Below are 55,936 nucleotides of genomic sequence, written 5' to 3' on the forward strand. Positions count from 1 at the left end.
TTCGGGCGAGGCGCCGGGATAGGCGGTGGTGATCGTGACCACCGTTTCCTCGACTTCCGGATATTGGCGGACGGGCAGGTTGAAATACGCCTGCGCGCCCAGCAGGAGCATGAACGCGCCCAGCACCATCGACAGGACGGGGCGGCGGATGAAGATCTCGGAGATGTTCATGGGCTTGGCCTTACTGCGCCTTCGCGCCGTCTGAGGTCGTGTCCGACGTCGTGTCCGATGCCTCGTCAGAGGCGGCGTCCGAAGCGCTATCCGCGGAAGCGCCCGACGTCGCGTCGGAGCTTGCCTGCGCGTTGCCCTCCATGCCGAAGGCTTTCATCACCTCTTCGGTGGAAGGCGCGTCGGGGTCGGGCGAAATCGCGTTGTCGATGCTCACCGTCGCGCCGGAGTTCAGCTTGTTCTGACCCGCGTTGACGACCATGTCGCCTGCCTTCAGCCCCTTCGTCACTTCGACGAGCGTGCCCGAGCGGCGGCCGAGCGTGATGAAGACCTGCTTGGCCACCAGTTGCGGCTGATCCGCGCCCTCGGGCGTTTGCTTGCGCACCACGAAGACCGAGTCGCCGTAGAGGTTGGAGCTCACCACCGTTTGCGGCAGCGCGATCACGTTGTCCTCGGAGGGCAGCACGACCGTGACATGGACGAACTGGCCGGGCGTCAGCTTCCCTTCGCCATTGGGGACTTCGGCGCGCAGGGTCACGAGCCGCGAATTCGGGTCTATCTTGGGTTCGATGCCGGTGATCTTGCCTTCCAGATCGACCGAGCCGTCCTCGGTCTTCACCTTGACGGTCTGGCCCGCTTCGGCGTGCCGCGCCTGCTGTTCGGACAGGGTGAAATCGACGCGCATATGGTCACGATCCTGCAGCGTCGCATAGGTGGTGCCGGTGCCGACATACTGACCGACCTCCACCTGTGGGATGCCGATGATGCCTGCGAAGGGCGCGGTCAGGCGCTTCTTCTCGAGCACGGCCTGCAGCTTCGCGACGCTTGCGCGCGCTTCCTGCGCGCTGGCCTCAGCCTGATCGAGATTGGACGTGGCGGACACGCCCCGGTCGGCAAGCTGGCGCGCGCGCTTGAGATTGGTCTCGGCGAGGTCCTGAGCGGCCTTGGCCGAGGCCAGGTCGGCGCGCTCGGAGCTGTCGTCGATCTGCATGAGGACCTGGCCCTTCTCGACCTTGTCATTCGCCTTGAAATGGATCTCCTGCACGGTGCCGCCCATTTCGACGGCCAGTTCGGTGCCGCGCACGGCGGCGGCGGTGCCGATCGCCTCGAGGCCCGGCTGCCAGGTGATCGGCTTCACTTCGCTGACCGAAACCGCCACGGGGGGCTGTGTCATGTTTGCGAAGAACTGCGCGATCATCTTCGAGCGGAAAAGATTGTAGCCGACGACGCCACCCACCACGAGGATGAGCGCGACGAGGGCGATGAGGAGGCGTTTGATCATTTGGCTGTCCCGTCAAAATCCCTGTTTGCACGCAAATACGACCCCGCCGGCCGAGCTGCGCGCGATTTCTGAACCATTTGGTTCACGTCCTTGTCATGTCAATACGCGAGTGACGTTAAAAGGATGGGTCACAGTGCCGTGAAGGCAAGGCGGAAAGTCTGTGCGTCAGAGCAATTACAGGGCTTCACGAATGCTCACCTCGCGAAAATCTGATTTTTCTGTGCTCGACGGTGAAGAAGAGTGCATTATCTCAACCTGTACCTGCGATCCTGACGACCTGACGTCGCTTTGCAGCGATGTCTGGTTTAAGGAGTTTATATGGATCCCCTGTCTTTTATGCGCATCGGCTTCGAGGCCGCGCGGATCGGCTTTGAGGCCCAAGCGGTGATTTCGATGCGCGTTGCTGGAATGATGGGGCTCTGGGATGTCTCCCCGCTTGAATCGCTCCAAATGGTGCAAGAAAAGCCTGTGGCGGCCGCAGCAGCGGCTGAGGCTGCGGCATTCGCGCTTTTGCGGGGACAAACGGCGGATCGGGCGATTTCGGCGTCGATCACGCAGATCGGAAACCACACCAGCGCCAACATGACGCGATTGTCGCGTCGTGGACCCAGCTGGCTATGACGGCACTGGCCGGGCAGGGCCGCCACGCTGACGCGGCGACCCCGTAGTCTTCAGGCGGCGCTGTCTTCCTCGACCTCGTCATCGCCTTCTTCGACGCTTGCAGGCGTCACCATGGCGGTCAGAATCGTCGTCATGTCGACCATGCCGATCGGCTTGTTGGCCGCGTCGACAACCGTCGCCGTACGCACCTCGGCATCGGCCATCCGGCGCGCGATCTTCTCGAGCACCGAGCTGGCTTTCACCTTCATCTTCGGCAACTCGCCCTCGGGCAGCGGCAGCGCGATGGTCTCGGCACGGATGACCCGGCCGCGATTCACCTCGCGCACGAACTCGGCGATGTATTCATTTGCCGGGCGCAGCACGATTTCCTGCCCTGTGCCGACCTGATTGAGCGCGCCGTCCCGCAGGATGGCGATCTTGTCGCCAAGGCGCAGCGCCTCGTCGAGGTCGTGGGTGATGAAGACGATCGTCTTCTTCAGCTCGGCCTGCAGGTCCAGAAGCACCTTCTGCATATCCATCCGGATCAGCGGATCGAGTGCCGAGAACGCTTCGTCCATCAGCAGGATGTCCGCGTCGTTGGCCAGCGCGCGGGCAAGGCCCACCCGCTGCTGCATCCCGCCCGAGAGCTGGTTCGGATAGTTATCCTCGTAGCCCGCGAGACCGACGCGCGCGATCCATTTCTTCGCGATCGGCTCGGACTCCTTGCGGTCGACCCCTTGGATATCCAGCCCATAGCAGGTGTTTTCCAGCACGGTCCGGTGCGGCAGAAGCGCGAACTTCTGGAACACCATCGCCGTCTCATGGCGACGGAATTCCCGCAGCTCCTCCTCGTTCATCTTCACCACGTCGCGGCCGTTATAGAGGATCTCCCCGGCCGTGGGCATGATCAGCCCGTTGATGTGGCGGATGAGCGTCGATTTGCCCGAGCCCGACAGACCCATGATCACCGAGATCTTGCCCGGCGGCAGGGTAAGGTTGATGTCTTGCAGGCCCAGAACATGCTTGTGCTTGTCGTTGAGCTCTTCCTTGCCCATGCCGGCCTGCACCTTCTCCACGTAATCCTTGGGGCGCGCCCCGAAGATCTTGTAGAGATTGCGGATCTCGATGCCCGAGCGGTTGCCGGTATCGGTGTTGGTCGTCGCATCAGTCATGGCCGGCCTCCGAATGTTTCTGCAGCCGCTTGCCGAACGCCTGGCTTGCGCGGTCGAAGATGATCGCAATCGCAACGAGTGCGAAGCCGTTCAGGAAGCCGATGGTGAAGAACTGGTTGTTAATCGCCTGCAGCACGTTTTTACCGAGGCCACCCACGCCGACCATCGAGGCCACGACGACCATCGCCAGCGCCATCATGATGGTCTGGTTGACGCCCGCCATGATCGTCGGCAGCGACAGCGGAAGCTGCACGCCCCAAAGCTTCTGACGGGGATTGGCGCCGAAGGCGTCCGCGGCTTCGATGACTTCCTTGTCCACGAGGCGGATGCCCAGATTGGTCAGGCGGATCATCGGCGGAATCGCGTAAATCACCACGGCGATCACGCCGGGCACCTTACCGATGCCGAAGATCACGACGACCGGGATCAGGTAGACGAAGGATGGCATGGTCTGCATGACATCGAGCACCGGCGTCAGGATTTTCTGCATCCGGTCCGAGCGCGCCATCAGGATGCCGATCGGCAGGCCGAGGATGATCGCGATCAGCGTCGCCACCGTGACCATCGCGAGGGTGGTCATCGTGTCCTCCCAAAGGCCGAAGATGCCGATGAAGGCAAGCCCCATGGACGAGCCGAGCACGATCTTCGGATTGCGCGAGGCGAACCACACCACGACGAGGATCAGCGCGAAGATGATGAACCACGGCGTGTCCACGAAGGCGTGTTCGAGGGTGTTGAGAAACCATTGAAGCGGCCGGGTGGCCGCGTCGATTTGATCGGAATAAGCGCGAACGATGCCGCGAAACCCGTCGTCGATGCCCATGCGCATGTGACGCAGGGTGGAGTTGGGAAGGGAAGGGAACTCACAGAGCAGTTCCGGCAAGCCCCAGCATGAAGATGCCATCTTGTTATGTCCTCCGGTCGATTATTTGCGCCGGTTAAAAGAAAACGCGCGCGAGGCTCCCCTCACGCGCGCCAAAATCTCGGATCGCCCGCTCAGAGCGCGTCCTCGACCTTCTTGATCACATCGTCAGAAAGCCAAGCCTTCCAGACGTCCGGATAGTTCTCGAGGAAGTAGTAAGCGGTGTCCTCGTTGGTGCCTTGGTTGTCGGCCTGCCATGCGAGGAATTCGCCCACGGTCTTGTTCGACCATTCACGCTTGCCAAGGTAGTCCATCGCCACCGCGTTGTTCGCGGCGAATTCCTTGGTCACGACCGTGTACACGTCCGAGGTCGGGTAGGCGTTCGGCTTGGGATCGACGCAATCGGCCTGCGAGTTGCACTTGTCCCAGGCTTCCTTGTCGCCCTCGACGCCCGCGTCGAGCTTGACCATCGGGTATTTGCCGAGGATCGCGGTCGGGGCCCAGTAGTAACCCAGCCAGCCCTTCTTGGACTCGTAGGCATTGGCGATCGAGCCGTCGAGGCCCGCAGCCGAACCGGTGTCGACCAGCTTGAAGCCCTTCTCCTCGGCCTTGTGAGCCTTGAAGCGGTTCGCGGTCGAGATCTGGCAGTTCCATCCCGACGGGCAGTTGTAGACGCCACCGATGGACGGCTCTTCGGGATCGGGGAACAGATCGGGATGCGCCAGCGCATCATCGACCGTCTTGATCTCGGGATGCTCGTCGGCGACGTATTTCGGGATCCACCAGCCTTCTTCACCGCCATCCTTGAGGATTTCGGCAGCGATCACGAGGCGATCTTCGCTGACGGCCTTGTCGAGCGCGACTTTCACCGCGTTCACCCAAAGCTCGGGTGCGATGTCGGGCTCGCCCTTCTCGTTCATCGAGGTGAAGGTGGGCATCGTGTCGCCGGTCACCAGCGTCACGTCACAGCCGTAGCCGTTTTCGAGAATGATCTTGTCGACCCAAGCAGCGACCCCGGCCGAAGCCCAGTTCATTTCGGCTTCGGTAACGGAACCACATTCGCCATCGGCGGCGAAGGCGGGCGCCGAGAAGGTCGCCAGCGGCAGTGCCGTCAGTAACGCAGCAAGCGCTTTCTTGTTCATACAGTTCTCCTGTTGTGGCAGCTTTGATTGAAGCGATCCGCGCGGGCTGCCGCCGTGATATCGGTCGCGTTAAGTCCCGGTTTTTCCCCAGGTTGGAATCTTCGCACAGTCACGCTCACGCGATAACGGTCGCAAGACTTGCCAAATTCCGACACTCTATGTCGTAAATAACCAAGTCCCGAGGCGCAACCTTTTCACGGACCTTTCAACCTCCCTGCGGCGTTACAGCCGCGACGAAGAGGTAACATCATGACGACCGAGCCGAAGGATTCCGTCAAACCGGAGAATGATACGGGGCCTGACAGCCTCGTGGATCGAGACGCGAAATCCGCGCTCCAGTCCGGGTTGAATGACGAAAAGGGCGATGAAAAATTGACGAATGGCACCCCGCCGGAGCCAAGCGTCGCATTGCGGCGGCAGGCGGTCGCGCTGATCGCGAACCCCGCTTCGGGCGGCAACGCGAAAGATGAAGAGGCGATCCGCCGCGCGATGGATGCGCTTGGTGACGGTGCGTCCCTTTATCGCTGGTCGCCGGAAAGCGACATTGTGGCGACCGTCCGCAAGGCGCTCGACGACGGTGCTGAGATGATCGTCGCGGCGGGCGGCGACGGCACTGCAATGGCCGTCGCGGGCGCGCTGGTGGGACAGGAGGTGCCGATGGCGGTGCTGCCGCTTGGCACGTTCAACTTCTTTGCGCGGGGCCTGCGACTCTCCGAGGATCCGGAGGAGGCGGCGCGCGCGATCCGCGAGGGCAGCGCCCATCCGATCCGCGTCGGCGAGGTGAACGGGCGGGTGTTTCTGAATAATGCGTCGCTCGGTATCTACCCGTCGATCCTCAAGGCGCGCGAAGATATTTACGCCCGCTGGGGCCGTCGCCGGATCGTGGCGCATTGGTCGGTCTTCAAGACCTTCCTGCGCTTTCAGCGCCCGATGCGGCTGAAGATCACGGCGGACGGGGAAACCAGGAACCGCCGCACCGCGCTCGTCTTCATCGCGCGCTCGGCCTATCAGCTCGATTTCTTCGGACTCGACGGGGCGACGGTCATCAGTGATGACGCTTTCGCCGTGCTGGTCGCGAAGGCGCAGAGCCGCCGCGACCTCTTCCGCCTGTCGTCGCGGCTGGTGCGCCGCAAGACCAAACAGGGCGAGGATTACGAATTGATCCGCGCGAAATCCTTCGAGATCGAAACCGCACGCGGGCGCGGCCTGCTGGCCTTCGACGGTGAGAAGTGCCGCGAAGAAAGCCCTTTCCGCTTCAAGATGTCCGACGCGCCGCTCTGGATCGTGCTGCCAGCCAAGGACACAGAAAACGAGACCCAAGACACGACCGCATGACCCGTATCGTTCACCTTTCCGATCTGCATTTCGGGCGCAGTTTGCCCGAGCTTGAGGCGCCGCTGCTGACAGCGGTGAACCGGCTCGCGCCGGACCTGACAGTGATCTCGGGGGACTTCACGCAGCGCGCCCGGCGCGGCCAGTTCGCGCAGGCGCGGCTGTTCGTGGAGCAGATCGAAAGCGAAACCCTTTCGGTGCCCGGGAACCATGACACACCGCTCGACAATCTCTTCCTGCGGATGCTCAAACCTTTCGGGCGCTACAAATCCGATATCAATCATAATCTGGAGCCAGTTTTCGAGACCGATCACCTCAAGGCGGTCGGCGTGAACACCGTGAATCGTTTCGCCTGGCAGCGCGGCAAGGTGCCCGAGCGGACGATCTCCCGGCTGTGTCGGGAATTCGGCGAGGCGGGCGAGAGGCTGCGAATCGCGGTGATGCACCATCCGCTCGAACATGGGCCCGAAGTCGACAAGGCGCTCATGGACGGGGCAGGGGATGCGCTGGAGGGGATGTCGGACTGCGGCGCGGATCTCGTGCTCTCGGGGCATCTGCACACCGGATCGGTGGCGCCTTTCTCGGCGGTGCCGGGCATTTTGTTCGTGCAGGCGGGCACGGGCCTGTCCTCGCGTCTGCGCGGCGAACCCAATACGTTCAATGTGATTGAAGGGGGGCGCGACGCTCTGTCGATCACGCTCTACGGCGCGCGCGACATGAGCTTCGAGCCAATCGGGGCCGACGAATTCACGCGGGGCCCCGATGGAGCTTGGGTCAAAGGCTGATCAGTTCGGCTTGCCCGAGATATCGCCCCAATCCAGAACCGGCGCCGCGTCGATATCATGCGCGTCGAGCATCGAGGCCACACGCTCGAGCGATGCGATGATCTGCGCCTGCTCCCAATCTTCCAGCGCCTCGAAACGGCGCACGAAGATCTGCTGCAGCGCATCGGGGGCTTCGTCGATCGCACTCGCGCCCAGTTCGGTAATCACGATGTCGGTCTGACGGCGGTCGCGCTCGGAGCGCTGACGGGTCACCATGCCCTTGCGCTCGAGCTTGTCGATCAGCGCCGTCATCGTTGCCTGACTCACGCCCATACGCTGGGCGATCGCCTTCGGCGTGGACCAACCTTTTTCGGAAATCACCTGAAGGACCCGGAACTGCGCAGGCGTCAGCCCGGCAGCCTTGGCCAAGTCGCGGCCGAACATTTCGGTCGCGCGCAGGATTCTACGCAAAGCGATCAGGCTCGTATCGACACGCTCCATCAGGCGGCGGGCCCCTTTTTTATCAAGACGACCCAGTATCGCAGAGAGTTCCGTGCTCTGCAATTGCTTGGCTTTGCTAAGTTTATCGTGTTCGTTTTTACTCATTTGCTTTGTCATGCTAATGGTATTTAGGGCTTATAAGCAAGAATATAAGGCTATGAGTGGAACTTTTCCGGGTTCCATTAGTTAGGTGGTTGAAATTTTCGACCACATGAACTACTTAGGCTACCGAAGCAAACGAGAGGAAAGAGCCGTGCCGCAAGTCGAGTCGATCAAGAAGGGTTCTAAACTGGTCTTCCGTAAGCCGGAGTCCGAAGACGGCAGCGAAATCTGGAAGCTGATCCGCCGCTGCAAGCCGCTTGATGAAAATTCGATGTATTGCAACCTTCTGCAGTGCGATCACTTCGGGGACACCTGTGTCCTCGTCGAGCGCGAAGGCGAAGTCGTCGGCTGGATTTCGGGCTACATCGCCCCGTCCGAGCCGGACACGTTCTTCGTGTGGCAAGTCGCTGTTTCCCCCGACGCACGCGGTCTTGGCCTTGGTAAGCGCATGTTGCGCCACCTCATCCAGCGCGACGTCGCCGAAGACTGCACCAAGCTGAAGACGACCATCACCGAAAGCAACGAGGCGAGCTGGGCGCTCTTCCGCTCCTTCGCACGTTCGATGGGCGGCGAGCTGACCGATGAGGCGCACTTCCACGAAGAAGACCATTTCGACGGCCATGCCTCGACCGAGCATATGGTCACCATCACCTTCCCCGAGGAGGCGCGTGCCGCCGCCTGATCTCAGGCCGCGCACCCTCCTCATTCCCCCCAATTCTATGGAGTCCCCCATGACCGTTCATTCGACGGATAAAACGATCTTTACCCAACGCGAATCTGAGGCCCGCTCCTACTGCCGTGGCTTCGATACCGTTTTCACCAGCGCGCAAGGCTCGGAGCTGACCGACGCCGAGGGCAACACCTATATCGACTTCCTCGCCGGTTGCTCGTCGCTGAACTACGGGCACAACGACCCGGACATGAAGCAGGCGCTGATCGAGCACCTGACCGAAAACAAGATGGGTCACGCGCTCGACCTGCACACCGACAGCAAGGCCAAGTTCCTGAGCGCATTCGAGGAGCACATCCTCGCACCGCGCGGCATGGACCATAAGCTGATGTTCATCGGCCCGACCGGTGCGAACGCCGTCGAAGCCGCGATGAAGATCGCGCGCAAGGCGACCGGCCGCACCAACATCATCGCCTTCACCAACGGCTTCCATGGCGTGACCATGGGTGCGCTGGCGGCGACCGGTAACGGCTACCACCGCGGTGGCGCCGGCATGGACACGCATGGCGTGACCCGCATGCCGTACGACGCCTATGCCGATGGTGTGGATTCGGTCGCGCTGCTCGACCAGATGCTCTCGGACGCCTCGGGCGGTATCGACGCTCCGGCGGCGATCATGCTGGAGACGGTTCAGGGCGAGGGCGGCCTCAACGCTGCCAGCCCGGAATTCGTGAAAGGCGTCGAGCAAGTCGCCCGCAAGCACGGTGCGCTGTTCATCATCGACGACATTCAGGCTGGCTGCGGCCGCACCGGCACCTTCTTCTCCTTCGAGGAGATGGACGTGATGCCGGACGTCGTGACCCAGGCGAAGTCGATCTCGGGCTTCGGCATGCCGATGGCGCTGGTTCTGGTGCGTCCCGACTACGACGTGTTCGGCCCGGCCGAGCATAACGGTACCTTCCGCGGCAACACCCATGCCTTCGTGACCGCCACCGTGGCGATCGAGAAGTTCTGGGCCGACGACAAGTTCCAGAAGGAACTGGCCGTGAAATCGGACGTCCTGCGTGAAGGTCTGGCCGCTGTGGCCGATCTCGTGCCGGGTGCCTTCCTCAAGGGCCGTGGTCTGATGCAGGGTGTCGATGTCGGCACCGGCGAACTGGCTTCGGCGATCTGCGGTCGCTGCTTCGAGAAAGGTCTCGTGATCGAGACGTCGGGCAATGACGACCAGGTCGTGAAAGTTCTCGCACCGCTGACCACGCCGATGGAACAATTCCGCAAGGGTCTGGAAATCCTGCGCGAAGCCGCCACCGAGGTGACGGGCGAGCGCACGGACATCGCGGCGGAATAATCCGCCGCTGCCTCACCCAGCGACCAAGAAATTCAGATACGGAGACACATCACATGATCGTTCGTGATTTCAACAAGCTTAAAAACACCGACCGCGACGTGTCCGACGCCGATTGGAGCAGCGTGCGCATGCTGCTCGCCGACGACAAGATGGGCTTCAGCTTCCACATCACCACGCTGAAGGCCGGTTCGGACCACACGTTCCACTACAAGCACCATTTCGAGAGCGTCTACTGCATCTCGGGCAACGGCCACATCACCGAGCTCGACAACGGCACGCGCCACGAAATCAAGCCGGGTGTCATGTATGCGCTGAACCTGCATGACCATCACCGCCTCGTCGCGGGTGACGAAGACCTCGTCATGGCCTGCTGCTTCAACCCGCCGGTGGCCGGCAACGAAGTTCACCGTGAGGACGGCTCTTATGCGCCGGCCGAAGAACTGGAAAATTCGTAAGGGGGCCAAATTGACCCACCAGAATCACACAGTCGAAAAGATCGGCGGCACCTCGATGAGCCGCGTGGACGAGTTGCTCGACACGCTGTTCATCGGAGACCGCAAGGGCGCCGATCTTTACAACCGCATTTTCGTCGTCTCGGCGTTTGGTGGCATCACCAATCTGCTGCTCGAACATAAGAAGTCGGGCGAGGCGGGCGTCTATGCGCAATTCGCAAAAGCCGATAGCGAACATGGCTGGCACGAGGCGCTGAGCCGCGTCTCGGCCGCGATGGTCGAAGCCCATGAGAGCGTGCTGACGCATCCGGGCGACATCGCGCAGGCCACCGAGTTCGTGCGTGAGCGTATCGAAGGCGCGCGCAATTGCCTGATCGACCTGCAGCGTCTGTGCTCCTACGGGCACTTCCGGCTCTCGCAGCACATGCTGCAAATCCGCGAGCTGCTGTCGGGGCTGGGCGAGGCGCATTCGGCCTTCGTCACCACGCTCCTACTGCAGCGCAACGGCGTGAACGCACGTCTCGTCGACCTGTCCGGTTGGCGCGACGAGACCGATCACGACCTCGAAGGCCGGATCATGGGGGCGATGAAGGATGTCTACCCGGCGTCCGAAATGCCGATCGTGACGGGCTATGCGCAATGCGCCGAAGGCCTGATGCGGGAATTCGACCGTGGCTATTCCGAGGTGACCTTCTCCAAGCTCGCTGCCCTCACCGGCGCGCGCGAGGCGATCATCCACAAGGAATTCCACCTGTCCTCTGCCGACCCGAAGCTGGTGGGCGAAGGCAAGGTGCGCAAGCTGGGTCACACGAACTATGACGTGGCCGACCAGATGTCGAATATGGGCATGGAGGCGATCCACCCGAAAGCCGCCAAGACCCTGCGCCAGGCGGATGTTCCGCTGCGCGTCACCAACGCGTTCGACCCGGGCGATCCGGGCACGCTGATCGACGACAAGCCTGCCAAGGAAGCGGCGGTCGAGATGGTGACCGGGCTCGATATCATCGCGCTGGAAGTGTTCGAACAGGACATGGTCGGCGTGAAGGGCTACGACGCTAAAATCCTCGAAGTGTTGACGCGTCATGGCGTGCGCATCGTGTCGAAAGCGTCGAACGCCAACACGATTACCCACTATGTCGACGCGCCGATCGAAGTGCTCCAGAAGGTCGAGAAAGACCTCTGCGAGTTCTACCCTTCGGCGGAAATCTCGGCGCGGATGCTGTCAATGGCTTCGGTCATCGGGCGCGACCTGAAGGGCCTCTCGGTTCTGACCCGGGGTCTGCAGGCGATCGCGAAAGCGGGCATGGAAAGCCTCGGTGCGACTCAGGGTCCGCGCAATGTCGATGTGCAATACGTGCTCGAACGCGGTGATCTGAAACCCGTTATCAAGGCGCTCCATGAGGAGTTCATCCCGGAAGAAAGCGCCCTCAAACAAGTCGCCTGAAATAAGCGGCATTGAACTGATGAAGCCCGTGCGGATCTCCGTGCGGGCTTTTTTCTTTGGCTGCGACAACCCGTCCCAGTTGGGCTTTGAACCACGCTCCGGCGGTTGCCGTATCCTCGGGCAAGTCTAGTTCTTATCACGCAACGTGCAGAAACGCGGACGGCCATGAGCATTTTCGACATACCGACACTCGATCTGGCGCGGGCACAATTCGCCTTCGTCGTCTCGGCGCATATCGTCTTTCCAGCCTTCTCCATCGGGACGGCAAGTTACCTGATGGTGCTCGAAGCGCTGAGGATGATCACCGGCAAGGAGGTCTTCCTGAGGATCTTCGAGTTCTGGAAACACATCTTTGCAGTGGTCTTCGGGATGGGCGTCGTCTCGGGCGTCGTGATGTCCTACGAGTTCGGCCTGAACTTCGCGCATTTCTCCGACAAGGCGGGACCGGTGATCGGGCCGCTGATGGGCTACGAGGTGATGACCGCCTTCTTCCTCGAGGCGGGCTTCCTCGGGATCATGCTCTTCGGGCGCAACCGGGTGAACAAGTGGATCTACATGTTCGCCGTGACGATGGTTGCCTTCGGGACGTTGCTCTCAGCCTTCTGGATCCTCTCGGTCAATAGCTGGATGCAGACGCCCGCGGGCTTTGCGATGAACGATGTCGGCCAATTCATTCCGAAGAACTGGTGGGAGGTGATCTTCAATCCCTCGCTGCCCTATCGCTTCGTGCATATGGTGCTGGCGGCCTACCTGACCACGGCGCTCGTCGTGGCTGGGGTCGGGGCTTGGCACCACATCAAGGGCACGGCGGATGACGCGGTGCGCACGATGTTCCGCATGGCGGTGGCGATGATCCTCGTGACCGCGCCGATCCAGATTTTTGCAGGCGACCAGCACGGGCTCAACACGCTCGAACATCAGCCCGCCAAGATCGCGGCGATGGAAGGGCATTGGGAGACCAGCAAGGGCGCAGGCCTGATCCTGTTCGGCATCCCGAACCCGAGCCAGGAGCGCACCGATTACAAGATCGAAGTGCCCTATGCCTCGTCGCTGATCCTGACGCACTCGCTCGAAGGCGAAGTGCCCGGCCTCGGGGACTTCCCGGCGAATGAACGCCCGCCGATGACGATCGTCTTCTTCACCTTCCGGATCATGGTGGGTCTCGGCTTTGCCTTCGCGGCGATCGGGCTCTGGGGCGGCTGGCTGATGCTGCGCAAGCGCCTGCACGAGCCGGGGCTGTTCCACAAAGTGGCGCTGGTCTTCGCGCCGGGCGGGTTCCTCGCGATCATCATGGGCTGGTTCACCACTGAATTCGGCCGCCAACCCTATACGGTCTATGGCCATTTCACGACGGCGGAGTCGGTGTCGAACCTCAGCCATGGCGCAGCCTGGGCGGCGCTGATCGGCTTCGTGGTCGTTTATGCCTTCCTGTTCGGCTCGGGCACTTTCTACCTGCTGCGACTGATGCGGCGCGGGCCGGAGTCGGCGGAGCCCGTTGAGAACACGCCGCAGCGTGCCGGCGGCGTGGCGGGCGCGATGCTCGCCAATGATGTGACGACCGAGAAAGAGGAGGCCCACGCATGAGCGGCTTCGCCCACTACCTGCCCGACATCTGGGCCGCGATCATCGCCTTCGCGATCCTGACCTATGTGGTGCTCGACGGGTTCGACCTCGGCATCGGCATCCTCTTTCCCTTCCTCGGCTCCGAGGAGAACCGCACCCGCGCGATGAATTCGGTCGCGCCGGTCTGGGACGGTAACGAGACATGGTTGGTGATGGGGGGCGGCGGTCTGCTCGCCGTCTTCCCGCTGGCTTACGGGATCATCCTCAACGCGCTTTACGTTCCGATCATCATCATGCTGCTCTCGCTCGCGTTTCGTGGCGTGGCTTTCGAGTTTCGCGGCAAGACCCGGCGCTGGCAGAAGCTCTGGGACAAGGCGTTCTTCGGCGGCTCGCTGATCGCGACGCTGGCGCAGGGCGCGATCCTCGGTGGGCTGCTGCGCGGCCCCGAAGTGACCGGGCGCACCTTCACCGGCGGCCCGTTCGACTGGGTGAGCTGGTTCTCGCTCGGCACGGCGCTGGCGCTGGTCGCGGGCTATGTGATGCTGGGTTCGGCCTGGCTCGTCATCAAGACCTCGCACGGGCTCTATGATCTCGCGCGGCGCGTCGGGCAGGTGTCGCTGATCGTGACGCTCGGCTTTATCGGCCTCGCCTCGCTCGCGACCCCGTTCCTGCATCCCGAATATTATCACCGCTGGTTCCAGTGGCCGGGCGTCATCTGGAGCGCCGTGGTGCCGCTTTTGCTGATGGTGGCGGGCTTCGGCTACTGGACCGCGATCCGCTCGGATCGGGGCGTGGTCGCCTATCTGTCCGGTATCGCGATCTTCATCCTGTGCTTCATGGGGCTCGGTCTGTCGATCTTCCCCTATATCGTGCCCGCCTCGATCACGATCCGCGAGGCGTCGACCACGGCAATGTCGCAGGGCTTCATTCTGGTCGGTGCGGCGATCTTCTTGCCGATCATTCTCGCCTATACGGCCTACGCATATTGGGTGTTCCGCGGCAAGACGTCGGAGCATGAGCATCACTACTGAGTGAGGCTACGGGACGGCCGGAACCGACCGGGCGCAGGCAGGGTTGGAACGATGTGACCCACATCCCGCGCATCATAAGCAGAGCCTTTCCCTCTGCGGACTTCAGCCGGTCGGCTGGCCTGCGCGCGCCCGTCGGGGCGCGCGCAATTTCATGTGCGCGGATCGACCCCGGAGGAGCTACGCGCCATGTCTGACAAGCTTGATAAACTACCCGAAGAAAGCGGCCCCTCCGGTGGTTGGGGCTCGATGCGGGGCATCGCCCGGGTCTTCGGCGACTCTTGGCCGTCGCCGGACGTTCTGCGCGAGCTGGAGCGTCAGAACAAACCGGGCGGTCTCATGTGCTCGTCCTGCGCCTTCCCTAAACCCGCCAATTACCACCCGTTCGAATTCTGCGAGAACGGGGCGAAGGCGACGCTGTGGGAGATGACCAAGTCGCGCCACACGCCAGAATTCTGGGACGACCACACGGTCGCAGAGCTCAAGGACTGGTCCGATCACGAGCTGGAAAAGACCGGCCGTCTGACCGCGCCGATGCGCTACGACCGCGCCACCGATCGCTATGTCGAGGTGAGCTGGGACGAGGCCTTCTCCGAGATCGGGTCGATCCTTAAGGACCTGCCGAAGAAAGAGGTCGTGTTCTACTCCTCGGGCCATGCCGGGCTGGAGGCCAGCTACCTCTGGGCGCTGATGGCGCGCGCCTATGGCAACAACAACCTGCCGCAAAGCTCGAACATGTGTCACGAGACGACCTCGGTCGGCCTGAAGAAGGTGATCGGGTCGTCGGTGGGCACGGTACTTTGGGAAGACCTGGAAGAAACGGATTGCTACTTCTTCTTCGGACAGAACCCCGGCACCAACTCGCCGCGCTTCCTGCATCCGCTGAAGGCGGCGAAGGATCGCGGCGCGAAGATCGTCACCTTCAACCCGGTGAAAGAGCAGGGGCTCGTCAGCTTCGTCGATCCGCAGAACATCCGTGACATGGCGACGGGGCGTGAGACGATCATCTCCGATCAGTATCACCAGCTCAAAGCGGGCTCGGACATTGCGGCGCTGACCGGCCTGTGCAAGGCGGTCATCGAAGAGGACGAAAAAGCGCAGGCACAGGGCCGCTCGGCGATCATCGACTGGGACTTCCTGAAGGAACACGCGGTCAATTATGACTGGTTCCTGACCTTCTGCCGCACCACGGCTTGGGAAAAGATCACCGAGGAATGCGGGCTGTCCGAGGCCGAGCTACGGCAGGCGGCCGACATCTATATCCACGCCGAGAAGGTCATCGGCGTCTACGGGATGGGGCTGACCCAGCACGCGCATGGCGCGACCAATATCGGCATGCTGGTCAACTTCCTCGCGCTGCGCGGTAATATCGGGCGCAAGGGCGCGGGCTGCTGTCCGGTGCGCGGGCACTCGAACGTGCAGGGCCAGCGAACCGTCGGCATCGCCGAGAAGGCCAAGCTGATCCCGATGGATCGCTTGCGCGAGCTTTACGGCTTCGAGCCGCCGCAGGAAGACGGCTATCACATCGTCGATGCGGCGCAGGCGATGATGGAAGGCAAGGTCTCGGCCATGTTCTCGCTTGGCGGCAACCTCGTGCGCGCGCTGCCCGATAGCGAGCGGATCGAAGAGGCCTGGCCGAAACAGAAGCTGACGGTGATGATCTCGACCAAGCTCAACCGCTCGCATCTCTATCCGGGCGAGGTGGCCTATATCCTGCCATGTCTCAGCCGGTCCGAGAAGGACGAGCAGGAGAGCGGCAATCAATATGTCTCGGTCGAGGACAGCTTCTCGAAGATCCACGGCTCACTTGGCAAAAGTGCGCCGGCCTCGGACAAGCTGAAATCCGAACTGGCGATCACCTGCGGCATTGCGAAAGCCGCCTGCGATCCGAACCCGAAACTGCAATGGGACGAATGGGTGAAGGATTATTCCGTCGTCCGCGATCTGATCGAGGCGACTTACCCGGACGACTTCCGCGGCTTCAACGCGCGGATGAACGAGCCGGGCGGCTTCTGGCGCGGCAACCCGGCGCATGATCGCATCTGGAAGACCGAAAGCGGGAAGCTGGAATTCACCACGCCGTCGAAGCTCAACGCGCTTGGCTTCGAGGACAAGCCGGGGCGTTTCCGGATGATCACCATGCGCTCGAACGACCAGTTCAACACCACGATCTACGGCTATTCGGACCGGTTCCGCGGTATCGAAGGGACCCGCGACGTGCTGTTGATGAACAAGATCGACATGGCCGATCTTGGGCTCGAGCACGGCGATCCGGTCGTGGTCCATGGTGACATGGATGACGGCGTCGCGCGCCGCAAGACCGGGCTGAGCGTCATCACCTTCGAGCTGCCGCGCGGCACGGTCGGGGGCTATTACCCGGAATGCAACGTGCTGGTGCCGGTGGGGCTCAATGACGAGCTGTCGAAGACGCCCGGCTCCAAGGGCGTCCCGGTCCGCATCGAGAAGGCCTAAGCGGGAATGGCGGCGGGGCGACGGCTATCGAGCCATGCGATGGCAAGGAAGACGAGCCCCGCCGCCGCCAGTCCCGCGCCGACATAGCCGGTGGCGGTCCAGCCGTAGCCTTCCGCCAGCGCGATGCCCGCGAGGAACGGCCCGATCGCATTGGCGAGGTTGAAGGCTGCGTGGTTCAGCGCAGCGGCGAGGGTCTGCGCCTCGCCCGCGACCTCCATCAGCCGCATCTGCATCGGGATCACCATCCCGGCGGTCGAGCCGAGTGCGATCATCGCCACCGACATCGCGACCCAATTGCCGATCGTGAAGGTGTAGAGGATCGACATCACGATCATTCCGCAAAGCAGGATCACGCCTGCGCCGAAGCGCGACCAGTCCGACAGCTTGCCCGAAATCCAGTTGCCCAGCGTGCCGCCCACGCCGAAGGCGGAAAGCGCCACGGGGATCGTCCAGGCGGGGCCAGCCTGCGTGTCGATCATCGCCGCCGACAGGTAGGAGTAGACCGCGAAGATGCCGCCGAAGCCGATTGAGCCCACGAGCAGCGTCAGCCAGACCGAGCGATTGGCCAATGCGCCCAGCTCGCGCATCGGGCTGGCATTCGGGTCGCGCGGCGTCGCGGGCGCGACGCGCGCGATCATCAATGCGGAGGCCGCGCAGATCACTGCGACGATGGCAAAGCCCCAGCGCCAGCCGAAATTCTGCCCGATCGCGCCTGCCAGCGGCACGCCCACGATATTCGCGATCGTCAGCCCGGTGATGACCATCGCAATGCCCTGCGCCCGTTTGCCTACGGGCATCAGATCGGCGGCGAACAGCATCGCCATCCCGAAATAGGCGCCATGCGGCAGGCCCGACGCGAAGCGCGCCGCCATGAAGCTATCCATGTTCGGCGCGAACCCGGCCAGCAGGTTCGCCACCGCATAGAAGCCCATCAACCCGATCAGGAACTGCTTGCGCGGGATCTTCGCACCGATCACCGCCAGAAGCGGCGCGCCGATCACAACGCCAAGCGCATAGGCCGAGATCGCATGACCCGCCCGCGCCTCGGAGATCCCGAAATCGGCCGCGTAATAGGGCAGCAGCCCCATGGACGCGAACTCGATCACGCCGATACCGAAAGTGCCGAGGGCCAGCGACAGGATCACGGCCCGCGCGTGGCGGGGTTCGAGCGTCATGGGTCGTCTCCGAAAATAGGTGTAGCGCCGGGTATCAGCCCCGTGACTTAGGCGATTGCTGCGCTGCGGCAAGGGGAGGAGGGGTTATTTCCCGTAATAGTCGCGGAACCACGCCACGAATTTCGCGATCCCCTCGCGCACATCGGTCTGCGGGCGATAGCCGGTGAGGGATTGCAGAAGCGAGGCATCTGCCCAGGTCGCGGGCACGTCGCCTTTCTGCATCTCCATGTAATTGCGTTTTGCGGGGCGACCCAGCTCGGCCTCCAGCGCATCGACGAAATCCAGAAGCTTCACCTTGTCGGAATTGCCGATATTGACGATCCGGTAGGGGGCCACGGGCGAGAGGCTGTCGCCCTCGGCGATCTCGTCGCGCGACGCCGGGCGCTCGGGGATCGCGTCGATCAGCAGGCGGATGCCACGCACGAGATCTTCGACATAGGTGAAGTCGCGATACATCTCGCCATGGTTATAGATGTCGATCGGGCGGTCGTTCAGGATCGCGTCGGTGAACTTGAACAGCGCCATATCGGGACGGCCCCATGGCCCGTAGACCGTGAAGAAGCGAAACATCGTCGTCGGCAGGTTCCACAGATGGGCATAGGAATGGCCCATCGACTCGGTCGCTTTCTTCGTCGCCGCGTAGATCGTCAGCTGCGTGTCTGCCTTGTCGGTCTCGGCATAGGGCATGTCCTCGTTCGCGCCGTAGACCGAGGAGGTCGAGGCCATCAGCAGGTGCTGCACCTCGTGGCGGCGCGCGGCCTCCATCACGTTGAAGGTGCCCACGATATTCGCGTCGATATAGGCGCGGGGCTGCTCGAGGCTGTAGCGCACGCCGGCCTGCGCTGCGAGATGGACGATGATCTCGGGTTTGAACTCATCCGCCATCGCGTCGAAGGTTTCGAGATCTTCGAGCATTCCCTCGGTCGCGGAGAAATTCGGGTTCTGCAGCAGCATCGCATGGCGACGCTGTTTCAGGGCGACATCATAGTAGTCGGTCATACCGTCATAGCCATGCACCCGATAGCCCTCGTCGAGCAGCAGCTTTGCCAGATGGTAGCCGATGAAACCTGCGGTGCCGGTGATCAGGATGCGCGTCATGAATGTCCCTCGCAAATGCTGCATCTGCAGTAGCGAGCGGGGGGCGGGAAGGTCAAGCGCCGCGCGGGATAAGAGAACGGCCCCGGTCGTGTGGTCAGCTTCGTCTGCTCGGGCTCGCTGGCCGGCGCTTTGGCGTCTATATAGACCACCGGCTGGCTCATCGCGGCATCGTGATGGGGCGGCGAGAGAGCGGAGGCGCCATACCACGCCTAAGGTGCGTGACCTTCGGGCGACCGGCCCGGTGGGGCAGGGCGCGCGCTAGCCGCGACACCGCCCCGATTGCGCGAAAACGCGGGAGTTGCGTGCGCGGGGCAAACGCACTATACGCCCCCGGTGGCCCGACGGCCGCATCAGAATCAACACGAAAAGCCGTGTCCCTTCCGCACTCGCTTCGGGAAGGTGTTCCGGCAAGGAGAAGCGATATGAAACTCAATGAACTGCGCGACAACGAAGGCGCGGCCCAGAAGAAAAAACGCGTCGCCCGCGGTCCCGGCTCGGGCAAAGGCAAGATGGCTGGCCGTGGTATCAAAGGTCAGAAGTCGCGTTCGGGTGTGGCCCTGAACGGTTACGAAGGCGGCCAGATGCCGCTCTATCGTCGTCTGCCGAAGCGTGGCTTCACCAAGCCGAACGCGAAGAAGTTCAACGTTGTGAACCTCGGCCAGATCGAAAAATTCATCGAAGCCGGCAAGCTCGACGCGAAGTCGGACATCACCGAAGACGCGCTGGTCGCGGCCGGTGTCGTGCGCCGCAAGCTCGATGGCGTGCGTGTTCTCGCCAAGGGCGACATCAAGTCGAAAGTGACCCTGAACGTCACCGGCGCTTCGAAATCGGCCGTTGAGGCTGTCGAGAAGGCTGGCGGCTCGGTCACGGTGGCGCAGGCCGCTGAATAAGCTGTTGTGAGCGGGCCTCGGCCCGATTACATAGGCGAAGGTTTTCTAGGCGCCGCCGACCGGGAACCGGTTGGGCGGCGCTTTACATGAAAGAGACGAGCATATGGCATCTGCTGCAGAGCAAATGGCGGCGAACCTCAGCTGGGACGCCCTGGGCAAAGCCACCGAGCTGCGCCAGCGCATCTTCTTCACCATTGGTTTGCTGATCATCTACCGCCTCGGGACCTATATTCCGGTTCCGGGCATCGACGCGCAGGCACTGCGCGAATTCATGCAAAGCGCGGGCTCTGGCCTCGGCGGCGTGTTGTCGATGTTCACGGGCGGTGCGCTCGGCCGGATGGGCGTCTTCGCGCTCGGCATCATGCCCTACATCTCGGCCTCGATCATCATCCAGCTTCTGACCGCTCTGGTGCCCGCACTCGAGCAGATGAAGAAGGAAGGCGAGCAGGGCCGCAAGAAGATTAACCAGATCACGCGCTATGCGACCGTGGCTCTGGCGACCTTCCAGGCATGGGGTCTGGCCGTCTCGCTCGAAAAGGGCGATCTGGCGCATGATCCGGGCCTGTTCTTCGTCGCTGCCGTGGTCATCACGCTCGTCGGCGGCACCATGTTCCTGATGTGGCTGGGTGAGCAGATCACCGCACGCGGCATCGGCAACGGCATCTCGCTGATCATCTTCGTCGGTATCGTCGCGGAAATCCCGGCGGCTCTGGCCCGCTTCCTGGAGCAGGGCCGCGCCGGTGCGATCTCCACTCCGGTGATCCTCGGGGTGATCCTGATGATCGCGATCGTGATCACCTTCGTCGTCTTCATGGAACGCGCGCTGCGCAAGATCCATATCCAGTATCCGCGCCGTCAGGTGGGGATGAAGGTCTATGACGGCGGCTCCAGCCACCTGCCGATCAAGGTGAACCCGGCGGGCGTCATCCCGGCGATCTTCGCCTCGTCGCTGCTGCTGCTGCCGACCACCATCGCGACCTTCTCGGGCCAGAACACCGGTCCGGTGATGTCGACGATCCTCGCCTATTTCGGGCCGGGTCAGCCGCTGTATCTGCTGTTCTACGTCGCGATGATCGTGTTCTTCGCCTACTTCTACACCGCGAACGTGTCGTTCAAATCGGACGAGGTCGCGGATAACCTGAAGAGCCAAGGCGGCTTCGTGCCCGGCATCCGTCCCGGCAAGAAGACCGAGGAATATCTCGACTACGTCGTCAGCCGCATTCTCGTGATCGGTTCCGCCTATCTCGCCGCAGTCTGTCTTCTGCCCGAGATCCTGCGTTCGCAGCTGTCCATCCCGTTCTACTTCGGCGGCACCTCGGTCCTGATCGTGGTCACCGTGTCGATGGACACCATCAACCAAATTCAGTCGCATCTTCTGGCCCACCAATACGAGGGTCTGATCGAGCGCTCGCAACTTCGCGGCCGTTCGGGCAAGAAGAAGAAGGGGCCGCGCAAGCCGCCCGCGCGCCGCTAAATCCGCCAAGCGTTTTCAGGGGGAGCCGACATGGCAAATATCATTCTTCTCGGCCCGCCCGGCGCGGGCAAGGGCACCCAGGCCCGCCGTCTCGTCGAAGAGCGCGGCATGGTCCAACTCTCCACCGGCGACATGCTGCGTGAAGCGAAGGACTCGGGCACCGAGATGGGCAATCTCGTCGCCGATGTCATGGCCAAGGGCCAGCTCGTGACCGACGAGATCGTCATCGGTCTGATCGAGGAAAAGCTCGCCGCCGGTGGCGAGGGCTTCATCTTCGACGGCTTCCCGCGCACGCTGGGGCAGGCCGACGCTCTGGGCAAGCTGCTCGCCAAGATGGGCACCAAGCTCGACGCGGTGATCGAGATGCAGGTGGATGACGAGGCGCTCGTCGCCCGCATCACCGGTCGCTCGACCTGTGGCGGCTGCGGCGAAGTCTATCACGACCAGACCAAGCCTTGGCCCGCAGACGGCAAATGCGAAAAGTGCGGCAGCACCGACGTGAAGCGCCGCGCGGACGACAACGAAGACAGCCTGCGCACCCGGTTGATGGAGTATTACAAGAAGACCTCTCCGCTGATCGGCTACTACTACCACGCTGGCGATCTGTTCACGATCGACGGGCTGGCTGAAATCGAGACCGTGGCGACCTCGATCGCACGAATTCTCGATCAGCAAGAGTAATCGTAAATGAAGCCTTGACCCGGAGGGCGTTTACCTCTAGGTCACGGCGTCTCCGACGGGAATCGTTTCCGAGAAGGGAAGATTCTCGAGGGAGTTAATCGTGGGGTCCGAAGCGCCAGTTTCGGGCCTCGTGTTGTGAAAAAAGGGCCTGGGGTTACGGGCTCGCAACGAAAGGATACACGCTTTGGCACGTATTGCTGGCGTCAACATTCCGACCGGGAAACGCGTCCCGATCGCACTTACCTACATCACCGGGATCGGTCCTCACTCGGCTAAGCAGATCTGCGAAGCTACCGGTGTCGACGTGACCCGCCGCGTCAACGAGCTTTCGGATTCCGAAGTGCTCGCCATCCGCGAACACATCGACGCCAACTACACCGTCGAGGGCGACCTGCGCCGTGAAGTTCAGATGAACGTCAAGCGCCTGATGGATCTCGGCTGCTACCGTGGCCTGCGTCACCGTCGCAACCTGCCCGTGCGCGGTCAGCGCACCCATACGAATGCGCGTACGCGCAAAGGTCCGGCGAAACCCATCGCTGGCAAGAAGAAGTAAGGGGAGGCAGGACAAATGGCTCGTGATAAGGTTCGCGCTAAGCGCAAGGAACGCAAGAACATCGCCGCTGGCGTCGTTCATGTGAACTCCTCGTTCAACAACACCAAAATCCTGATCTCTGACGTGCAGGGCAACGCGATCTCGTGGTCGTCGGCTGGCACGATGGGCTTCAAGGGCTCGCGTAAGTCGACCCCCTACGCCGCTCAGATGGCTGCAGAAGATGCGGCCAAGAAGGCTCAGGATCACGGTCTGCGCACCGTGGACGTCGAAGTTCAGGGCCCCGGTTCGGGTCGTGAATCGGCGCTGCGCGCGCTGGCTGCGGTCGGTCTGACCGTCACCTCGATCCGTGACGTGACCCCGATCGCCCATAACGGCTGCCGCCCGCCGAAGCGTCGCCGCGTCTAATCAAGATTACGACGGTCGGGCCGTGCGGATTTCCCGTGCGGCCCGCCCGCATTTTTCGGTTTTATCCTCGGGCGTCCCCGACTTTGGGCATGGGTCTGGGACAGGTATGGAGGCAAACGCATGATCCACAAGAATTGGGCTGAACTCATCAAGCCGACGCAGCTTGAAATCAAGCCCGGCAACGACCCGCTGCGTCAGGCGACGATCGTCGCTGAACCGCTCGAGCGTGGCTTTGGCCTGACGCTCGGCAACGCACTGCGCCGCGTGCTGCTCTCGTCGCTTCAGGGCGCCGCGATCACCAGCGTCCAGATCGACAACGTGCTGCACGAGTTTTCCTCGGTCGCAGGCGTTCGTGAAGACGTCACCGACATCGTCCTGAACCTCAAGGGCGTGGCTCTGCGTATGGACGTTGAAGGTCCGAAGCGCCTCTCGATCTCGGCCAAGGGCCCGGGCGTCGTGACCGCTGGCGACATCACCGAGACCGCGGGCATCGAGGTCCTGAACAAGGATCACGTGATTTGCCACCTCGACGATGGTGCCGACCTGTTCATGGAATTGACCGTGAATACCGGCAAGGGCTACGTCGCCGCCGACAAGAACCGTCCCGAGGATGCGCCGATTGGCCTGATCCCGGTCGACGCGATCTACTCGCCGGTCAAGAAAGTCGCCTACGAAGTGCAGCCGACCCGTGAAGGTCAGGTTCTGGACTATGACAAGCTGACCATGAAGGTCGAGACCGACGGTTCGCTCTCGGCCGAGGACGCGGTGGCTTTCGCTGCTCGCATCCTGCAGGACCAGCTGTCGATCTTCGTGAACTTCGAAGAGCCGGAATCGGCCGGCAAGCAGGACCAGGACGACGGTCTCGAGTTCAACCCGCTTCTGCTGAAGAAAGTGGACGAGCTGGAACTGTCCGTGCGTTCGGCGAACTGCCTGAAGAATGACAACATCGTCTACATCGGCGACCTGATCCAGAAGACCGAAGCCGAGATGCTCCGCACCCCGAACTTCGGCCGCAAGTCGCTGAACGAGATCAAGGAAGTGCTCTCGGGCATGGGCCTGCATCTCGGCATGGAAGTCGAAGATTGGCCGCCGGAGAACATCGAAGATCTGGCCAAGCGTTTCGAAGACCAGTTCTGATTGACGAATTGAGGGGCGTTGGCTAAACGCCCCTCCAATGCCCGGACTGCCGGGGACGATCTGGGTCACAAGACCCCAAGGTGAGCCGGTGACACGCATCGCTGGCCTGACAAAGCAAAACGCAAGATTGGAGATAGACAATGCGTCACGCACGTGGCTACCGCCGCCTCAACCGTACCCATGAGCACCGCAAGGCGCTCTTCGCCAACATGGCTGGCTCGCTGATCGAGCACGAGCAGATCAAGACGACCCTGCCGAAGGCGAAAGAACTGCGCCCGGTCATCGAGAAGCTGATCACGCTCGCCAAGCGCGGTGATCTGCACGCACGCCGTCAGGCGGCCTCGCAGCTCAAGCAGGACCAGTATGTCGCGAAACTCTTCGACATCCTCGGCCCGCGCTACAAGGACCGTCAGGGCGGCTACGTTCGCATTATGAAAGCCGGTTTCCGTTACGGCGACATGGCTCCGATGGCGATCATCGAATTCGTCGAGCGCGATCTGGACGCAAAAGGTGCGGCAGATAAGGCACGCGTCGAAGCCGAAGAGGCTGCCGAGGATTGATCCTCGCGACCGATTTCCCTGCGAAATCAATGAGAATTGCGAAATCCCGCCTATTAGGCGGGATTTTCTTATTTCCGCCTGCATTTTCCCGCATTTCTCACGCAAAAGGTTATTGCGCAGATGATGCGCATTCGCGAGTGTAAGCGCGTGGGCGGGTAGGGACGTAATGTCACTGTCGGAGCGAACTCCGCACGGCGCGAACACTTTTAAGTTGACCGGGTTAATTCCAAACTGTCTAAAAAGATATGTCGATACAGAGCAGAATCGATTTGAAACTTCGTGACTTGGATCGTTTAGCTCCAAGCGGTTATTTTGTTGGACTGCATATTCGTTTTACGGCGCCTTTGATGACGTTCCAGACTTACGACAAAGCCTGGCTCGATCATTATACCGCAAACGGCTATGTGCTCCGTGACCCTATGACTGCTTGGGGGTTTAGCGAGACCGGCTCAATCCGGTGGAGCGACCCGCGGTTACCCGATCCTTTCCGTCTCTTCGATGAGGCCAAACACTATGGTCTGATCTACGGGGCGACAGTCTCATGCGGCCCGATCCGGTCCCGTACTATCGCAAGCATGGCGCGCGATGATCGGGAATTCGACCTACCCGAGATCGAGACCTTTGAGCTTATCGTGCGCGAATTGCACGACATGACTCAACCGCCTGAGGAACTCACGAGAGCTCAGATCGAAGCCCTGCGCTGTGTTGCTGGGGGTGACCGACACGCGGCGGCGGCCGCGAAACTTGGAATTTCGGAAAGCGCGCTCAAGGCGCGGCTGAATTCTGCGCGCGCAAGACTGATGGCTCGGACGACCGCCGAAGCTATTCAGCGCGCAAAGGATTTCCGCCTGTTATAGTGTTGTTGACCCTCCGCACGGCTGTACTGTGACTAACCTGCAGGAGGAAGACATGCAGACCACTACGCTTTCGTTCACCAATTTTCATAATCACGGTGAGCTTTTCGCAAACATGCTGCGCGCCAGGCGCGAGCTCTTCATTGTCCAGAATAAATGGGATCTCCCAGAAGCGATGGGCATGGAATATGACCAGTATGACACCCCGGCGAGCCGCTGGGTGGTCGTCCATGACGAGCTGGGCAAGGTGCTGGCAGGCAACCGTCTGACGCCCACGACGACGACCTGCGGGATCTACAGCTACATGATCCGCGATGCGCAGCGGGGGCTGCTCGCGACGATCCCGTCCAATCTTCTCTATGACGAAGCTCCGGTCAGCGAGACCGTCTGGGAAAGCTCGCGTCTGTTCGTGTCCCATGACGTCCCGATGGCGATGCGCCGCAAGGTTCATGCGCGTCTCGTGCAGGAAATCGGCAATTCGGCGCGTGAACTCGGCGCAAGCTCCGCCCTTACCCTTCTGAACGCGAATTGGCCGCGTTGGGCGGGTCGGGTTGGCGTGGACATGACTGCGATGGGACCGGTGATGGAGATCGACGGGATCAAAAATCAGGTCGTATCGATGAACTTCTCCCAAAACCTTCATTAAAGGGATGGGAAAGATTAGAGCCCCCGTGCGCCCCACACGCGCGGGGGCTTTTCGTTGGCGGACCGAGACACTAGGTTCACGCCATCATGGCCGACCTATTCGACACGCCCCCCGATCCCAATGCGCCTGCGCCCGAAGCGCCGCGCCCGCTCGCTGATCGCATCCGCCCAAAAACTCTGGGTGAGGTGATCGGTCAGGAACAGGTGCTTGGTCCTGACGGGCCTTTGGGGGCGATGCTGGCTGCAGGCTCGCTCGGCTCTCTGATCCTCTGGGGGCCGCCGGGTGTCGGCAAGACCACCATCGCGCGACTGCTGGCCGATGCCTCCGATCGCGCCTTCGTCCAGATTTCCGCAATCTTCACCGGCGTGCCGGAACTGCGCAAAGTCTTCGAGGCCGCCAAACTGCGGCGCGGGCAGGGCAGGGGAACGCTCCTCTTCGTCGACGAGATCCACCGCTTCAACAAGGCGCAGCAGGACAGCTTCCTGCCGCATATGGAAGACGGCACGATCATGCTGGTGGGCGCCACCACCGAAAACCCGAGCTTCGAGCTGAACGCCGCTGTGCTCAGCCGGGCGCAGGTCATGGTGCTGGAGCGCCTCGACCTCGCCGATCTCGAACGGCTCGCACAGCGCGCCGAGAAGGCGCTCGATCGTCCGCTGCCGCTGACCGGCAAGGCGCGCGAGGCGCTGCTGGAAATGGCCGATGGCGACGGCCGCGCGCTTCTCAACCTGATCGAGCAGGTCGCGGCGTGGAAAGTCACCGGCACGCTCGACACCGACGCGCTGTCGACCCGGCTGATGCGCCGCGCGGCGAAATACGACAAGTCGGGCGATGAGCATTACAACCTGATCTCGGCGCTCCATAAATCCGTGCGCGGATCGGACCCGGACGCCGCGCTCTATTGGTTCGCGCGGATGCTGGAGGGCGGCGAGGACCCGCGCTATCTCGCGCGGCGCTTTGTGCGCATGGCGGTCGAGGATATCGGGCTGGCCGACCCGCAGGCCCAGACCCATGCGCTCCATGCGTGGGAAATCTACGAGCGCATCGGCTCGCCCGAGGGGGAGCTGGCTCTGGCGCAGACGGTGATCTACCTCGCGCTCGCCCCGAAATCCAACGCGGGCTACGTCGCCTACAAAGGCGCGCGGGCGCAGGCGCAGAAGACCGGATCGGAGCCGCCGCCCAAGCATATTCTCAACGCCCCGACCAAACTGATGTCGGAACAGGGCTACGGCGCGGGCTACGCTTATGACCACGACGCAGAGGACGGCTTCTCGGGGCAGAACTACTTCCCCGACACGATGAAGCGCCCTGTCCTCTATCAGCCCGTCGAGCGTGGCTTCGAGCGCGAGTTGAAAAAGCGGGTCGACTGGTTTGCCAAGCTGCGCGAACAGCGCAAATCTTGACATTCAGGCCTGTGAACGCTCTTAGGGCGCCAAAGGAGACTGCGATGCTTTCTACGATCTTGCAGGTCGCGCTAGGCGGCGCGATGGGTGCATCGGGGCGCTACCTCGTCGGCGTCGGAATGATGCGCAGCTTCGGCGCGCAGCCTTTCCCGCTGGGCGTCATCACGGTGAACATCCTCGGCTCGTTCCTGATGGGCGCGCTCGTGGTGTTCCTCGGTGACAAGCAGCTGACCCATTGGAACGCCTTCCTCGCGACCGGCTTTCTCGGGGGCTTCACCACATTCTCCTCTTTCTCGCTCGAAGCCTATCGTTTGATCGAGAAAGGCGATGTCACATTGGCAGTCAGCTATATCGGACTGTCGGTCGGCGCGGGGCTTCTGGGCCTTGTCGCTGGCGTTCTATTGATGAGGGCCATGCTATGAGCGGCGTCCAGCATATCACCGTCACCGAGGACGAGGGCGAACAGCGCCTCGACCGGTTCCTGAAAAAGCGGTTTCCGCACCTGTCCCAGGGCATGATCGAGAAGTTCTGCCGCAAGGGCGATCTGCGCGTGGATAAAGGCCGGGTGAAGGCCAATTCGCGCGTCGCGCCGGGGCAGGAAATCCGGGTGCCGCCGATCCCCGATTCCGCGCCCGCGCCGAGGACCGAGGGCATTTCGGAGGAGGATGCGAAATTCATCCAAAGCTGCGTGCTGTGGAAGGATGAGCATATCATCGCGCTCAACAAACCGCCGGGGCTGCCCTCGCAGGGCGGCTCGGGGCAGGGCAATCGCCATGTCGACGGGCTGAGCGAGGCGCTGACATTCGGCTACAAGGACAAGCCGAAGCTGGTCCATCGCCTCGACAAGGACACCTCCGGCGTTCTGCTGCTCGCGCGCACCGACCGGGTCGCGCGCCGCCTGTCCGAGGCGTTCCGCGGAAAGACCACGCGCAAGATCTATTGGGCGGCCGTCGCAGGCGCGCCCGAGCCGAAGACCGGCACGATCCGCTTCGGTCTGGTGAAAGCGCCGGGTCACGGGCGTGGTGGCGAGGGCGAGAAGATGATCTGCATCCATCCCGCCAAGGTCGACAAGACCGAGGGCGCCAAGCGTGCCACCACCGATTACTTCACGCTGCATATCCTCGGCCAGCGGGTCAGCTGGGTCGCGCTGGTGCCGATCACCGGGCGGACCCACCAGCTGCGCGCGCATATGGCCGAGATCGGCAACCCGATCATCGGCGACGGCAAATATGGTGGCTCGAGCCAGGAGAACATGGGCGACGGCTGGGGCGCGCAGCTGGGCGGCGAGATTTCCCGAAAGCTGCACCTGCATGCCCGCCAGATCAGCTTCGACCATCCGATCAGCGGCAAGCGTATCACGCTGACCGCGCCGCTGCCCGAGCACATGAAGCGGACCTGGGACCTGCTGGATTGGCACGAGAAAGACGTGCCAGCTGACCCGTTCGAGGATCTCGCATGAAGCTCGCGATCTTCGATGTCGATGGCACGATCTCGGACAGCCAGAACCACATCACCCATGCGATGACGATCGGGTTCGAGGCGGCGGGTCTGCCAGCCCCGTCGGCCTCCGCCGTGTTGCAGATCGTCGGCCTGTCGCTGCCGCTCGCGGTGGCGCGGCTTGCGCCGGAGCACGATGCCGAGATGCAGGCGCGCATCGTCGAGGGCTACAAACAAAGCTACAAGACCGCCCGCGCGGCTTCGCCCGCGCCGCTCTATCCCGGGGCCGAGGCGCTGCTGCGCAAGCTCGCCGCGCGCGACGACATGCTTCTGGCGGTCGCTACCGGAAAGTCTCGCCGGGGCCTGCGGGCACTGATCGAGTATCACGGGTTGGAAGGGCTGTTCGTCAGCCAACAGACCGCCGACGATCACCCCTCGAAGCCGCACCCGTCGATGATCGGCGCGGCGTTGAGCGAGGCGAGCGTGGACGCACGCGACGCGGTGATGATCGGCGATACCAGCTTCGATATCGAAATGGGCCGCAGCGCGGGCGTCGCGACGATCGGCGTGCGCTGGGGCTACCACGCCCCCGCTGCTCTGGAGGCGGCCGGGGCGCATCAGATGGTCGATAATTTCGACGGGCTGGAAACGACACTTCTGGATCTGTGGGAGATGAGCGCATGAGCGAATGGGCGGCCAAGCGGTTCTGGACGGAAACCACCGTCACCGAGCACCCCGAAGGATTCGGCGTGGCGCTGGACGGGCGTGCGGTGAAGACGCCGGCGAAAGCCGCGCTGACCGTGCCGACCCGCGCCTATGCCGAAGCCATCGCCGCCGAATGGGACGCGCAGGACGGCGCGATCAAGCCCCATACGATGCCGGTCACCCGCTCTGCCAATGCGGCGATCGACAAGGTGGCGCATCAGCATCCCGAGGTCGTCACCCATGTCTGCGAATTCGGCGGCACCGATCTTCTGTGCTACCGCGCCGACGCCCCGGCAAAGCTGGTCGAGCTTCAAAGCGCGAAATGGGACCCACTGCTGGAATGGGCGGCGCAAACCTATGGCGCGGAGCTGAAGGTCACGACGGGAATTCTTCCGGTGGATCAGCCTGCCGACCATCTGGCGCGGCTGGAGGCGGAGGTGGCAAACCTCGACCCCTTCGCGCTGGCAGCTCTGCATGATCTCGTGGGCATCACCGGCTCCCTCGTCCTCGGGCTGGCGGTCACCCGCGGCAGGCTCTCGGCCGAGGAAGCATGGGAGATTTCGCGGCTCGACGAGGACTGGCAAATCGCACAATGGGGCGACGATGAAGAGGCGGCGGAGATCGCCGCACACAAGCGCGAGGCACTGTGTGACGCGGCTCGAATCTGGGTGCTCACCGAAAGGTGACCGCCGCGGATTCTCACGCCGCTTATTGACCTGCCAAAAGCATCATCACTTGCTGACGATTTACGCAGGGGCCCTCACGAATTCCGGAAACTAGCCTTGACCTTCTTTGATCGGATGGACCAAACTTTCGTTACTCCGTGTCATGGAGACACGATCGACCAGGTCCGTGAGGGACCAAGAACCGCTCTGTCAGAGCGGCGACAACAGGAAGAGGTAAAAATGAAGAAATCCGTCTTTTTCGGCGCGCTGACGGCTGCGACGCTGACTGCCGGTCTGGCTGGCGCGGCCACGCTCGATGACGTGAAATCGCGCGGAGAGCTGATCTGCGGCGTGAACACCGGTCTCGTGGGCTTCGCCGCGCCGGATGCCAACGGTAACTGGTCCGGCTTCGACGTCGCGGTCTGCCAGGCCGTCGCCGCCGCTGTGCTGGGCGACCCCTCGAAGGTTAAATACGTCCCCACCTCGGGCCAGACGCGCTTCACCGCGCTCGGTTCGGGCGAAGTGGACCTGCTCGCACGCAACACCACCTGGACCTTCTCGCGCGACACCGACCTGAAGCTCCAGTTCACCGCGACCAACTACTACGACGGTCAGGGCTTCATGGTCCGCAAGGATTCGGGCGTGACTTCGGCCAAAGAACTCGACGGTGCGTCGATCTGTATCCAGACCGGTACCACGACCGAGCTGAACCTCGCCGACTACTTCAAGGCCAACAACATGTCCTATCAGCCGATCACGGTTGATTCGAACGCCGAAGGCGAACAGCAGTTCCTCGCCGGCGCTTGTGACGCCTACACCACCGACGCGTCCGGCCTCGCCGCGACCCGCGCCGCTTTCGCGAACCCTTCCGACTACGTGATCCTGCCGGAAATCATCTCGAAAGAGCCGCTGGCTCCGGCCGTCCGTCAGGGCGACGATCAGTGGACCGACATCGTCCGCTGGACCGTCTTCGCGCTGATCGGTGCTGAAGAATACGGCGTGACCTCGGCCAATATCGACGAGCTGGCCAAAGGCACCGACAACCCGGAAGTCAACCGCCTGCTCGGCACCGAGGGTGACCTCGGCGCGATGATCGGCCTCGACAAAGATTGGGCCGTCAAAGCCATCAAGGCCAACGGCAACTACGGCGAAATCTTCGCCGCGACCATCGGCGAGCAGACCCCGATCGGTCTGGCCCGTGGCCTGAACGCTCAGTGGACCCAAGGCGGTCTGATGTACGCTCCTCCCTTCCGCTAAGAAGGGCCCGGCAGGGGCGCGGTTTAATCCGCGCCCCTGTTCCGTTTTCAAGAGACCGTGCGTAGGGGAGACATCCCCACTAAGGCCCGCAAGAATGGCCAGACAAAAATAACGACGCGGCAACAGGGGAAATAAGAATGACAAGCGCGCCCGACGCGCCGGAGCAGGGCTTCCGGCTCAGCCAGCTTATCTATGACACGCGTTATCGCTCCCTGACGATTCAGGCGATCGTCTTCATCCTCGTGATGGGCGGCGCGGCATGGCTGGTGGACAATGTGATCCAGAACCTCAACGACCTCGGGAAGGATTTCAATTTCTCCTTCCTCGGGCAGAGGGCCGGTTACGATATCGGCAATGCGATCATCCCGTATAACAACGACATGAGCCACGGACGTGCGCTGCTTGTCGGTCTGATCAACACGCTCTGGGTGTCCTTCCTGGGCTGCGTCGCCGCGACGATCATCGGGATCTTCGTGGGCGTGCTGCGCCTGTCGAAGAACTGGCTCGTGGCGCGGCTGATGACCGTCTATGTCGAGGTCTTCCGCAACATTCCGGTGCTGCTGTGGATCCTGGTGGCGATCGCGCTGCTGACCGATGTGGCCCCGTCGCCCAACGCCTATAAGGTGAACCAGCAGACGGGCGAGGCGCAGGCTTCGATGCTGCTCGACTCGGTCGCTTTCACCAATCGCTACACCGCGATCCCCTCGGTACATTTCGATCGCTCGCTCGGCTCGCTCGACACGGCGCTTGCACCGATCTCGCTCAACTTCCTTGCGCTGGTGATCGTGCTGATCGCCTCGATCTGGGTGAACAAGCGGATGCTGACGCACGCCGCTAAAGTGCAGGAGTCGACCGGGGTCCGACCTACAATGTGGTGGAAGAGCGCGCTCGTGCTGATCGCGCCCGTTGTGATCCTCGCCATTGCGCTCGGGATCAATCCCGAAGAGCCCCAGATCAAGGGCTTCAACTTCACAGGCGGCACGAACGTGTCGAACTCCTTCGTGGCGCTCTGGCTCGGCCTGTCGCTCTATACGGCGGCCTTCATCGCCGAGATCGTCCGCGCCGGTATCCTCGCCATCTCGAAAGGTCAGACCGAGGCCGCCTTCGCGCTGGGTCTGCGGGCCAATCGCACGATGAGCCTCGTGATCCTGCCGCAGGCGCTGCGGGTCATCATCCCGCCGCTGATCTCGCAATATCTGAACCTGACGAAGAACTCCTCGCTCGCGATCGCCGTGGGCTATCTTGAACTGCGCGGCACGTTGGGCGGCATCACCCTGAACCAGACCGGGCGCGAGCTTGAGGCGATCACGCTGATGATGCTGATCTACCTCGCGATCTCGCTGTCGATCTCGGGCGTGATGAACGTCTACAACAATCGCGTGAAGCTGAAGGAGCGGTGAGATGAGCGATACACAAGCCCATTCCGTCGCCTATGTCCGCGACACGATGCTGCCGCAACAGCCTGCCCCCGCAGGGCAGTCCGGTGCGGTCCAATGGCTGCGCGAGAACCTGTTCTCGGGCTGGCTGAACACGTTGCTGACCCTTCTGGGCGTGGCCTTGATCTACACACTGGTCATGCATTTCCTGCCTTGGTTCCTGCATGGCGTCTGGGACGCCAACTCGATCAAGGAATGCCGCACGATCATCACCGACCGTTACGGCGAGGGCGCGACCGGCGCCTGCTGGGCGGTGATCCGCGAGCGTTGGCACCAGTTCATCTTCGGCTTCTACCCGCCGGAACTGTACTGGCGCCCGATCCTGACCTTCCTGCTGCTCTTCGTGGCGGTCGGCCCGCTTCTCTTCACCTGGGTGCCGCGCGTGCTCGCGTGGTTCACGCCGGTCTACCCGTTCCTCGCCGTCTGGCTGCTCTGGGGCGGCTCGGGCTGGACGCCGCTCATGATCTTCGCAGGCTTCGTGCTGGGCGCGGCGATCCTGTTGGTGCTGTCACCGCGGCTTGGCTCGATCATGGCCTTCTCGATCGGCGCTTTCGTCGCGATCCTCTACTTCCTCTTCGTGGTGGGCCCGCTCATCGACGGGTTGCAGGCGATCCTGCCGTGGGGGCTGGAATCGGTGGACTCCGCCAAGTTCGGGGGCTTCCTGCTGGCGATCACGCTGGGCGTGGGCGGCATCATGATGTCGCTGCCGCTGGGGATCGTGCTCGCGCTCGGGCGGCAATCGGACATGCCGCTGGTCAAAGGCTTCTCGGTGGTCTTCATCGAATTCATCCGCGGCGTGCCTCTGATCACGCTGCTGTTCGTGGCCTCGCTGCTGCTGAACTACTTCCTGCCGCCGGGCACGAATTTCGACATCATCCTGCGGGTGATGATCCTCGTGACCTTCTTCGCAGCCGCCTATATCGCCGAGGTGATCCGCGGCGGTCTGGCAGCACTTCCGCGGGGCCAATACGAGGCGGCGGATGCGCTGGGGCTCGATTACTGGAAGGCGCAGCGGCTGATCATCCTGCCGCAGGCGCTGAAGATCTCGATCCCGGGCATCGTTTCCACCTTCATCGGCATGTTCAAGGATACGACGCTGGTCGTGTTCGTGGGTCTCTTCGACCCGCTCAAGGGCATCCCGGACTTCATCCGCGCCGACTTCAACTGGAAAGGCATCTACTGGGAGCCCTTCATCTTCGTCGGCGCCATCTTCTTTATCCTGAACTTCGCCATGTCGCGCTACTCGATGTCTCTCGAGCGTCGACTGCAGCGTGATAACCATTAATCGGGGACTAGACACAATGACCGAACCGCAATTCGAACGTCAGGTCGACCGCAGCCATATGCAGGTCTCCGACGAGGTCGCGATCCAGATCGAGAACATGAACAAGTGGTATGGCCAGTTCCACGTCCTGCGCGACATCGATCTGACCGTGCAGCGTGGCGAGCGTATCGTGATCGCCGGGCCTTCGGGCTCGGGGAAATCGACGCTGATCCGCTGCATCAACCGTCTGGAGGAACACCAGGCGGGCAAGATCATCGTCGACGGGATCGAGCTGACGAACGACCTGAAGAACATCGACAAGGTCCGCCGCGAAGTCGGCATGGTGTTCCAGCACTTCAACCTGTTCCCGCATCTGACCATTCTCGAGAACCTGACGTTGGCTCCGATCTGGGTGCGCAAGACGCCCAAGAAGGAAGCCGAAGCGACGGCGATGCATTACCTCGAGAAGGTGAAAATCCCCGAGCAGGCCGACAAGTATCCCGGCCAGCTCTCGGGCGGTCAGCAGCAGCGTGTGGCGATCGCGCGTTCGCTGTGCATGAAGCCGCGGATCATGCTGTTCGACGAGCCGACATCGGCGCTCGATCCGGAGATGATCAAGGAAGTGCTCGACACGATGATCGAGCTGGCGGAAGAGGGGATGACCATGCTCTGCGTGACCCACGAGATGGGCTTCGCGCAGGCGGTGGCGAACCGGGTGATCTTCATGGCCGACGGTCAGATCGTCGAGCAGAACAACCCGCATGACTTCTTCAACAACCCGAAATCCGAGCGGACCCAGCAGTTCCTCAGCCAGATTCTCGGGCACTGAGGGCAAGCTGGGGGTTTCACACCCCCAGACCCCCGTGGGATATTTCCGCCAAGGCGAAGAATTAAAAAAGGGGCGGCGCGAATACTCGTGCCGCCCCTTTTCTATATTCGGGTCTGATTTAAAGCAGGTCGGAAACCGCTTCGCGTTCTTCTTCAAGCTCGCCGACGGTGCGCGCCATCATCTCTTTCTGGAAATCGTTGAATTCCAGACCTTCGACGCGCTCGTAATGACCGTCCTTGCAGATCACCGGCAGGCCCACCATCAGCCCCTCGGGGATGTCGTAGAGGCCGGTCGACGGCACGGCCATCGACACCCATTTGCCGTCGGTGCCGTGGATCCAGTCATACATGTGATCGATCGCGGCATTCGCAGCGGAGGCGGCCGAAGAGGCGCCACGCGCTTCGATGATCGCAGCGCCACGGGTCGCGACCTGCGGGATCAGCGTCTCGCGATACCAGGTCTCGTCGCCGATGATCTCGGAGAGCTTGCGGCCCTTCGCTTCGGCTTCGGTCCAGTCGGCGAACATGGTGGGCGAGTGGTTGCCCCAGACCACGAAGCGCTCGATGTCGTCGACATGCAGATCGGCTTTCGACGCGAATTGCGTCAGCGCGCGGTTATGGTCGAGCCGGATCATCGCGGTGATGTTCTCGGTCGGGAAGTTCGGCGCGTTGGCGGCGAGGATCATCGCGTTGGTGTTGGCCGGGTTGCCGACGACCACACATTTCGCGTCGCGCTTGGCGGCCTTGTCGAGCGCTTCACCCTGCACGCGGAAGATCTCGGCATTGGCCGACAGCAGGTCGCGGCGCTCCATGCCTTTGGTGCGCGGACGCGAGCCCACGAAGAACGCGGCATCGATATCGGTGAAGGCGGTCACCGGATCGTCGGTCACAACGGTGCCGGCGAGCAGCGGAAAGGCGCAGTCTTCCAGCTCCATCACCACGCCACGCACCGCGTCGAGCGCCTGCGGCAGGTCCAGAAGCTGCAAGATCACCGGCTGATCGGGACCGTAGACATCCCCCTTGGCGATGCGGAACAGCAGCGCGTAGCAGATCTGACCGGCAGCCCCGGTGACGGCGATGCGTTTCGGCGTTTGAGCGGACATGGAAACCCTCCTGTGATGATTACGCCAGAGAGATAGGGCACAGGCGCGCGGCTGGCCATAGAAAACCGTGCCCTAACGTCACGATCTTGGGAGGGAAAAGCTGTGTTCAGCCCCGCCGGGTCGGCGTGAAGAAATCGAGCACCGATCCCTGACCCGGCTGCACCTCGTCCCAGCTGTCGATCTGGAAATCGACGATCAGCGTGGCGCAGGTCGGGAAGCGGCGGAAATCGGGATCGTGCAGCGCGCGTGCGGGCAGGCGATGCGCGAATTCCGCGATGCCCGGGTTGTGGCCGAGCATCATCACCGTCGGCGCGGAGGCGGTGCGCAGGACCTGCAGCATCATCTCGGGGGCTGCGTGGTAGAGATCCTCGACATAGCTCACCTCCGGCCGCGTCTCGATCACCGCGCGCTCCACGCGGTCCCAAGTCTCGCGGGTGCGAGTCGCCGAGGAGCAGAGCACCTCTTCCGGCTCCAGCCCGCGCGAGGCGAGGAAATCGCCCAGTTCAAGCGCGGCCGCGCGTCCGCGCGCATTGAGCGGGCGATCGCGATCTTCCATCGCCGGGTCGTCCCAGCTGGATTTGGCATGGCGTGTCAGGATCAGGCGGCGATAGCCGAGCGGTGTCATGGGTGGAACTGCCTCATATGCCATGCGGATTGCTGAGGCAGCCTGCCATAGCTTTCACCTGCCGGGCAAGCGCGTCTTGCAAGACAGCCGTGATCGCGACAGGCCGCGCCTTCGGGGCGGTCGAGATGCGCGTGACAGCTTTCCGTGTCGTAACCGTCGAGTTTGAGCGCATCGACCGGGCAGGCGGTGGCGCAGGGCGCAGGGCATTCGATGCAGGGATTGGCGGCGGGCGCGGGCAGGGGAAGCAAGCCAGGCAGGGCCAGCGCGCCCCGCACGGAAGCCCAGAGGCCCATATGCGCATGGCACATCAGGTGGACCGGGGAGGCGAAGCTTTGTCCGCTTTTCACGGCCCAGCTCACGAAAGGCTGCCAAGGCGGGCCGGTGAAGGGAAAGAGTGCGCGGGCTTCAAATTGCCGTGCGAGGGTGCCGATGACGCGCTCCGACCAGCGGTCCAGCGGATCGGGCGCGTCCTCGGCGAATTCCGGCTGAGCGGTGACGTGATCCCAGAAACCCGGCTCGTCGGGCGAGATCAGCACGATCGTCTCGCCATCCTCATGCAGCAGCCCCGACACGAAGAGCCGGTGCGGGGCCAGCGCCGCGGCGAGGGCGGAGATCACCGGCGGTGTCTCACTCACTGCGCGGTTTCACGCGCGGCTCGGTCGAGCGGATCATCGAGCCCGCCCCATGTTCGGTGAACAGCTCCAGCAGGCAGGCATTGGCGACGCGCCCGTCGACGATGACCACCGCGCGCACGCCCTCGTCGACCGCTTTCAGCGCGGTCTCGACCTTGGGGATCATGCCGCCCGCGATGGTGCCGTCTTCGATCAGGGCGGTCACGTCCTCGGGGGTGAGCTGCGTGATCACCTCGCCCGCCTTGTTCTTCACGCCCGCCACATCGGTGAGCAGCAGCAGGCGATCGGCGCGCAGCGCGCCCGCGATCGCACCGGCTGCGGTGTCGCCATTGACGTTGAAGGTCTCGTTATCGGCCATGCCGGTCGCGACCGGCGCGATCACCGGGATCATGCCCGCGTTATAGAGGTCGCGGATCACCTGCACGTTCATCTCGACCGGGCGACCGACGAAGCCCAGTTCGGGATCGTCCGCCTCGCAGACCATCAGGTCGTCATCCTTGCCCGAGATGCCGACCGCGCGGCCGCCCTGATCGTTGATCGCCTGCACGATGCGCTTGTTCACGAGGCCCGAGAGGATCATCTCGACCACTTCCACGGTGGCTTTGTCGGTCACGCGCTTGCCGCGGACCCATTGGCTCTCGATGCCGAGCTTGCCCAGCATCTCGTTGATCATCGGCCCGCCGCCATGCACCACGACCGGGAAGATGCCGACCTGCCGCATCAGCACGATATCGCGGGCGAAATCGGCCATCGCCTCTTCGTCGCCCATCGCATTGCCGCCGAATTTCACCACGACCACGGCGCCGGAATAGCGTTGCAGGTAGGGCAAGGCTTCCGAGAGGGTGCGGGCGGTGGCGATCCAGTCACGATCCATGGTCTGCTTTCTCATCTGGCTGGTCCTCGGGCAGGGTGGTCTCATCTTGCTAGACCGTTCGCGCCGGGTTTGGAAGGGCGCAATCGGGGCCGTTGCGCTCGGAACAAAACCGACTAGGGTCGGGAGCGCGCTGACGGGGAGTTCGAGTAATGGATGATCGCAAAGTAATGCTGCTGACGGGGGCGAGCCGGGGGATCGGCCACGCCACGGTGAAACGCTTCGCAGCTGAAGGGTGGCGCGTCATCACCTGTTCGCGCCAGCCTTTCCCCGAGCAATGCCCGTGGGGCGGCGGGCGCGAGGATCACATCCAAGTCGATCTCGCCAAGCCCGACGAGGTGATCGACGCGATTGCCGATATTCGCAGCCGGATCGACGGGCGGCTTCATGCGCTGGTCAACAATGCAGGCATCTCGCCGAAAGGGCCGGAGGGCGAGCGGCTCAATACGCTCGACACCGATCTGCGCACCTGGGGGCAGGTCTTCCACGTCAATTTCTTTGCCTCCATCGTGCTCGCGCGCGGGCTGGTCGAAGAGCTGTCGGCCGCGCAAGGGGCTGTGGTCAATGTGACCTCCATCGCGGGGCTCAGGGTCCATCCTTTCGCGGGGGCGGCCTATTCGACCTCGAAGGCGGCGCTGAAGGCGCTGACGCGCGAAATGGCGCATGATTTCGGGCCATTGGGCGTGCGCGTGAACGCCATCGCGCCGGGCGAGATCGAAACCTCGATTCTCAGTCCCGGCACCGAGAAGATCGTCGAGAAACTGCCGCTGCGCAGGCTCGGTCAGCCGTCGGAAGTGGCGGATGTGATCTGGTTCCTGTGCTCGGATGCGTCGAGCTACGTCACTGGCACCGAGATCGAGGTGAACGCGGGCCAGCACGTCTGAGGTCGCGTCCGAGACGGCTCAGGTCTTCTTGCCGATCTTCGGCTCCGTGCCCATCGCGAGGCGCGCGATATTGGTGCGGTGCCGCCAGAAGATCAGCACCGACAGGCCCGCCGCCAGCATCATCAACTCGCGATAGCCGAGGAAATAGGCCAGCGGCACCGTCGCCGCCGCCGAGACCAGCGCCGCGAGCGAGGAAATCCGCGTCAGCAGCGCCGTGACCAGCCAGACGGCGCAGGTCGCAAGGCCCACGGGCCAAGCCAGCGCGATCATCGTGCCGAGGAAGGTCGCCACTCCTTTGCCGCCCTGAAAGCGCAGCCAGACCGGATAGATATGGCCGATGAAGGCCGCCGCGCCCGCGACCTGTGCGGCGGTTTCGCCCAGAACGTAGCGCGCGACGAGAACCGCAATCGCGCCTTTGCCGCTATCGAGGATAAGGGTGGCAAGCGCCGCGCTCTTGCTGCCGGTGCGCAGAACGTTCGTCGCACCGATATTTCCGGAGCCGATTTTGCGCAGGTCGCCCAGTTTGAAAAGCTTGGTGATAACGAGCCCAAACGGCACAGATCCGAGCAGGTAGCCCAGTGCAGCCACCAGCCCGAGCCATGCTGACCCGTTCTCAATTCCCGGCATATGCCTGCCCTCGCCTCGTTTATGAGTCGTTATTGTTGCTATAAACCTGCACCCCTGCGACGAATGTGGCAAGCGTTTTGCCTTCCATTCGAGCAGTATCGAAGGGGGTATTCTTCGATTTTGAGCGCAGTTTGAAGCGATCGAGCACGAAAGGCGCATCCGGATCGAAGAGAACGAGATCGGCCGGAGCCCCCTCGCAAAGCCGTCCCTGCGGCAGTCCCAGACGCTTCGCCGGGTTCAGCGACATTGCCCGGAACAGCTGCGGCAGGGTCAGCTGTCCGGCATGGTAAAGGCGCATCGCGGCGGGCAGGATCGTCTCGAGCCCGACCGCGCCGGAGGCCGCTTCCTCGAAGGGCAGGCGCTTCGATTCCTCATCCGCCGGGGTGTGCAGCGAGCAGATCACGTCGATCGTGCCGTCGGCCACCGCCTCGATCACCGCAAGCCGGTCTTCCTCGTCGCGCAGCGGCGGCGTCAGTTTGAAGAAGGTCCGGTAATCGCCCACGTCGAGCGCGTTGAGCGTCAGGTGATGGATCGAGACCCCGGCGGTCACATCGAGCCCGTCCTCTTTCGCGCGCGCCAGCGCGGGCAGGGCCTTCGCGGTGGTGATCTGGTCGGCGTGATATGCGAGGCCCGTCATCTCCACCAGCGCCAGATCGCGGTCGAGCCCCATCCGCTCGGCCATCGGCGACACGCCCGGCAACCCCCGCAGCGAGGCGAATTTGCCCGAAGTCACGGCGGAGCCTTTCGACAAGACCGGCTCTTGCGGGTGGCCGATCACCAGAGCGCCCAGATGGGCCGCATAGGTGAAGGCGCGTTGCAGCACCTTGGTCTGATCGGAGACGCGGGTGACATCGGTGAAGGCCACCGCGCCCGCATCTTTCAGAAAACCGATCTCGGTCATCTCCTGCCCGTCGCGGCCCTTGGTGAGCGCCGCCATATGCAGGATGCGCACCGGCGCGTCCGCCGCGCGGCGGGTGACGAATTCCAGCGTCTCGGGATTGTCGATGGCGGGCTGGGTGTCGGGGCGGGCGATGATGGTGGTCACGCCCCCGGCTGCGGCGGCCAGCGCCGCCGTGCGGAAGCTTTCCATGTGGCGCTCGCCCGGCTCACCGATCTTCACGCCCAGATCAACGATCCCGGGCGCGAGGCATTTGCCGCCGCAATCGATCACCTCGGCATCGGCGGGGGCGGACATATCGCCGATCGCCGCAATCAGGCCTCCGTCGATCACCACGTTGCCGGTGGTTTCGGTCAGCGCCTCGGGGTCGATCAGCTTGGCGTTTTCGAGGAATAGGGTCATGCGTCGTGCCTCACTTCGCCACCAGTTTGCGCGCGGCCTGCGCGCTCTCGATCTCGCGCACCACGGGCCCCGCATCGGCGAGGTGGCGGATCAGATGCTTGTCGCCCGCCTTCGTCAGGACCTGCACATCGCCCATCAGCGAGCGCACTCCGGAGATTTGCAGAAGCATCACCTGCTTGCCCTGCGGCCCGATCAGCCGCTTATCCGTCAGCTGCCAGCGCCGCGCGAAGGCCTCCGAGCGGAAATAGAGCCCGCGCGCCGCCATACCGACCACGACGGCGAAGCTTGCGATCACCACCTGATCGGGCTTGCCGAGCCAGAACAGCACCGTCGAGATCAGCACCGCGCCGATCACCGCCAGCACCGCATGATCGGTCCAGTAGCGTTTCTTGTCTGCCGTGAAGACGGCCAGAACCTTTTCGCCCTCGTCCAGCGGCAATTCGCTTTCGGGGCCGGGGCGGTAGTTGAGAACTTCGTCACGCTCGATCTTAGACATAGGTGCCCTCCGTGAGCGCGCGCCCGCGCTCGGCCCGCAGGTTGCGCGCCAAGAGGTCCATCACCGCCATGCGCACCGCGACACCCATCTCGACCTGTTCCTGAATGACCGAGCGGTTGATGTCGTCGGCGATGGTGCCGTCGATCTCCACGCCGCGGTTCATCGGGCCCGGATGCATCACGATTGCGTCTTCCTTAGCGAAGGCGAGCTTCTCGGCATCGAGCCCGTAGCGGTGGAAATATTCGCGCTCGGAGGGGATGAAGCCGCCATCCATGCGCTCTTTCTGAAGCCGCAGCATCATCACGACATCGGCGTCGCGCAGGCCTTCGCGCATGTCGTGATAGACCTCGCAGCCGAAGTCCTGAACGCCCGAGGGCATGAGGGTCGGCGGCGCGATCAGGCGCACACGGTTTTCCATCTTGCCCAGCAGGATCAGGTTGGAGCGCGCGACGCGGCTATGGGCGACATCGCCGCAGATCGCGACGGTCAGGCGCTTGATCCGGCCCTTCTCGCGCCGGATCGTCAGCGCATCCAGAAGCGCCTGCGTCGGGTGTTCGTGCTTGCCGTCGCCCGCGTTGATCACCGCGCATTCGACCTTCTGCGCGAGAAGATCGACCGCGCCGGACGAGCCATGCCGCACTACCAGCAGATCGGGATGCATCGCGTTCAGCGTCAGCGCGGTGTCGATCAGGGTCTCGCCCTTCTTCACCGACGAGGTCTGCATCGACATGTTCATCACGTCCGCCCCGAGTCGCTTGCCCGCAAGCTCGAAACTGGATTGGGTCCGCGTCGAATTCTCGAAGAACATGTTGATCGCGGTCATCCCGGCCAACGCGTCGGTCTTTTTCACCGTGCGACGGTTCAGATCCACATATTTTTCGGCGAGGTCGAGAACGGTGAGGATATCCTCGGGGCTCAGATGTTCGATCCCCAGCAGGTGCCTTGGGCGAAAAGCCATTGCGCGATGCTCCGGTTAGACTTCGATGCTTATGGCAAACGGGGGGGCGGGCGTCCAGCCGCTTTACCGTCGCAGCGCCCATGAGGTAGGGTCGCGCAATGGAGACTCAGCCGACACCGGAACTCGACTATCACGCCGCTCTGGCCGCCCTCGAATGGCAGCTGGAAATGGGCGTCGATACCGTCATCGGCGATACGCCCGTCGATTGCTACGAGCTGCCCGACAAATCGGCGCAGGCCAAGGCGAAGGCGCCCGAGGCCGCGCCCGCGCCGGACCGGGAATTGCCGCCAGTCGCGCAGATGGCGAAGATCGAGGGTCCCGATCCGGTCGTCGTCGCAGGCGATGCCGCGGGCAAGGCCGACACGCTAGAGGCGCTGCGCGCCGCCATCGATTCCTACGATATGTGCGATCTGAAGCTCGGGGCGCGCAACACGGTCTTTGCCGATGGCAAGCCCGCCGCGCGGGTGATGATCATCGGCGAGGCGCCGGGGCGCGAGGAGGATCAGAAGGGCCTGCCATTCGTCGGCCGCGCCGGTCAGCTTCTCGACAAGATGTTCGGCGCGATCGGTCTGTCGCGGCAATCGCCCGATGCCGAGGCGGCACTCTATATCACCAATGTCCTGCCCTGGCGTCCGCCGGGCAATCGCGATCCCTCGCCTGCCGAGATCGCGCAGATGCTGCCCTTCCTCGCCCGCCATGTCGATCTGGCTGATCCCGATCTGATCGTTCTGATGGGCAATGCCGCCTGTGCGGCGGCGCTGGGCAAGCGGGGCATCCTGCGGTTGCGGGGCACCTGGGCCGAGGCCTTCGGGCGGCCCACGTTGCCGATGACGCACCCGGCCTATCTGCTGCGCAACCCGGCCGCCAAGCGCGAAGCCTGGGCCGATCTTCTGCAAATTCGCGCCCGTCTCGACCAGGCGTAAACCGCGCCAAACGGTCGCGCTTTCGTGAAAAAGTGACGGACGCGGCGCCGTGACGCGTAGAGATAACCATTCCCTGCACCTATTTCGGCAAGGTAACATGGAAATCGCGCGACCGTGGGCAATTGCGAGCGCCCGCAGCACTGACGACAGATCGGAGACGCCATGCGCTTTCTCACCCGCTCCCTGATGGGGCTGTTTCTTCTGGCGCTGACCGTCGGCCTGCTGACGATGGGCGGCTTCTCGATCTTTCAGGCGATGCAGGCCCGCAATGCCGAGAGCGGGCGTGCGCCCACCGCGCGCGAACGGGTTTTCGCGGCCAATGTGATCCCGGTCACCTTCAAGGCGATGTCGCCGGTGCTGACCGCCTATGGCGAGGTGCGCTCGACCCGCGAGCTGGAGCTACGCGCGTCGGCGGCGGGCACGATTGTCGAGCTTGCCTCCGATTTCGAGGATGGCGCGGAGGTCGAGAAGGGCGAGCTTCTGGTCAAGCTGGACCCGGCGGAGGCGCAGGCAGCGCGCGACAGCGCCGCTGCGACTGTGGCCGAGGCAGAGGCCGCGCTCGCGCAGGCGGAACGCGCTTTGGCCATATCGAAGGACGATGTGACAGCGGCGCAGCGGCAGGCGGACCTGCGGCTCAAGGCGCTCGACCGTCAGCGTTCGCTCTCGGAGCGGGGCGTCGGCTCGGCGGCCAATCTGGAAACCTCGGAACTGGCGGCCTCGGCGGCCGATCAGGCGGTCCTAAACCGCCGCTCGGCATTGTCGACCGCGCAGGCGCAGCTCGATACCGCGCGCACCTCGCTGACCCGCGCCAAGATCAGCTTGACCGAAGCCGATCGCAAACTGGCTGATACTGAAATTCGCGCCGAATTCTCGGGCCGTCTGGCCGAGGTTAACGCGGTCGCGGGCGGGCTGGTGTCGAATAACGAGATGCTGGGCAAGCTGATCGACCCCAACGCGCTGGAAATCGCCTTCCGCGTCTCCACCGCGCAATTTGCGCGCCTGATCGATGATCGGGGCGCGCTGCGCGATCTGCCCGTGGGCGTGGAACTGGTCGCGGGCGAGGAGACGCTGACCGCCAAGGCCGAGCTGTCGCGCGTCTCAGCGGCGGTCGATGACGGGGTGACGGGGCGCCTGCTGTTTGCGCGCGTCACCGAAGGTCTCGGCAATCTGCGTCCGGGCGATTTCGTGACCGTCCGGCTGAAAGAGCCCGCGCTCGAGAATGTCGCGGAGATACCCGCCGCGGCGGTCGATGCGGATAGCACGGTTCTGGTGCTCGGTCCGGAAGACCGTCTGGAAAGCGCCGATGTCACCGTGCTGCGCCGTCAGGGCGACGCTGTCATCATCCGTGCCAAATTCGCGCCCGGCACCGAGATCGTGGCCGAGCGCACGCCGCTTCTGGGTCGCGGGATCAAGCTGCGCCCGATGCGCCCCGGTCAGCCGCAGGCGGCCACCGAGCCCGAGACGATCAATCTCGATCCCGAGCGCCGCGCCAAGCTGGTTAGTTTCGTCGAGACGAACACCGCGATGCCCGACAATGCCAAGCAACGCTTTCTTGCCGAGTTGAAGCAGGACGAGGTGCCCGTCGCGACCGTCGAGAAGCTCGAATCCCGGATCGGAGGCTGAGATGGCGTCTGGCCTCGATCCCAGAGAGCTGCCGCCCGGCCGCGGGCTGATCGGTCTCTTTACCCGCCACGCGACGCTGGCGAATATCGTGCTGGTCGTGATGATCTGCGCGGGGCTCGTCGCCCTACCGCGGATGCGCGCGCAGTTCTTCCCGGACTCGGTCGAGGAATCGATCACCGTCTCGGTGAAATGGGACGGGGCAGGCGCGGAGGAAGTCGACCGGGCCATCGTTCAGGTGCTGGAGCCCTCACTGATCTCGGTCGAGGGTGTGGAAGCCTCGGACAGCCGCGCCTCGGAAGGCTCGGCGCGCATCAGTCTCGATTTCGAACCCGACTGGGACATGTCCCGCGCGGTCAATGATGTCGAGAACGCGCTGGCTTCGGCAGGCGATCTGCCCGAAGGCGCGGAGGAACCCGAAGTGGCGCGCGGCGTCTGGCGCGACACGGTGACCGATCTGGTGATCACCGGGCCGCTCTCGCCGGAGCAGCTGGGCCGGTTGGGCGACGAGGCGGTGGTGCGGCTCTATCAGCAGGGCGTCACGCGCACCTCGCTTGCCGGGATCGCCGCGCCGGAGACGGTCGTCGAAGTGCCAACCGTCTCGATGATGGCGCATGATGTGACGCTGACCCAGATCATCGATGTGATCTCCGCCGAGGCGAATACCGATCCGGCGGGCGAGGTGGCGGGCGGGGCAACACGGGTGCGCACGGGCGAAGAACGTCGCTCCGCGCCCGAGATCGAGAACCTCGTGATCCGCACCGAACCGGACGGCTCGCAACTGACCGTGGGCGATGTCGCCAATATCCGCGTCGAAGGCGGCGACCGGAACCGGGCCTATTTCGTTGGCGACAACGCGGCGGTGGTGATCAATGTCGCGCGCTCGGCGGCGGGCGATGCGATCGCGATCCAGCACAAGGTCGAAGGCGTGATCGACCAGATGCAGCCGACGCTGCCTGCGGGCACCTCGATGGATCTGGTGCGCACCCGGTCCGACGCCATCACGCAGCGCCTCGATCTGCTGGTGGGCAACGGGGTGCTGGGGCTGAGCCTCGTGCTGGTGCTGCTGTTCCTCTTCCTCAACGCGCGCACGGCCTTCTGGGTGGCGATGGGGATCCCGACCTCGATGGCTGCGGCTCTGGCGGTGATGTATTTCACCGGCATGACACTGAACATGATCTCGATCTTCGCGCTCATTCTGACGCTGGGGATCGTGGTCGACGATGCGATCGTGGTGGGCGAGCATGCCGATTTCCGTGCGCGTCATCTGGGCGAGCATCCCGTGCTCGCCGCCGAGAACGGCGCGCGGCGCATGGCGGCCCCGGTCTTCGCCTCGACCCTGACGACCGTGATCGCCTTCGCAGGGCTGACCGTGATCGGCGGGCGCATGGGCAACATGATCGTCGATATTCCTTACACGGTGATCGCGGTGCTCGCCGCCTCTCTGATCGAGTGTTTCGTGATCCTGCCCAACCACATGAGCCACGCGCTGCGTCACACCTCCGAGGGCAAGTGGTACGACTGGCCCTCGCGGCAGGTGAACCGCGGGCTCGACTGGTTCCGCCGCGTGGTGATGAAGCCGCTCACCCGGCTGATCGTCATCGGGCGCTACCCGGTGATCGCGGCGGCGATCGCGCTTTTGCTATGGCAGGTCAGCTTCGTGATGTCGGGCAAGGTGCAGTGGCGCTTCTTCAACCCGCCCGAGCAATCGACGGTGAACGGCGCCTTCTCTATGGTCGAGGGCGCGACCCGGGCCGATACCGAAGAGATGATGCGCACGATGCAGGCGACCGTGACCAAGGTCGCCAAGGAATTCGAGGACGAATACGGCGTGAACCCCGTCGAATACGCGATTGGGCAAATCGGCGGCGCATCAGGGCGGGGGCTGGCCTCAGCCGATACCAAGGATGCCGATCTTCTCGGCTCGCTTTCGATCGAGGTGATCGACCCCGATTACCGGCCTTATTCCAGCTTCGATTTCGTCTCGCGGCTGCAGGCCGAAACGCCGCGCCTGCCGCTGGTCGAAGAGATCAGCTTCCGCCGCTTCCGCTCCGGCGGGGCGGGGGACGGGATCGCGGTGCAGTTCTCGGGCAACGAGACGCGGATTCTGAAAGACGCCGCCGAAGACCTGAAGACGCAGCTTGCGCAATTCCCCGAAGTCTCGGCGGTGGAGGACAACCTCGCCTATGACAAGCAGGAACTGATCCTCGATCTCACCCCGCAGGGCGAGGCGCTGGGCTTCGACATTGCGACGCTGGGCCGCGAATTGCGCGCGCGTCTGAACGGCACCGAGGCTGCGAGCTTCCCCGATGGGGTGCGCTCGGCCACGATCCGTGTGGAGCTGCCCGAGGAAGAGCTGGCCGCCGATTTCATCGACCGGATGCAGCTGCGCGCGCCCGGTGGCGAATGGGTGCCGCTGGCCGATATCGTCTCGGTGCGCAGCCAGACGGGCTTCTCGACGATCCGGCGCGAGGATGGCGTACGGCAGGTCTCGGTCACGGGCGATGTCTCCGAGGACGATCCCGCGCGGGCCAACGAAATTCTGGCGCGCATCTCCGACGAGATCCTGCCGCGGATCTCCGAAGAACGCGGCGTGGCCTATACGCTCACCGGGCAGGCCGAGCAGGAACGCGACTTCATGAACGACGCGATGATCGGGCTGATCATGTGCCTGATCGGCATCTACATCGTGCTGGCGTGGATCTTCGCGAGCTGGACGCGGCCGATCGTGGTGATGTCGGTGATCCCCTTCGGCGCGGTCGGCGCGATCTGGGGGCACTATGTCTGGAACCTGCCGATGTCAATGTTCGCCGTGGTCGGCGGGATCGGGATGATCGGGATCATCATCAACGACGCGATCGTGCTGATCTCCACGGTCGACGAATATGCCGAGAAGCGCGGGACCGTGCCTGCGATCGTCGATGCAGTTTCGGATCGCCTGCGCCCGGTGCTGCTGACGACGCTGACGACGGTTCTGGGTCTTGCGCCGCTTCTCTACGAGCAATCCAGCTCGGCCCTATTCCTGAAATCCACCGTCATCACGCTGGTCTACGGTCTGGGCTTCGGGATGATCATCGTGCTGCTGGTCGTGCCCGCGGTTCTGGCGGTGCAGCTCGATTTCGGGCGACAGGTGCAGGCGGTGCGTCACGGCGTGCGGGTCGTGCGGCTGCGCGGCGTGCTGGCCGGCGTCGCGGCGCTGATGGCCGTGGGCTTCGCGCTCACGCTGGGCCGTGCGATGTGGGAGGGTCAGGCGCTGATGCCCGCCTTCGGAGGCTTTGCGTTGATCGCGGGGATGGTGGCGATGGGGGCAGGGCTGATCGCGCCCCGGCTGCTGCGCGGCCATATCCGCCACAGGCCGCCGCCGGAAGCCTGACACGCCTGATCTCTGAGAGAGCTGATTACTCGGTGCAGCCCATGATCTCGACCGCGCCGCGATCCGAGAGCACGGTGATGCGCAGATCGCTGGGGTCGAGGTCGAAGGGCTTCGCGTCCGGCGGCACGAAGTCGGCGCTGGTCACGAGGGTATCGCCCTCGCGGTGGCTGTCGGCCTCGGAGACCCAGACCGGGCGCGAGGCGAGTTCCAGAAGCGCGTTTTCCGTGCCGATCGCGGGCGGCAGATCGACCCGCGCCGTCAGTCGGACCCCATCCTTCATCGGCTCCGTCTCGCAGCGCGTCTGCGGGTCGATCTTGCGCGGCTCACGTGCGAGCGCCGCCTGAATTTTCGGATCGGGCGTGCCGTCTCCGGTGACCTCGATCTGCAGATGCAGGCTGACCGGCACGCAGATATTGTCGCAGATCCCGATCATCACATCGGCTTTCAACTGCACTGGCTTGCCCGGATCTTTCGGCGTCACCGAAATCGGCAACACGACGCCGTCGTGATAGCCGACGGTGCGCATACCGGAGGACAGGAAGACTTCCGGCGCGGGCCAGTGGACCACGGCCGAGGCGAGATTGCTCGACCCGGTGAACTGAATTTGCGGCGGGATGCCCGCATCGCCCGGCGAGCGCCAATAGGTTTTCCAGCCGGGCGCGAGCGCGATCTCCAGCGCCGCCATGCGGGTGCCGTTGGCGCCTCTGCCGCCTGCGCGCAGCTGCGCTTGCTCCAGCCCCGGAGGCGTCGGCAGTGCGGGCATCGACGCGTCTTGCGGCGTGACCTGCTCTTGCGCGGCGATCTGCGCGACAGCTTCCTGGGCCGCCACGCCGAGCGGGCAGCAGCCAAGCAGGATCCCCATGACTGGTAACAAACGTGTCATATGATTTACCTAGTCGCTTCCCTGCACGTTCAGAAGTCACAAACGCGACAGAAGCGTGCAATATTTTGTCCCGGCGCGCCGCAATGCGAAACAATTCCTGCGTCTGGCTTGAATAGACGCGCCGCTCGCGCCACCTTGAAAAGAGATGGGATGCAACCGCGAAGGGGAGCGAGATGGACCTGACAGGCAAGTTTCTGATCGCGATGCCCGGTATGGGCGATCCGCGATTCGAGCATTCGGTGATCGCCGTCTGCGCCCATTCCGATGAGGGCGCGATGGGGCTGATCATCAACAAACCCTTGCCGACGCCCGCCTTCTCGGACCTTCTCGAAAGCCTCGATATCGAACGGCCCGGAGCGGATATCCGTTTCGATCAGCCGATCCTCTTTGGCGGTCCGGTCGAGACCGGGCGCGGCTTCGTGCTGCACTCGCCAGACTGGACGACCGGCGAGGGGCAAATGGAGGTCACCGACCGGCTGCGGATGACCGGCACGCGCGACATTCTCGAAGATATCGCGATGGGGCGCGGCCCGAACCAGGCGCTGATGGCGCTGGGCTATGCGGGCTGGGGGCCGGGTCAACTGGAGGAGGAAATCCTCGACAATGGCTGGCTCACCGCCGACAGCGATGCCGACCTCGCGCTCGATGCCGAGCATGAGACGAAATGGGTGCGCGCACTGGAAGGCATGGGGATCGACCCCCGGACGCTTTCGGCTGCGGCGGGGCATGCGTAAGGCGTGATTGGGTAGGGGGCTCTGCCCCCTCGGCGCGTCCGCGCCTCACCCCCGGGATTTTTAAGCCAACACGAAGAGGCGATCAGTCGCGCGGGGCAGCCGCGCGGCGTAGGCGGTCGTTGATCGCGCGGCCGAGGCCGGTTTCCGGGATCGGGGCGAAGGCGAGCGTGGCGAGGCCGCGCGTCTGTGCGAGCGCATCGCCCTTGCGCAGCATCGCGAAGAGGTTCGCCGCCCCCTCTGTCAGATCGCCCGAGGGCGAGAGGTTCAGATCGGCGGTCGGGCAATCGCCGCCGAAGCCGATCCAGACCGCATCCGGGCGCGGGGCGGTCACATCCAGCAGCACGGCGGCGCCCGGCGCATAATGCGATTTGAGCTGCCCCGGCGCGTTGGGCTTGGCCGCGTCGCCGCCGGTGGGCAGTGGCTGGCCGATCAGCGCCTCTATCTCTTCGGCCGCGACCCCGCCGGGACGCAGCAGCGCGGGCGGATCGAGTGCGAGGATGGTGGATTCCACCCCGACCTCGCAGGGGCCGCCATCGATCACCGCCGCGATCTTGCCGCCAAGCCCGTCCATCACATGCTGCGCCGTGGTCGGGCTGATCTTGCCTGATGGGTTGGCCGAGGGCGCGGCGAGCGGGCCGCCGAATTCGCTCAGTAGCGCGCGGGCGACCGGATGCGCGGGAAGGCGGATCGCGACGGTGTCATGCCCGGCCGTCACCAGATCGGAGAGCCCGGACTCGGGGCGTAGCGGCAGGACCAGCGTCAGCGGTCCCGGCCAGTAGCGCGCGGCAATCTGGCGTGCGGCGTCGGAGACCACGGCGATTTCTTCCGCGGCTTCGATCGACGGCAGGTGCACGATCAGCGGATTGAACTTCGGACGCCCCTTCGCCGCGAAGATCGCGGCCACCGCGCGGTCGTTGCGCGCATCTCCTGCAAGCCCGTAGACGGTCTCGGTCGGCATCGCGACCAGCTCGCCCGCGCGCAGCAAGGCGGCTGCCTGCGCATAGCCCTCGGCATCGGCGGAAAGGAGTTTCGTGTCTTGGCTCATGCAGTCGTGACGCAGCGTTGGAGTTGAAGGGGGCTGCCCTTGCGGTAGGGTATCGGCAACCCGACAGGACATAGACGCGCGCGCGGCAATTGCCAAGCTGCCCGGAGGAGACCCATGACTTACCGTTCCCCCGTCACCGATATTCGCTTCATTCTCGACCACGTCGTGCCGCTCGCACCGGTCGCGGCTACCGAGATGTTTGCCGAGGCGACCCCCGATATGGTCGAAGCGATCCTCACCGAAGGCGGCAAGCTCTGCGACGAGGTGATCGCGCCGACCAATCGCGACGGCGATCTGACGCCCGCGAAACTGGAGAACGGGGTGGTGCGCTCGCCCGCCGGCTTCAAGGAGGCCTTCGCGGCGCTGGCCGAAGGCGGCTGGATCGGCATCGCGGCGGACCCGGAGCATGGCGGGATGGGCCTGCCGCAGGCGCTGAATGTTGGCTTCAACGACATGCTGTCGGGGGCGAACCTTGCGCTGCAGCTCAACCCGCTGCTGACGCAGGGCCAGATCGAGGCGCTGGAGCACCACGCCTCCGACGAGATCAAGGCGCTGTATCTGCCCAAGCTGATCTCGGGCGAATGGTCAGGCACAATGAACCTGACCGAGCCGGGGGCGGGCTCCGACGTCGGTGCGCTGAAGACGAAGGCGGTGCCGAACGATGATGGCACCTATGCGATCTCGGGGCAGAAGATTTTCATCACCTGGGGCGACAATGATTGCGTCGAGAATACCTGCCATCTCGTGCTGGCGCGTCTTCCCGATGCGGCCCCCGGCACGAAGGGCATCAGCCTCTTCATGGTGCCGAAGCTGATCCCGGATGCCGACGGTAAACCGGGCGTGGCGAACTCGCTGAAAGTGGTCTCGCTGGAGCACAAGCTCGGCATCCATGGCTCGCCCACCTGTGTGATGAGCTATGAGGGTGCGACCGGCTGGCTCGTCGGCGAGGAGAACAAGGGCATGGCCGCGATGTTCACGATGATGAACAACGCGCGTCTGAACGTGGGTGCGCAGGGCATCGGCGTGGCCGAGGCCGCCTATCAGCAGGCGCTGGCCTATGCGAAGGACCGGGTGCAGTTTGCGCCGATCGTGGAGCATGCCGATGTGCGCCGGATGCTGGCGGGCATGAAGGCCGAGATTTTCGCGGCACGTTCGATCGCGCTGGCCTGTGGCGTCGCGATCGACATGGGGCGTGCGACGGGTGATGCGAATTGGCAGGCCCGCGCGGCGCTGCTGACGCCGATCGCGAAGGCTTACGGCACCGATATGGGCATCCGCGTGGCGTCGACCGGCGTGCAGGTGCATGGCGGCATGGGCTTCATCGAGGAAACCGGCGCGGCGCAATATCTCCGCGATGTGCGGATCACCACGATCTACGAGGGCACCAACGGCATTCAGGCGATGGATCTTGTGGGTCGCAAGATGATGGACGAGGGCAAGGCCGCCTTCCGTCTGTTGCAGGAGATCGAGGACGAGGCGCAGGGCGCGCGCGGCGATTTCCCGGTGCTGGCCGAAGACGTCTGGCAGGCCGCCGAGGAGCTGCGCGAGCATACCGAGTGGATGGTCAGCCAAGGCATGCAGGACCGTTTCGCGGGGGCCGTGCCCTATCTCGACTCCTTCGCGCGGGTGCTGGGGGGCTATTACCACCTGCGCGCCGCGATGGCCGAGGGCCGCGATTCCGCGCGCGGGCATCTGGCCGCCGTCTATATCCGCCGCCTGATGCCCGCCTATGCGGCCTCGTTGGCCGAGGCGAAGGAAGGGGCGGAAGGGCTTTACGCGCTTAGCGTCGAAGACCTCGAGGCATGAGGGGCGAGGACGCCCGCGTGTCGACGAATGGCATCCGCTACCCTTGGGCGGAGCCGCCCGAACCGGGCGGGGCGATCGAGGTCGCGCCCGGGGTGATGTGGATCCGTCTGCCGCTGCCGATGGCGCTCGATCACGTCAATTGCTTCGCGCTCGATGAGGGCGATGGCTGGGCGCTGGTCGATCCCGGGATCGACACCCGCAAATGCCGGGCGGCGCTGCAGGCGGCGCTCGATGGGCCGCTGGGTGGCAAGCCGGTCACGAAGGTCTTGGTAACGCATTACCACCCGGATCACATCGGGCTGGCGGGCTGGCTGCAGGAGCAGGGCGCGGAGCTGATCACGACGCGCACCTCGTGGCTGTTCGCGCGGATGCTGCAGCTCGATCCGCAGGATCGGCCCGTGGCCGAGACGCTTGATTACTACCGGCGCGCCGGGATGGACCCGGCGCTTCTTGAGAAACGCGCCAACGAACGCCCCTTCAATTTCGCCGATTGTGTCCATGCGCTGCCGCTTGGCTTCACCCGGATCGTGGAGGGCGACGAGATCGCCCTCGGCGGGCGGCGCTGGGCGGTGAAGATGGGCGACGGGCACGCGCCCGAACATGCGACGCTGTGGAGCTTGGACGACGATCTGGTGCTGGGCGGCGATCAGCTGCTGCCGTCGATCTCGGCCAATCTCGGCGTTTATGCGACCGAACCCGAGGCCGATCCGCTGGCCGATTGGCTGGCCTCCTGCGCGCGGTTTGCCGAGATCGCGGAGGATCGCCACCTCGTGCTGCCCGGCCACAAGCTGCCGTTCACCGGGCTGCCGCTGCGGCTGCGCCAGATGATCGAGAACCACGAGGGCGCGCTGAAACGTCTGCGCAAGCACCTCGACACCCCGCGCACCGCCTGCGAGTGCTTCCCGCCGCTGTTCAAACGACAGATCGACGAGAGCACCCACGGGCTCGCGATGGTCGAAGCGATGGCGCATCTCAACCATCTTTGGCACAAAGGGGAGGTGAGCCGCACCTTGCGAGAGGACGGCGCCTGGCTCTGGAGCCTGAAATGACCGAGATACGCACCACCGCCGAAGCCCATGAGGAAGCCGCCCTTCCGAATGCGAAGGTGGTGCATACTTCGGAGAACGCGCCCAAGACCGCCGAGGTCAAACCGCTTCCGCCCGAACTGGCGCGCGGGCGGCCCGAGGATAAGAGCCCGGCGCAATGGGCCTATGAGCGGGTTTTGCTCTATATCCAGAACTTCGAAGAGCAGTTGCAGGAAGACGAGGAGGTCGTTCTTGGCCTCACCGGCGGCGAGGCGGGCGTGCTGCAGATCGAGGGGATCGGCTTTTTCGACCCCGACATCCTGACCTTCTACGGCACCGACGAATACGGCGCGCGCACGCAGCTTATCCAGCATGTGAACCAGCTCAATGTGATGCTGATCGCCCAGCCCAAACCGGCCGCAGACGAAGCGCCGCGCCGGATCGGCTTCCGGCTCGCCCGCGCGCTGGAGGAAGAAAATGCGTCTGACAGCGCGAACCCTCAAGACGAGGCGTGACAGCTTGTCGCGGCTCGGCTAGTTTCCCCTCTGGGAGACAGCGCAAAAGGGAGAACGCGCAATGGCCGAGTATAAACCGGGCAACATGGACATTCGTGACCAGGAGAGAACATTCAACGGATTTGTTCGCTTCGTTACGGTTTCGGTGATTGTGATCATCTGCTTTCTGGTGTTTCTCGCTCTCGTAGGCGGCTGACGCGACCGGCGGCAGCTGAAAGAGACACGCTTGGGAACGGGAGATCGGGCAGATGATGCGCGTGCTTCTTGTCTGCCTGATGCTGCCGCTTTTGCTGGCTGGCTGCGGGGCGGATAACATTTATGCCTCGGATGCCGAGGTCGCCAAATATCGCTATGTTTCCGACGAGCCGCCCTCGGTTACGCTCTATACCGTGATCTCGACCAATACCGGGTCGGGCGGTCATTCGTCGTTGCTGATCAACGGGCGTGAGCGGATCATCTTCGATCCGGCAGGCACCTGGAAACATCCCTGGGCGCCCGAGCGCCACGATGTTCATTTCGGCATTACCGAGAAGATGCGGAAATTCTACATCGACTACCATGCCCGCGAGAGCTGGTATGTGCGGGCCCAGAAGCTTCCGATCACGATGGCGCAGGCCGATCAGCTGATGGCCCGCGTGGAGCGCAACGGCTCGGTCAACAAGATGATGTGCGCGGATTCGGTCTCGAGCGCGCTGCGCGACATGCCGTGGCTGCACGACAAGGTGCCCTTCACCTTCTCGCCGCTGAAATTGTCGAAGGCGTTCGGGCAGTTGCCGGGCGTGACGGAAAAGGATCACTACGACAACGATCCCGATGACAATTCCGGCGTGCTGATGATCCAGCAGCAGCCCTATAATCACGGGGACACCCAGTTCAGAGAGTGAACGGGCCTTCAGACATCGCCTCGCCTGCGTGACAATGCGCGGGCGAGTGCCGGGCCCGCGACCAGCACCAGCAGGAAGCGGGCGATCTGCATCGCCATGACGAAGGGCACATCGACCTGCGTGCCCGCCGCGATGATCGCCACCGAATCCGCACCGCCGGGGCTGGTGGCGAGATAGGCGGTCACAGGCTCGATCCCGGCGAAATAGACCAATCCCATCGCGAAGGCCGCGCAGAGCGCGATCAACGCGATGATCGAGCTGA

Annotated in this window: 57 protein-coding genes (2 of these 57 running past the window's edge); 38 read left to right on the top strand and 19 right to left on the bottom strand. The window is 63.6% G+C overall.

Going from position 1 to position 55,936, the window contains the following annotated elements:
* Positions 1-171, bottom strand: partial view of an efflux RND transporter permease subunit gene (locus F8R15_RS15140; protein ID WP_152845143.1) — the 5' end (the start) only. 2,898 nt of this gene lie to the left of the window's left edge; 171 of the gene's 3,069 nt are visible here — the first part of the coding sequence; the start codon lies at positions 169-171; its stop codon lies beyond the left edge, outside the window.
* Positions 172-181: 10 nt separating this feature from the next.
* Complete coding sequence (locus F8R15_RS15145; protein WP_078545280.1) at positions 182-1,450, bottom strand: efflux RND transporter periplasmic adaptor subunit; 1,269 nt, start codon at positions 1,448-1,450, stop codon at positions 182-184.
* 318 nt (positions 1,451-1,768) lie between these two features.
* Between F8R15_RS15145 and F8R15_RS15150 the strand changes: the two genes are divergently transcribed.
* Positions 1,769-2,071 carry an antibiotic ABC transporter gene (locus F8R15_RS15150; protein ID WP_152845144.1) on the top strand — a complete coding sequence of 101 codons (303 nt, stop codon included), beginning with the start codon at positions 1,769-1,771 and terminating at the stop codon, positions 2,069-2,071.
* 50 nt (positions 2,072-2,121) lie between these two features.
* Here the strand turns inward: F8R15_RS15150 and F8R15_RS15155 are convergent, their stop codons facing one another.
* From F8R15_RS15155 to F8R15_RS15165, 3 genes are all read right to left on the bottom strand, one after another.
* On the bottom strand, positions 2,122-3,222 hold the full coding sequence (locus F8R15_RS15155; RefSeq protein WP_172976240.1) for a glycine betaine/L-proline ABC transporter ATP-binding protein: 1,101 nt from the start codon (positions 3,220-3,222) through the stop codon (positions 2,122-2,124).
* Positions 3,215-4,126 (bottom strand): proline/glycine betaine ABC transporter permease, encoded by a 912-nt coding sequence (locus F8R15_RS15160; RefSeq protein ID WP_078521824.1) that lies wholly within the window; start codon positions 4,124-4,126, stop codon positions 3,215-3,217. Before F8R15_RS15160 ends, F8R15_RS15155 begins: the two co-directional genes overlap by 8 nt.
* Positions 4,127-4,218: 92 nt before the next feature.
* Positions 4,219-5,226, bottom strand: a complete 1,008-nt coding sequence (locus F8R15_RS15165; RefSeq protein WP_152845145.1) for an ABC transporter substrate-binding protein — start codon at positions 5,224-5,226, stop codon at positions 4,219-4,221.
* Between the two features lie 249 nt (positions 5,227-5,475).
* On the opposite strand from F8R15_RS15165, the gene F8R15_RS15170 reads away from it, so the two are divergent.
* Positions 5,476-6,561 (top strand): diacylglycerol kinase family protein, encoded by a 1,086-nt coding sequence (locus tag F8R15_RS15170; RefSeq protein WP_152845146.1) that lies wholly within the window; start codon positions 5,476-5,478, stop codon positions 6,559-6,561.
* Complete coding sequence (locus F8R15_RS15175) at positions 6,558-7,343, top strand: metallophosphoesterase (protein ID WP_152845147.1); 786 nt, start codon at positions 6,558-6,560, stop codon at positions 7,341-7,343. Before F8R15_RS15170 ends, F8R15_RS15175 begins: the two co-directional genes overlap by 4 nt.
* Here the strand turns inward: F8R15_RS15175 and F8R15_RS15180 are convergent, their stop codons facing one another.
* Complete coding sequence (locus F8R15_RS15180) at positions 7,344-7,823, bottom strand: MarR family winged helix-turn-helix transcriptional regulator (protein ID WP_078522117.1); 480 nt, start codon at positions 7,821-7,823, stop codon at positions 7,344-7,346.
* A gap of 253 nt (positions 7,824-8,076) precedes the next feature.
* Between F8R15_RS15180 and ectA the strand changes: the two genes are divergently transcribed.
* The 7 genes from ectA (at position 8,077) to F8R15_RS15215 (ending at position 16,902) form a co-directional block, all read left to right on the top strand.
* The gene (gene ectA / locus F8R15_RS15185) at positions 8,077-8,607 is read left to right on the top strand and encodes a diaminobutyrate acetyltransferase (protein WP_232621702.1); all 531 of its coding nucleotides are present in this window, start codon (positions 8,077-8,079) and stop codon (positions 8,605-8,607) included.
* Positions 8,608-8,656: 49 nt separating this feature from the next.
* A complete protein-coding gene (ectB, locus tag F8R15_RS15190; protein WP_093476885.1) occupies positions 8,657-9,943 on the top strand; it encodes a diaminobutyrate--2-oxoglutarate transaminase in 1,287 nt (428 codons plus the stop codon).
* 53 nt (positions 9,944-9,996) lie between these two features.
* Positions 9,997-10,398: an ectoine synthase gene (locus tag F8R15_RS15195; RefSeq protein ID WP_152845148.1), complete on the top strand. Its 402-nt coding sequence runs from the start codon at positions 9,997-9,999 to the stop codon at positions 10,396-10,398.
* Positions 10,399-10,408: 10 nt separating this feature from the next.
* Positions 10,409-11,839: an aspartate kinase gene (locus F8R15_RS15200; RefSeq protein WP_256365688.1), complete on the top strand. Its 1,431-nt coding sequence runs from the start codon at positions 10,409-10,411 to the stop codon at positions 11,837-11,839.
* A 171-nt stretch (positions 11,840-12,010) separates the two neighbouring features.
* The gene (locus tag F8R15_RS15205; protein WP_368731073.1) at positions 12,011-13,423 is read left to right on the top strand and encodes a cytochrome ubiquinol oxidase subunit I; all 1,413 of its coding nucleotides are present in this window, start codon (positions 12,011-12,013) and stop codon (positions 13,421-13,423) included.
* Positions 13,420-14,433, top strand: coding sequence for a cytochrome d ubiquinol oxidase subunit II (gene cydB, locus F8R15_RS15210; protein WP_152845151.1), 1,014 nt, complete (start codon positions 13,420-13,422; stop codon positions 14,431-14,433). Before F8R15_RS15205 ends, cydB begins: the two co-directional genes overlap by 4 nt.
* 186 nt (positions 14,434-14,619) lie before the next feature.
* The gene (locus F8R15_RS15215; protein ID WP_152845152.1) at positions 14,620-16,902 is read left to right on the top strand and encodes an FdhF/YdeP family oxidoreductase; all 2,283 of its coding nucleotides are present in this window, start codon (positions 14,620-14,622) and stop codon (positions 16,900-16,902) included.
* On the opposite strand, the gene F8R15_RS15220 is transcribed toward F8R15_RS15215, so the two are convergent.
* Together F8R15_RS15220 and F8R15_RS15225 are read right to left on the bottom strand one after the other, a co-directional pair.
* On the bottom strand, positions 16,899-18,077 hold the full coding sequence (locus tag F8R15_RS15220; protein WP_152845153.1) for an MFS transporter: 1,179 nt from the start codon (positions 18,075-18,077) through the stop codon (positions 16,899-16,901). The two genes, F8R15_RS15215 and F8R15_RS15220, sit on opposite strands and share 4 nt — an antisense overlap.
* Positions 18,078-18,161: 84 nt before the next feature.
* Complete coding sequence (locus F8R15_RS15225) at positions 18,162-19,175, bottom strand: SDR family NAD(P)-dependent oxidoreductase (RefSeq protein WP_152845154.1); 1,014 nt, start codon at positions 19,173-19,175, stop codon at positions 18,162-18,164.
* Positions 19,176-19,597: 422 nt separating this feature from the next.
* Here F8R15_RS15225 and rplO point away from each other — a divergent pair, with 422 nt between their 5' ends.
* The 18 genes from rplO (at position 19,598) to F8R15_RS15315 (ending at position 35,371) form a co-directional block, all read left to right on the top strand.
* Positions 19,598-20,065 carry a 50S ribosomal protein L15 gene (rplO, locus tag F8R15_RS15230; protein WP_078540200.1) on the top strand — a complete coding sequence of 156 codons (468 nt, stop codon included), beginning with the start codon at positions 19,598-19,600 and terminating at the stop codon, positions 20,063-20,065.
* 103 nt (positions 20,066-20,168) lie between these two features.
* Positions 20,169-21,539, top strand: coding sequence for a preprotein translocase subunit SecY (gene secY, locus F8R15_RS15235; RefSeq protein WP_078540199.1), 1,371 nt, complete (start codon positions 20,169-20,171; stop codon positions 21,537-21,539).
* Positions 21,540-21,569: 30 nt separating this feature from the next.
* Positions 21,570-22,220 carry an adenylate kinase gene (locus tag F8R15_RS15240; protein ID WP_078521795.1) on the top strand — a complete coding sequence of 217 codons (651 nt, stop codon included), beginning with the start codon at positions 21,570-21,572 and terminating at the stop codon, positions 22,218-22,220.
* A 184-nt stretch (positions 22,221-22,404) separates the two neighbouring features.
* On the top strand, positions 22,405-22,773 hold the full coding sequence (rpsM, locus tag F8R15_RS15245) for a 30S ribosomal protein S13 (RefSeq protein ID WP_078521793.1): 369 nt from the start codon (positions 22,405-22,407) through the stop codon (positions 22,771-22,773).
* A 15-nt stretch (positions 22,774-22,788) separates the two neighbouring features.
* Positions 22,789-23,178 (top strand): 30S ribosomal protein S11, encoded by a 390-nt coding sequence (gene rpsK, locus F8R15_RS15250; RefSeq protein WP_078521791.1) that lies wholly within the window; start codon positions 22,789-22,791, stop codon positions 23,176-23,178.
* 120 nt (positions 23,179-23,298) lie between these two features.
* Positions 23,299-24,315 carry a DNA-directed RNA polymerase subunit alpha gene (locus tag F8R15_RS15255; RefSeq protein WP_075775948.1) on the top strand — a complete coding sequence of 339 codons (1,017 nt, stop codon included), beginning with the start codon at positions 23,299-23,301 and terminating at the stop codon, positions 24,313-24,315.
* A 140-nt stretch (positions 24,316-24,455) separates the two neighbouring features.
* On the top strand, positions 24,456-24,875 hold the full coding sequence (gene rplQ / locus F8R15_RS15260; RefSeq protein WP_078521789.1) for a 50S ribosomal protein L17: 420 nt from the start codon (positions 24,456-24,458) through the stop codon (positions 24,873-24,875).
* A gap of 245 nt (positions 24,876-25,120) precedes the next feature.
* Positions 25,121-25,732 carry an autoinducer binding domain-containing protein gene (locus tag F8R15_RS15265; protein WP_078521787.1) on the top strand — a complete coding sequence of 204 codons (612 nt, stop codon included), beginning with the start codon at positions 25,121-25,123 and terminating at the stop codon, positions 25,730-25,732.
* Between the two features lie 52 nt (positions 25,733-25,784).
* Positions 25,785-26,375 (top strand): acyl-homoserine-lactone synthase, encoded by a 591-nt coding sequence (locus tag F8R15_RS15270; RefSeq protein WP_078540198.1) that lies wholly within the window; start codon positions 25,785-25,787, stop codon positions 26,373-26,375.
* 86 nt (positions 26,376-26,461) lie between these two features.
* The gene (locus tag F8R15_RS15275) at positions 26,462-27,778 is read left to right on the top strand and encodes a replication-associated recombination protein A (RefSeq protein WP_078571386.1); all 1,317 of its coding nucleotides are present in this window, start codon (positions 26,462-26,464) and stop codon (positions 27,776-27,778) included.
* A gap of 44 nt (positions 27,779-27,822) precedes the next feature.
* A complete protein-coding gene (gene crcB, locus F8R15_RS15280; RefSeq protein WP_078521781.1) occupies positions 27,823-28,200 on the top strand; it encodes a fluoride efflux transporter CrcB in 378 nt (125 codons plus the stop codon).
* Positions 28,197-29,237, top strand: coding sequence for an RluA family pseudouridine synthase (locus tag F8R15_RS15285; RefSeq protein ID WP_152845155.1), 1,041 nt, complete (start codon positions 28,197-28,199; stop codon positions 29,235-29,237). Before crcB ends, F8R15_RS15285 begins: the two co-directional genes overlap by 4 nt.
* Complete coding sequence (locus tag F8R15_RS15290; protein ID WP_152845156.1) at positions 29,234-29,899, top strand: HAD-IA family hydrolase; 666 nt, start codon at positions 29,234-29,236, stop codon at positions 29,897-29,899. Before F8R15_RS15285 ends, F8R15_RS15290 begins: the two co-directional genes overlap by 4 nt.
* Entirely contained in the window at positions 29,896-30,606 is a 711-nt protein-coding gene (locus F8R15_RS15295) for an ATP12 family chaperone protein (RefSeq protein ID WP_152845157.1), read from the top strand. Before F8R15_RS15290 ends, F8R15_RS15295 begins: the two co-directional genes overlap by 4 nt.
* Positions 30,607-30,825: 219 nt before the next feature.
* Complete coding sequence (locus F8R15_RS15300; RefSeq protein ID WP_078521773.1) at positions 30,826-31,842, top strand: amino acid ABC transporter substrate-binding protein; 1,017 nt, start codon at positions 30,826-30,828, stop codon at positions 31,840-31,842.
* A 137-nt stretch (positions 31,843-31,979) separates the two neighbouring features.
* Positions 31,980-33,242, top strand: a complete 1,263-nt coding sequence (locus F8R15_RS15305) for an amino acid ABC transporter permease (RefSeq protein ID WP_083077694.1) — start codon at positions 31,980-31,982, stop codon at positions 33,240-33,242.
* Between the two features lies 1 nt (position 33,243).
* Complete coding sequence (locus tag F8R15_RS15310) at positions 33,244-34,563, top strand: amino acid ABC transporter permease (RefSeq protein WP_152845158.1); 1,320 nt, start codon at positions 33,244-33,246, stop codon at positions 34,561-34,563.
* Positions 34,564-34,579: 16 nt separating this feature from the next.
* Positions 34,580-35,371, top strand: a complete 792-nt coding sequence (locus F8R15_RS15315) for an amino acid ABC transporter ATP-binding protein (RefSeq protein ID WP_083077692.1) — start codon at positions 34,580-34,582, stop codon at positions 35,369-35,371.
* Positions 35,372-35,489: 118 nt separating this feature from the next.
* On the opposite strand, the gene F8R15_RS15320 is transcribed toward F8R15_RS15315, so the two are convergent.
* The 4 genes from F8R15_RS15320 to argB form a co-directional block, all read right to left on the bottom strand.
* A complete protein-coding gene (locus tag F8R15_RS15320; RefSeq protein WP_078540190.1) occupies positions 35,490-36,473 on the bottom strand; it encodes a malate dehydrogenase in 984 nt (327 codons plus the stop codon).
* Positions 36,474-36,579: 106 nt separating this feature from the next.
* Complete coding sequence (locus tag F8R15_RS15325) at positions 36,580-37,098, bottom strand: histidine phosphatase family protein (protein ID WP_078521763.1); 519 nt, start codon at positions 37,096-37,098, stop codon at positions 36,580-36,582.
* Positions 37,095-37,733, bottom strand: a complete 639-nt coding sequence (locus F8R15_RS15330) for a ferredoxin (protein ID WP_368731066.1) — start codon at positions 37,731-37,733, stop codon at positions 37,095-37,097. Before F8R15_RS15330 ends, F8R15_RS15325 begins: the two co-directional genes overlap by 4 nt.
* Positions 37,726-38,604, bottom strand: a complete 879-nt coding sequence (gene argB, locus F8R15_RS15335; RefSeq protein ID WP_078604279.1) for an acetylglutamate kinase — start codon at positions 38,602-38,604, stop codon at positions 37,726-37,728. Before argB ends, F8R15_RS15330 begins: the two co-directional genes overlap by 8 nt.
* Before the next feature lie 149 nt (positions 38,605-38,753).
* Between argB and F8R15_RS15340 the strand changes: the two genes are divergently transcribed.
* A complete protein-coding gene (locus F8R15_RS15340) occupies positions 38,754-39,485 on the top strand; it encodes an SDR family NAD(P)-dependent oxidoreductase (protein WP_078521758.1) in 732 nt (243 codons plus the stop codon).
* Between the two features lie 18 nt (positions 39,486-39,503).
* Here F8R15_RS15340 and plsY read toward each other — a convergent pair whose 3' ends face one another.
* Genes plsY through F8R15_RS15360 form a run of 4 tightly spaced genes read right to left on the bottom strand, consistent with a single transcriptional unit; the run spans position 39,504 to position 42,866 of the window.
* Positions 39,504-40,112, bottom strand: coding sequence for a glycerol-3-phosphate 1-O-acyltransferase PlsY (plsY, locus tag F8R15_RS15345; protein WP_152845159.1), 609 nt, complete (start codon positions 40,110-40,112; stop codon positions 39,504-39,506).
* A 19-nt stretch (positions 40,113-40,131) separates the two neighbouring features.
* The gene (pyrC, locus tag F8R15_RS15350) at positions 40,132-41,412 is read right to left on the bottom strand and encodes a dihydroorotase (RefSeq protein ID WP_152845160.1); all 1,281 of its coding nucleotides are present in this window, start codon (positions 41,410-41,412) and stop codon (positions 40,132-40,134) included.
* Positions 41,413-41,422: 10 nt separating this feature from the next.
* Positions 41,423-41,908 (bottom strand): hypothetical protein, encoded by a 486-nt coding sequence (locus F8R15_RS15355; protein ID WP_152845161.1) that lies wholly within the window; start codon positions 41,906-41,908, stop codon positions 41,423-41,425.
* On the bottom strand, positions 41,901-42,866 hold the full coding sequence (locus tag F8R15_RS15360) for an aspartate carbamoyltransferase catalytic subunit (RefSeq protein ID WP_152845162.1): 966 nt from the start codon (positions 42,864-42,866) through the stop codon (positions 41,901-41,903). Before F8R15_RS15360 ends, F8R15_RS15355 begins: the two co-directional genes overlap by 8 nt.
* Positions 42,867-42,964: 98 nt before the next feature.
* Between F8R15_RS15360 and F8R15_RS15365 the strand changes: the two genes are divergently transcribed.
* The 3 genes from F8R15_RS15365 (at position 42,965) to F8R15_RS15375 (ending at position 48,782) form a co-directional block, all read left to right on the top strand.
* Positions 42,965-43,789, top strand: coding sequence for a uracil-DNA glycosylase family protein (locus F8R15_RS15365; RefSeq protein ID WP_152845163.1), 825 nt, complete (start codon positions 42,965-42,967; stop codon positions 43,787-43,789).
* 162 nt (positions 43,790-43,951) lie between these two features.
* A complete protein-coding gene (locus F8R15_RS15370) occupies positions 43,952-45,412 on the top strand; it encodes an efflux RND transporter periplasmic adaptor subunit (protein ID WP_152845164.1) in 1,461 nt (486 codons plus the stop codon).
* A 1-nt stretch (position 45,413) separates the two neighbouring features.
* Positions 45,414-48,782 carry an efflux RND transporter permease subunit gene (locus F8R15_RS15375; RefSeq protein WP_152845165.1) on the top strand — a complete coding sequence of 1,123 codons (3,369 nt, stop codon included), beginning with the start codon at positions 45,414-45,416 and terminating at the stop codon, positions 48,780-48,782.
* Positions 48,783-48,807: 25 nt separating this feature from the next.
* Here the strand turns inward: F8R15_RS15375 and F8R15_RS15380 are convergent, their stop codons facing one another.
* Positions 48,808-49,665 carry a protein-disulfide reductase DsbD domain-containing protein gene (locus tag F8R15_RS15380; RefSeq protein WP_152845166.1) on the bottom strand — a complete coding sequence of 286 codons (858 nt, stop codon included), beginning with the start codon at positions 49,663-49,665 and terminating at the stop codon, positions 48,808-48,810.
* 173 nt (positions 49,666-49,838) lie between these two features.
* Here F8R15_RS15380 and F8R15_RS15385 point away from each other — a divergent pair, with 173 nt between their 5' ends.
* A complete protein-coding gene (locus F8R15_RS15385; RefSeq protein ID WP_078521749.1) occupies positions 49,839-50,399 on the top strand; it encodes a YqgE/AlgH family protein in 561 nt (186 codons plus the stop codon).
* Between the two features lie 82 nt (positions 50,400-50,481).
* Here F8R15_RS15385 and F8R15_RS15390 read toward each other — a convergent pair whose 3' ends face one another.
* Complete coding sequence (locus F8R15_RS15390; RefSeq protein WP_152845167.1) at positions 50,482-51,444, bottom strand: L-threonylcarbamoyladenylate synthase; 963 nt, start codon at positions 51,442-51,444, stop codon at positions 50,482-50,484.
* 114 nt (positions 51,445-51,558) lie between these two features.
* On the opposite strand from F8R15_RS15390, the gene F8R15_RS15395 reads away from it, so the two are divergent.
* The 5 genes from F8R15_RS15395 (at position 51,559) to F8R15_RS15415 (ending at position 55,674) form a co-directional block, all read left to right on the top strand.
* Positions 51,559-53,250 (top strand): acyl-CoA dehydrogenase, encoded by a 1,692-nt coding sequence (locus tag F8R15_RS15395; RefSeq protein WP_152845168.1) that lies wholly within the window; start codon positions 51,559-51,561, stop codon positions 53,248-53,250.
* Between the two features lie 17 nt (positions 53,251-53,267).
* A complete protein-coding gene (locus tag F8R15_RS15400) occupies positions 53,268-54,299 on the top strand; it encodes an MBL fold metallo-hydrolase (RefSeq protein WP_368731067.1) in 1,032 nt (343 codons plus the stop codon).
* Positions 54,296-54,790 carry a DUF6173 family protein gene (locus F8R15_RS15405; protein ID WP_152845170.1) on the top strand — a complete coding sequence of 165 codons (495 nt, stop codon included), beginning with the start codon at positions 54,296-54,298 and terminating at the stop codon, positions 54,788-54,790. The genes F8R15_RS15400 and F8R15_RS15405 overlap by 4 nt, the downstream gene beginning before the upstream one ends.
* Before the next feature lie 61 nt (positions 54,791-54,851).
* On the top strand, positions 54,852-54,986 hold the full coding sequence (locus F8R15_RS15410) for an aa3-type cytochrome c oxidase subunit IV (RefSeq protein ID WP_078545360.1): 135 nt from the start codon (positions 54,852-54,854) through the stop codon (positions 54,984-54,986).
* A gap of 52 nt (positions 54,987-55,038) precedes the next feature.
* Positions 55,039-55,674, top strand: a complete 636-nt coding sequence (locus F8R15_RS15415; RefSeq protein ID WP_253732645.1) for a hypothetical protein — start codon at positions 55,039-55,041, stop codon at positions 55,672-55,674.
* A gap of 8 nt (positions 55,675-55,682) precedes the next feature.
* Here F8R15_RS15415 and F8R15_RS15420 read toward each other — a convergent pair whose 3' ends face one another.
* Positions 55,683-55,936, bottom strand: partial view of an AbrB family transcriptional regulator gene (locus F8R15_RS15420; RefSeq protein WP_152845171.1) — the 3' portion only. 832 nt of this gene lie beyond the right edge of the window; only the last 254 of its 1,086 coding nucleotides appear in the window; its start codon lies beyond the right edge, outside the window; it ends in the stop codon at positions 55,683-55,685.

The organism is Thioclava sp. JE_KL1, from assembly GCF_009296265.1.
GTDB lineage: Bacteria > Pseudomonadota > Alphaproteobacteria > Rhodobacterales > Rhodobacteraceae > Thioclava.

Bases quoted from the DNA above. Each gene is read 5' to 3' on its own strand.
- F8R15_RS15315 (WP_083077692.1), top strand. From the start codon at position 34,580: ATGACCGAACCGCAATTCGAACGTCAGGTCGACCGCAGCCATATGCAG.
- F8R15_RS15305 (WP_083077694.1), top strand. From the start codon at position 31,980: ATGACAAGCGCGCCCGACGCGCCGGAGCAGGGCTTCCGGCTCAGCCAG.
- F8R15_RS15405 (WP_152845170.1), top strand. From the start codon at position 54,296: ATGACCGAGATACGCACCACCGCCGAAGCCCATGAGGAAGCCGCCCTT.
- crcB (WP_078521781.1), top strand. From the start codon at position 27,823: ATGCTTTCTACGATCTTGCAGGTCGCGCTAGGCGGCGCGATGGGTGCA.
- ectB (WP_093476885.1), top strand. From the start codon at position 8,657: ATGACCGTTCATTCGACGGATAAAACGATCTTTACCCAACGCGAATCT.
- F8R15_RS15370 (WP_152845164.1), top strand. From the start codon at position 43,952: ATGCGCTTTCTCACCCGCTCCCTGATGGGGCTGTTTCTTCTGGCGCTG.
- F8R15_RS15150 (WP_152845144.1), top strand. From the start codon at position 1,769: ATGGATCCCCTGTCTTTTATGCGCATCGGCTTCGAGGCCGCGCGGATC.
- F8R15_RS15265 (WP_078521787.1), top strand. From the start codon at position 25,121: ATGTCGATACAGAGCAGAATCGATTTGAAACTTCGTGACTTGGATCGT.
- F8R15_RS15390 (WP_152845167.1), bottom strand. From the start codon at position 51,444: ATGAGCCAAGACACGAAACTCCTTTCCGCCGATGCCGAGGGCTATGCG.
- F8R15_RS15220 (WP_152845153.1), bottom strand. From the start codon at position 18,077: ATGACGCTCGAACCCCGCCACGCGCGGGCCGTGATCCTGTCGCTGGCC.
- rplQ (WP_078521789.1), top strand. From the start codon at position 24,456: ATGCGTCACGCACGTGGCTACCGCCGCCTCAACCGTACCCATGAGCAC.
- cydB (WP_152845151.1), top strand. From the start codon at position 13,420: ATGAGCGGCTTCGCCCACTACCTGCCCGACATCTGGGCCGCGATCATC.
- F8R15_RS15360 (WP_152845162.1), bottom strand. From the start codon at position 42,866: ATGGCTTTTCGCCCAAGGCACCTGCTGGGGATCGAACATCTGAGCCCC.
- pyrC (WP_152845160.1), bottom strand. From the start codon at position 41,412: ATGACCCTATTCCTCGAAAACGCCAAGCTGATCGACCCCGAGGCGCTG.
- F8R15_RS15380 (WP_152845166.1), bottom strand. From the start codon at position 49,665: ATGACACGTTTGTTACCAGTCATGGGGATCCTGCTTGGCTGCTGCCCG.
- F8R15_RS15415 (WP_253732645.1), top strand. From the start codon at position 55,039: ATGATGCGCGTGCTTCTTGTCTGCCTGATGCTGCCGCTTTTGCTGGCT.
- F8R15_RS15340 (WP_078521758.1), top strand. From the start codon at position 38,754: ATGGATGATCGCAAAGTAATGCTGCTGACGGGGGCGAGCCGGGGGATC.
- F8R15_RS15175 (WP_152845147.1), top strand. From the start codon at position 6,558: ATGACCCGTATCGTTCACCTTTCCGATCTGCATTTCGGGCGCAGTTTG.
- F8R15_RS15410 (WP_078545360.1), top strand. From the start codon at position 54,852: ATGGCCGAGTATAAACCGGGCAACATGGACATTCGTGACCAGGAGAGA.
- F8R15_RS15320 (WP_078540190.1), bottom strand. From the start codon at position 36,473: ATGTCCGCTCAAACGCCGAAACGCATCGCCGTCACCGGGGCTGCCGGT.
- argB (WP_078604279.1), bottom strand. From the start codon at position 38,604: ATGGATCGTGACTGGATCGCCACCGCCCGCACCCTCTCGGAAGCCTTG.
- rplO (WP_078540200.1), top strand. From the start codon at position 19,598: ATGAAACTCAATGAACTGCGCGACAACGAAGGCGCGGCCCAGAAGAAA.
- F8R15_RS15170 (WP_152845146.1), top strand. From the start codon at position 5,476: ATGACGACCGAGCCGAAGGATTCCGTCAAACCGGAGAATGATACGGGG.
- F8R15_RS15215 (WP_152845152.1), top strand. From the start codon at position 14,620: ATGTCTGACAAGCTTGATAAACTACCCGAAGAAAGCGGCCCCTCCGGT.
- F8R15_RS15385 (WP_078521749.1), top strand. From the start codon at position 49,839: ATGGACCTGACAGGCAAGTTTCTGATCGCGATGCCCGGTATGGGCGAT.
- secY (WP_078540199.1), top strand. From the start codon at position 20,169: ATGGCATCTGCTGCAGAGCAAATGGCGGCGAACCTCAGCTGGGACGCC.
- F8R15_RS15145 (WP_078545280.1), bottom strand. From the start codon at position 1,450: ATGATCAAACGCCTCCTCATCGCCCTCGTCGCGCTCATCCTCGTGGTG.
- F8R15_RS15155 (WP_172976240.1), bottom strand. From the start codon at position 3,222: ATGACTGATGCGACGACCAACACCGATACCGGCAACCGCTCGGGCATC.
- rpsK (WP_078521791.1), top strand. From the start codon at position 22,789: ATGGCTCGTGATAAGGTTCGCGCTAAGCGCAAGGAACGCAAGAACATC.
- F8R15_RS15365 (WP_152845163.1), top strand. From the start codon at position 42,965: ATGGAGACTCAGCCGACACCGGAACTCGACTATCACGCCGCTCTGGCC.
- F8R15_RS15285 (WP_152845155.1), top strand. From the start codon at position 28,197: ATGAGCGGCGTCCAGCATATCACCGTCACCGAGGACGAGGGCGAACAG.
- F8R15_RS15275 (WP_078571386.1), top strand. From the start codon at position 26,462: ATGGCCGACCTATTCGACACGCCCCCCGATCCCAATGCGCCTGCGCCC.
- F8R15_RS15160 (WP_078521824.1), bottom strand. From the start codon at position 4,126: ATGGCATCTTCATGCTGGGGCTTGCCGGAACTGCTCTGTGAGTTCCCT.
- F8R15_RS15295 (WP_152845157.1), top strand. From the start codon at position 29,896: ATGAGCGAATGGGCGGCCAAGCGGTTCTGGACGGAAACCACCGTCACC.
- F8R15_RS15300 (WP_078521773.1), top strand. From the start codon at position 30,826: ATGAAGAAATCCGTCTTTTTCGGCGCGCTGACGGCTGCGACGCTGACT.
- F8R15_RS15375 (WP_152845165.1), top strand. From the start codon at position 45,414: ATGGCGTCTGGCCTCGATCCCAGAGAGCTGCCGCCCGGCCGCGGGCTG.
- F8R15_RS15395 (WP_152845168.1), top strand. From the start codon at position 51,559: ATGACTTACCGTTCCCCCGTCACCGATATTCGCTTCATTCTCGACCAC.
- F8R15_RS15165 (WP_152845145.1), bottom strand. From the start codon at position 5,226: ATGAACAAGAAAGCGCTTGCTGCGTTACTGACGGCACTGCCGCTGGCG.
- plsY (WP_152845159.1), bottom strand. From the start codon at position 40,112: ATGCCGGGAATTGAGAACGGGTCAGCATGGCTCGGGCTGGTGGCTGCA.
- F8R15_RS15270 (WP_078540198.1), top strand. From the start codon at position 25,785: ATGCAGACCACTACGCTTTCGTTCACCAATTTTCATAATCACGGTGAG.
- F8R15_RS15240 (WP_078521795.1), top strand. From the start codon at position 21,570: ATGGCAAATATCATTCTTCTCGGCCCGCCCGGCGCGGGCAAGGGCACC.
- F8R15_RS15310 (WP_152845158.1), top strand. From the start codon at position 33,244: ATGAGCGATACACAAGCCCATTCCGTCGCCTATGTCCGCGACACGATG.
- F8R15_RS15355 (WP_152845161.1), bottom strand. From the start codon at position 41,908: ATGTCTAAGATCGAGCGTGACGAAGTTCTCAACTACCGCCCCGGCCCC.
- F8R15_RS15290 (WP_152845156.1), top strand. From the start codon at position 29,234: ATGAAGCTCGCGATCTTCGATGTCGATGGCACGATCTCGGACAGCCAG.
- F8R15_RS15325 (WP_078521763.1), bottom strand. From the start codon at position 37,098: ATGACACCGCTCGGCTATCGCCGCCTGATCCTGACACGCCATGCCAAA.
- F8R15_RS15180 (WP_078522117.1), bottom strand. From the start codon at position 7,823: ATGGAGCGTGTCGATACGAGCCTGATCGCTTTGCGTAGAATCCTGCGC.
- F8R15_RS15195 (WP_152845148.1), top strand. From the start codon at position 9,997: ATGATCGTTCGTGATTTCAACAAGCTTAAAAACACCGACCGCGACGTG.
- F8R15_RS15225 (WP_152845154.1), bottom strand. From the start codon at position 19,175: ATGACGCGCATCCTGATCACCGGCACCGCAGGTTTCATCGGCTACCAT.
- F8R15_RS15255 (WP_075775948.1), top strand. From the start codon at position 23,299: ATGATCCACAAGAATTGGGCTGAACTCATCAAGCCGACGCAGCTTGAA.